This window comes from Jatrophihabitans sp., assembly GCF_035474675.1.
Lineage (GTDB): Bacteria > Actinomycetota > Actinomycetes > Mycobacteriales > Jatrophihabitantaceae > Jatrophihabitans_A.
In genome coordinates, this window is sequence record NZ_DATINC010000079.1 from 1 (window position 1) to 47,589 (window position 47,589).

The window sequence follows — 47,589 nt, forward strand, 5'->3', positions numbered from 1 at the left end:
GAGCACTGCCGGCCCGGCGCTGAACCAGGCCCTAGGCCGGCCGGTACGCGCTGAGCAGCACTCCCGGGCGCACCTGGCCGTTGGCCGGAATGCGCAGTTCGGCTTCCAGATCCAGGCCGGCCACCGACAGCAGCGCAACCAGGTGCTCGGGCTGCCAGAGGTGGGTGGTCCAGCGCACCGGCACCCCGCCGTAGGCCTCGGTGCGCACCACCTCGCCGTCGCCGATGTGCATGCCGAGCAGCAGCCGGCCGCCGGGCACCAGCGCACGGGCCAGGTCGGCCAGCACCGCGGGCAGCACGTCCCGGGGCAGGTTGAACAGCGACCACCAGCCGAGCGCGCCGCCCAGCGAGGCGTCCGCCAGGCCGAGGTCGGTGGCGGATGCGACCGAGAAGGGCAGGTCCGGATAGCGGCGGCGGGCATGGGAGATCATCCGCGGCGACAGGTCCACCCCGCGGACGTCGAGCTCCAGCCCGGCAAGGTACGCGGTGACGGTGCCCGGCCCGCACCCGACATCCAGCACCGGCCCGAGGCCGCGGACCTCCTCGGCGAAGGCCGCCAGCGCCGCGCGCAGCCACGGCTCCGCGGTCAGGTCGCCCATCCCCATCGCCACGTAGTTGTCGGCCACCCGGTCGTAGGAGGACCGGACGAGATCGAGATCGGGCGGCGAGACCGGCATGGTCTGCAGAGGCTAGCGCCCGCCCGGATCGCGGTGCGGCGCGGCGGCAGCCGGCTACGGCAGTCGGCTGCGTTCGGTAGGCGGCAGCGGCCGGCATGGGCCACGATCGACACAGGAACCACGATCGACCCAGCAACCACGATCGATACCACAACGGAGGGATCAGCCGTGCAACCGGACGAGATCACCGAGATCCTGAACCGCCCGATCAGCCAGGAGCTGCTGGCCCGCGACCTGACGCGGTTGGCCTACGTCGCCAAGGACGGCACGCCGCGCACCGTCCCGATCGCGTTCACCTGGAACGGCACGCAGATCATCCTGTGCACGCTGCCGAACGCGCCGAAGCTCCATGCCCTGCGCGCGAACCCGATGGTCGCCCTCACCATCGACACCGAGGTGCACCCGCCCAAGATCCTGCTGCTGCGCGGCCGCGCGGAACTGGAGGTCGTCGAGGGCATTCCGGAGGAGTATCTGGTGATGAACGGCGCCTACCGGATGACGCCCGAGCAGCGGGTCGAGTGGGAGGCGGAGGTGCGTTCGCTCTACGACAGCATGGTCCGGATCAGGGTGACCCCGACCTGGGTGAAGCTGATCGACTTCGAGACCACGCTGCCGAGTGCGGTCGAGGAACTGGTCCGGCAGCGCGCCGAGCGTGCGGGGGCGTAGCGCGGGGGCACTACCGTCGGGATCGGGTGCCGAGCCACGACACCGCGATTTCCCCGCACCGGAACAGGAGCATTCGTGACCGATCAGTCCGCAGCACCGCGCCGGCTGGGCAGCTCGGGCCTCGCCGTCTCCGTAGTGGGCCTGGGCACCAACAACTTCGGGATGAAGCTCGACCTGGAGCAGAGCAGGGCGGTGGTGCACGCCGCCCTCGACAACGGCATCACCCTGTTCGACACGTCCGATTCCTACGGCGAGTCCGAGCAGCGCCTCGGCGAGATCCTGCAGGGCAACCGGGACGACGTCCTGATCGCGACCAAGTTCGGCAGCGACGTGCGGCGGCTCGGCCAGGACAACGGCCAGGACTGGGGCGCGCGGGGCTCGCGCCGCTACCTCGTCCGCGCGGTCGAGAACTCGCTGCGCCGGCTGCGCACCGACTGGATCGACCTGTACCAGATGCACCGGCCGGACCCGGCCACCCCGATCGAGGAAACCCTGTCGGCACTGGACGACCTGGTGCACCAGGGCAAGGTGCGCTACCTGGGCCACTCCAACTTCAGCGGCTGGCAGGTCGCGGATGCGGAGTGGACCGCCCGGACTCGCGGCTACCAGCGCTTCGTCAGCGCCCAGAACGAGTACAGCCTGCTCCGGCGTGGCATCGAGACGGACCTCGTTCCGGCGTTGCGGCGCTACGGGATCGGCCTGCTGCCGTACTTCCCGCTGGCCAACGGCCTGCTCACCGGCAAGTACCGCCGTGGCCAGCAGCCTCCGACCGGCAGCCGGCTGCAGGCCTGGGGCCGGGAGTCGATGCTCACGCCCGAGACCTTCGACGTGCTCGAAGACCTCGAAGCCTTCGCCGCGCAGCGAGGCATCACCCTGCTCGAGGTGGCCATCGGCGGCCTTGCCGCGCAGCCGGCCGTCAGCTCGGTGATCGCCGGCGCCACCTCACCCGAGCAGGTGGCGGCCAACGTCAAGGCCGGCCAGTGGCGGCCCACCGCCGAGGACCGGGCCGAGCTCGACCGGATCACCGCCGCGCGGTAGGAGGCAGGCCCGCTTCGTGGTGGCCCGCTATGGCGGCTATCGCCGGGCGGTGATGCGGATGCTGCCGGCGCCGATCAGCGCCAGCACGCCGGGGGCGAGGAACGCCCAGCCGGCCTGGTTCCAGCCGTCGGACGAGTCGCGCACGCACGGGTTCGTCGACGCGACGGGTGGCGAGCCCGCCAGCCGAGCGGGGCAACTCCCCGGGCCCTGGGCCGAGGTGCCGCTCAGGCCTTTCACCGTGCCGACGAGCACCAGCAGCACGGCCAGGCCTATCGCACTGCGGATCGACGTGGTCATGGCGGTCATGGCACTGATGATGGCGACCGGTCCGGGCCCGAGCGGTGGATTGCCCGTGCCGTGACGCACTCTTTATGGTGGCTCCACCCATCGGTGATCCCGCCGCACGTCGGGTCAGCGCGGCGCCCGATGGGTGGCCAGCACCGCCTCCAGGTCGTGCAGCTCGGCGCGCAGCTGCTCGGCGCGCTGCTGGGCCTGCTGCCGGGCGGCCTCGTTGATCTCGGCCACCGCCTCCGACACCCCCGGCTGGCCGAGCAGCTCGGCGATCGCGGTCACCGCTCCGGGGGTGACCGGGGCGTTCTTGACAACCGTCCGGGCGCCCCGGCTGGCGCTCACCGACCAGGCCGCGCCGGACGAGCTGATCGTCACGCTCACCGTCGGAGCGGCCGGCGCCTTGCGCCGCCGGCTAGCACCGGTGGGCTGGGTGGCCGGTGCCTGAATCGCGGCCGGAACCGTGCTGCGGGCCGGCGATTCGGACGGACCGGCAGCGGGTGTGCCGGCGGCGGGCGTGCCGGTGCCGGCCTCCGGAGCCGGCTGGGTGGTCGCTCGGGATACCGCCGGCCGGGTCGGCGTGCTCTGGGTCGGCGTGGTCCGGGCCGGCCGGGTGCGGGTCGGCGATCCAACCTGGGACCGGGCCGGCTTGGCGGCCGCTGAGCGCGCCCGGCCGGTGCTCAGCTCGGCCGGCGCGAAGGCCAGCTCGTCGGTGACCCCGTTGACCTTCACCCGCACGGTCAGGAAGTCGGCGCCGTCGGTCGCCGGGTCGCCGATCCGCACCACCGAGCCGGACGCGCCGGCCTCGAACTGCGGTCCGGACAGCGCCACCCGCGGCCGGCGGCCCTCCGCCAGCTGGCTGCGCAACCGGGCCACGTCCTCCTCGCTGAGGCCGCTGGGCTTCCTGCGCCGTGGTGGCATCGTCGGTCCTCCTCGCAAGCCCGGGCGTCGGGCCCGGCGTCCCTGACACCGGCAGTCTGCCACCGCCGCCGGGCCCGCCGGACCCGGCAGTCAGTGCCCGTCGGCCGTGGGAAGCGCCGGCAGGCTGTACAGGTCGAGACGGCGCACCAGCCGATCGACCAGTTCCGGGTCGACACCGCGCTCGGACCGGGCGGCCAGCAGCTCCTCCCGGGCGGCGCTGAGCATCTGTCGCAGGCCCAGCAGGAAACCGCTGCGGTCGGCGGTCCGGCCGCCCAGCACGCTGTGCTGGGAGTCGCTGCCCAGCTGGGCGTGCAGCCGCACCAGCAGGTCGGTCGGGAAAGCGTTGAGCCGGTCCCACACCTCGACGCCGAAGTTCACCTCGTCCTGCAGCCGGTTCAGCGCCTCGGCGGCGGCATGTGCGGCCCGCTCCACCAGGGCGGCCTCGGCCTCGTCGCTGTCGTGGGAGCCGGCCCGCACGCCGAGCAGCCGCACCACGGTGGGCAGGCTCAGGCCCTGCAGCACCAGGGTCACCAGCACCACCGAGAAGGCGACGAACAGGATCCGGTCCCGGGCCGGGAACGGCTCGCCGGCATCGGTGACCGTAGGAACGGCGAGCGCCAGCGCGACGGTGGCCACCCCGCGCATGCCGGCCCACCACACCACCACGGTCTCCCGCCAGCCGATCGGCACGTCGGTGTCGCGCTGGCGCTGCAGCCGCCGGCTGGTCCGGTGCCCGCTGAGCGCGTCGTTCAGGGCGCCGGCCTGTAGCCGCCGGTAGAACCGCCGGGCCAGCAGCACCGAGGGCAGCAGGTAGAGCAGCCGCACCCCCACCACCACCGCGACGACGGCCGAGGTCTCGCCGACCAGGGACGTCCAGTCGGTCCCGATGGCCAGGAACGCGGTCTGGAACTCCAGGCCCACCAGGCCGAACGCGATGCCGGTGACCAGCGTCTCGGTCATGGACCAGAACACATCGGTGGTCAGCCGGCCCTGCGCGTCGGCGGCGTCCACCGGCCGGGACACCGAGTACAGCGTGTACACCAGCACCGCGAGCACTCCGGAACCGTGCACCTCCTCGGCGGCCACATAGGTCGCGGTCGGGGCCAGCACCGACAGCAGCACCTGTGGCCGGGGGTCGGCCGAGCCGAGCACGGCCAGCAGCCGGGTCACCCCCCAACCGAACGCGAACCCGATCGCCAGCGCCAGCAGCGCGGCCAGCAGCAGCCGGATCACCGCCTCGCCCGGCGAGATCGAGCCGCCTACCACCGACGCGATCGCCACCTGGTAGAGCACCAGCGCGGCCACGTCGTTGAACAGGCCCTCGCCCTCGAGCATCGACACCAGCCGGCGGGGTAGGTGCAATCGGCTGGCGATCGCGGTGGCCGCCACCGGGTCCGGTGGCGAGACCAGGGCGCCCAGCGCGATCGCGGCGGCCCACGGAATGCCGGGCACCATCGCCGTGACCACCGCGGCCACCACGGCGGTGGTCACCAGCACCAGGGCGACCGCCAGCAGCAGGATCGGGGTGGCATTGGCCACCCAATATCGCCAGGACGTCTTGCGCGCCGCGGCGTAGAGCAGCGGCGGCAGCACCAGCGGCAGGATCAGGTCGGGCTCGACGTGCACCTGCGGTACCTGCGGGATCGCGGCCAGCACGATCCCGAACAGGGTGACCAGCACCGGCCACGGCAGGTTGATCCGGGTGGAGACCGGGATCAGCACCGCGGTCGCGAACAGGACGGCGGCTACCAGGGCGAGTTGGTCCACTGGCCTCACCTCCCGTCCTGGAGAGACCAACCTACCGGTAGCGGCGCGGTGCCTCAGCCTCTGATCAGGCCCTGAGCCCCTGCCGAGGGCTGTCGGCCGGGGTGTCAGCCGGGCCGGAGCACCGGCCGCAGCCGGTCCAGCACCGCGACGTCCTCGATGGTCGAGGGCACCGCCGGGTCCGCGCCGTCGGCGAGCTGGCGCATGGTGGCGCGCAGGATCTTGCCGGACCGGGTCTTGGGCAGGCCCGCGACCACGTCCACCCGGGACAGCGACGCGATCGGGCCGACCTCCTCGCGCACCCGGGCGGCGAGCTCGGCGGCGAGCTCGTCGGCCGAGCCGGCCCAGCCGCTCTTGGGCACCACCAGCGCGCGCGGCACCTGGCCCTTCAGCGGGTCGGCCACCCCGATCACCGCGCACTCGGCGACCGCCGGGTGGCCGGCCAGCGCCGCCTCGATCTGGCCGGAGGAGAGCCGGTGGCCGGCCACGTTCAGCACGTCGTCGGTGCGGCCGAGCACGAACAGGTAGCCGTCGGAGTCGAGGTAGCCGCCGTCTCCGGTCAGGTAGTAGCCGGGGTAGGCGGTCAGGTAGGACTCGACGTAGCGCTGGTCGTCGCCCCAGACGCCCCGGCTGGTGCCGGGTGGCAACGGCAGCTTCAGGCAGATCGCCCCCTCCTGGCCGGCGGGCAGCTGCCGGCCGTCCGGCCCGAGGATTCGGATGTCGTAGCCGGGCACCGGCACCGACGGGGAGCCGGCTTTGATCGGCATCGGCTCCAGACCGCGCAGGTTGGCCGCGATCGGCCAGCCGGTCTCGGTCTGCCACCAGTGGTCGACCACCGGGATGCCGAGCCGCTCGGTGGCCCACTCGTAGGTCGCCGGGTCCAGCCGCTCGCCGGCCAGGAACAGCGTCGTCAGGGTGCTCAGGTCGTACCGGCCGACCAGCTTGCCGTCCGGGTCGTCGCGCTTGACCGCGCGCAGGGCGGTGGGCGAGGTGAACAGCACCTTGACCCGGTGGTCGGCCACCAGCCGCCAGAACGCGCCGGCGTCCGGGGTGCCGACCGGCTTGCCCTCGTACAGCACGGTGGTGGCGCCGGCGAGCAGCGGCCCGTAGACGATGTAGGAGTGCCCGACCACCCAGCCGACGTCGCTGGCGGTCAGCATCACCTCGCCAGGGCCGACGTCGAAGACCGCTGCCATCGACCAGCGCAGCGCTACCGCATGGCCGCCGTTGTCGCGGACGATGCCCTTGGGACGGCCGGTGGTCCCGGAGGTGTAGAGGATGTAGAGCGGGTCGGTGGCGGCGAGTTCGACGCACTCGGCCGGTGCGATGAGCTGGGAGCGCATCAGCTGCCGCCAGTCCAGGTCGCGTTCGGTGAGCTCAGCCTGCAGTTGCGGTCGTTGCACGATGACGCAGCTGTCCGGCTGGTGCCCGGCCAGCTGCAGGGCCCGGTCGAGCAACGGCTTGTACTCGACCAGCCGGCTGGGCTCGACTCCGCAGGAGGCCGAGACGATCACCCTGGGCTGCGCGTCGTCGATCCGGGCGGCGAGCTCGGGGGCGGCGAAGCCGCCGAACACCACCGAGTGCACCGCGCCGATCCGGGCGCAGGCCAGCATCGCGATCACCGCCTCGGGCACCATCGGCAGGTAGATCAGCACCCGGTCGCTGCGCTCGACGCCGAGCGCCCGGAGCACCCCGGCGAACTTGGCGGTCAGCTCGGTCAGCTCGGTGTAGCTGTACTCGCGCCTGCTGCCGGTCACCGGGGAGTCGTAGATCAGCGCGGTCTGCTCGCCGCGGCCGGCCACCACGTGCCGGTCCAGGGCGTTGAAGCAGGTGTTGAGGGTGCCGTCTGAGAACCACCTGGCGAAGGCCGGGTCGGTGTCGTCCAGCACCCGGGTGGGCTTGTGGATCCAGGTGATCGCGGTGGCGGCCTGCGCCCAGAACCGGTCCGGGTCGGTCAGGCTCAGCCGGTAGTCCTGCGCGTAGCTCATGTAGCGGATAGTGCCCCAGTCAGGGCGAAGGCGCCACGGCGCCGGATGGTGAAGAAGGCGAGTGCCGCGGCGATGCACATCAGGCCCGCGGTCAGCCAGGCAAGGCGGTAGTCACCGGTGTGCTCGCGGACCGCGCCTGCGTAGGAGGCGGCCAGGCCCGCGCCCACCATGTGGGCGGCGAACACCCAGCCGAACACCAGCCCGGACTTCTCCAGGCCGAAGTGCTCGCGGCACAGCGCCACGGTGGGTGGCACGGTGGCCACCCAGTCCAGGCCGTAGAAGACGATGAACAGGAACAGCGGCGGCTCGACGGCCGAGCCCAGCACCGACGGCACGATCAGCAGCGACAGCCCACGCAGGCCGTAGTAGGCCAGCAGCAGGTTGCGCGGGTCGACCCGGTCGGTGAGCCAGCCGGAGCCGATGGTGCCGACGATGTCGAAGATCCCGATCAGGGCGAGCAGGTTGGCCGCGGTGGTGGCGGGCATCCCGTGGTCGTGGGCGGCCGGGATGAAGTGCGAGCCGATCAGGCCGTTGGTGGACCAGCCGCAGATGAAGAAGGTGCCGACCAGCACCCAGAACGTCCAGCTGCGCGAGGATTCGGTGAGCGCGGCGACGGCGGCCTTGGCCGGGTTGCGCCTGGCGGTGGCCGGTGGCTGCCAGTCCGGTGCGGCGCCGTACGGGGCGAGGCCGACGCTGGCGGGGGAGTCGGCGAGCAGCCACATCACCAGCGGGACCAGCAGCAGCGCGAACGCCGCCACCAGGAACACCGCGGTGTGCCAGCCGTGGTGGTCGATCAGGTAGGCCAGCACCGGCAGGAACACCAGCTGCCCGGTGGACGAGGCGGCGGAGAACACGCCGGTGACCAGGCCGCGGTTGGTGACGAACCACCGGTCGGCGACGATGGCGCCGAACACCAGCGCCATGGAACCGGCGCCCATCCCGATCGCGAAGCCCCAGGCCAGCACCAGCTGCCAGGACTGCGACATCACCGTGGTGGCCAGGCAGCCGAGTGCGACCAGGCTGAGGGCCAGCGCCACCATCCGCCGGATGCCGAACCGCTGCATCAGGGCGGCGGCGAACGGCGCGGTCAGGCCGTACACCACCAGGTTGACGGTGATCGCGAACGAGGTGGTGGACCGGGACCAGCCGAACTGGTTCTCGATCGGCTCGATCAGCGCCCCGGTGCTGGACCGGAACGCGGCGGTGGCGATCAGCGCGCAGAACGTGACGGCCGCGACCGCCCAGGCCCGGTGGAACCGGCGGCCCTGGTCGGCCGGCGTGGGGTGGCCGGAGCCGGTCGGCGTGGTCTGGCTCGGGGGTAGCTGCCCGGCTGCCTGCTCAGCGGTGGTCACGGGATCATTCTGCCCGGGCGGCGGCTGGATCGGTCAGGCTGATTTCGGTCTGATTCGCGCCAAATCCTGCCGAGGTCATAGCCGGCTGGCCCGGATGTTGCGGCGAGGGGTACGAGCCGGGTCGATCCAGGCCGGCGGGATCCAGCGTGGGTGGCCGTCGATCATCCGGCAGCTCCAACCCGCCCGGTCGAACTCGCGATGGTGGTAGCCGCACACGAGGGTGAGGTTGTCCAGATCGGTGGCGCCGCCATCGGCCCAGCTGACGATGTGGTGACGCTGGCACCATTCCGGTGGCTTGTCGCAGCCGGGGAAGGTGCACCCGCCGTCCCTGGCGATCAGTGCCAAGGTCTGGCTTCGAGTGGCGATGCGCTTGGTGCGGCCGTGGGACAGCACGGCACCGGTGGCGTCGGTCAGCAGCAGGTTGAGCGCGGCCTCGTCGGCCAGTGCGAGGGCTTCGCCGACGCTGATCGGGTGTCCGAAGCTGGTATGGGCGACACCCTGGCGGGAGGCCAGTTGTTCGGCGGTCATCGTGATGATCACCTGGGCGGGTGCTCCGGACTCGGGCAGTTCGTTGCGCCGTACCACGATCCCGGCCAGATCCTCCAGGGCGTCATGGAGCCGCTGGGCGTGGTTGCGCGGATCCGGCCCGGAGTCACCGGTCGGCTGCGGTGCCGAGCGTGGCGTCAGGCTGGCCAGAAGCAACGCCCCGCAGGTCGCGGTGAGCCTTCCGTGCGCTGTGTAGCTGCCGTCGGCTTCCGGATGCAGCGTGAAGCCGCGGCGCCGATGCTGCTCGGCCTCGGATGCCAGGCTGCCATCCGGGTCGAGATGGGCCAGTATCCGCCGGCCCACTGCGGCCACCTCGCGCGGCCGCAGGGTGGTGGCGGCCTCGACCAGATGCTTCTCGGCCAGCCGCCGGTCCTCGTAGCTGGCCCTGACCGGCAGTTGGCCCAGGGTGCTGAGGACCGCCCTGGTGTGCTCGGCTGAGACCGTGCCGTCGGCTTGTGCGGCGGCCAGCGCTGGTAGCACTGGTGGCAGCTGCTCACCGGTGATGCCGGCCCGGCTGCCACAGGCACGCGCTGCCGCCACCCGGTCCTTTGCCTCGCCGGGCGACAGCCGCAGCAGTCCTTGCAACAGTGCGGCCGTCGTGCCCACCACCATGCGGCCGGCCAGCCCGCGCCTGTCCAACTCGCCGATCAGGGCGTGATCGGCCACGGCCAATCGGCGCCGCAGCGATTCCAGCTCTCGCAGCTCGGCAAGCAGGTCCGCATCAGACACCTGGCTCAACTGGTCGGCGGCTATGAAGCGAGCATACCCATTGCCAGCAACGGCAAACGCGGCCAGCTCGCCGGTCGCGAGATCACCAGCGAGATCTTCCATGCATCAGACACTAGGGCAGGGGTCTGACAGTTTGTGGGCGCGAAGGGCGCCATCCGGTGCCGAGGCTGCTGGACGCGGAGAGCGAGTCGCGGCAGGCTGCACGGATGCGATCACGGACGAACGGCATGTGGTGGGGCGTCGCCATCGAGGCGCCAGACCCGGGTGCCCTGGCCCGGTTCTACTCACTCCTGCTGGGCTGGCCGATCGGCCACGAGGAGCCCGGCACCGCCATCCTCGCCACCCCGGAAGGCAGCTTCATGGTGTTCCAGCAGGCCGACGGCTACCAGCGACCGACCTGGCCGCCCGTCGGCGGACAGCAGCGACCGATGATGCACTTCGACTTCCAGGTCGCCGACCTGGACTCGGCAACAGCCGAAGCTGTCGAACTGGGCGCGGTGCTGGCAGAGACCCAGCCGCAGCCGAACGTCCGGGTGCTGTTCGACCCGGCCGGCCACCCGTTCTGCCTATGCCGCGACGACGGCTGAGGTGCCCACGCCGCTGACCGGCACAGCCGGCTGACCGCTACGCCGGCTGTGCTTGGGGCGATCCGCCTCCGCCGCCCTGCTGGGTAGCGCGGATGAGCTGCGCCATCTGCTCCAGGGTCTCCGCCGCGCCGACACCGCCACACGTCAGCGAAGCCAGGAGCCCACCGAGCAGGCCAGCTCGATCGGCGAGGATCCGGACCCGACCGACTTCGACGATGAGACCGAGTAGGTCGAGACGCAGACCCTGCGGGATGTCGAGGATTACACACTCTCCGGGCGCTGTCATCGTGCCGCCCCTTCCCATGGGAAGTTCCGAATATCGGACTTTCAAGGCTAACACCGGAAGCACGCTGGGCGAAGAGGCAGGATCGCCCGGGGGATCGCCGAAGATCAGGAATGCCCTGTTCCGGTCTCGATAAACGCCGGCGGGTACACCACCCGGCCGCGCAACCGCGGGTGATACCCCGGCAGCGGATAGGCCATCCCGGCCTCCGGCGGCGCCCAGTCTGGCAACGGAATGGAGATGCCCAGCTCCCGGCAGTCGACGAACCCGAACCGCGGGTAGTACCGCGGGCTGCCCTCCAGCACCACCAGCGGCTCACCGAGCCGCTCGGCCGCCTCGAGGCCGGCCCGCGCCAGCGCCGAGCCGATCCCGCTCCGCTGGAACGCCGGATCGACCGCCAGCGGCGACAATGTGAGAATCTGGTGCCGCTCACCGGAATCGCTCATCAATCCGGCATGGCTCAGCATCATGAACCCGACGACAGCACCAGAAACCCTCGCCACCAAGGCCAATTCGGGCAGGTACTCCGGCGACGCCCGGATCAGCTCCACCAGGTCCGCGACCACCGGATGGTCGACGAACGCCGCCGACACAACCGCCCGGACGGCCGCGGCATCGGCAGCCCGCTCGGGCTCAATGGTCGCCGGAACCGTCGGGCTCATCGGGATTGTCCTGCTGTTGCAGCAGATACTGCTCGAACTCCGCGCCGATCTCGTCCGCAGTGGGCAGCCGGGCACCCTCGGCGACCAGCCCGCGGCTGCGCCCGGCCAGGATCTCGTCGTACTGCGCCTCCAGCGCCCGCACCACCGCCGCCACCTGCTCGGACTCGGCCACCTTGGCGTCGATGTCGATCCGGTTGGCCACCGCCGCCTCGGCCAGCATCTCGGTGGGCAGCGCCAGCCCGGCACCCTGTGCCACGCAGTCGATCAGGGTAAGCGCGGCGGCCGGGTACTCCAGGTGCGCCAGGTAGTGCGGCACGTTCACCGCGAACCCCATCGACGGTACCCCGGCCTCGGCCATCCGGAACTCGATCAGGTGGCTGGCACTGCCCGGCACCTGCACGGTGCCCAGCCAGTTGCTGTACTGCGTCACCAGTTCCGGCGAGCTGCCCCGGGCGATCACGGTGGACGGCCGGCTGTGCGGCACTCCCATCGGGATCGCGTCCAGCGCCACGATCATCCGTACCCCGAGCCGTTGGACGAGCATGGTGACCGCGGCGGCGAACCGCTCCCACTGAAAGTCCGGCTCCGCACCGGCCAGCAGCAGGAACGGCGTGCCGGTGCTGTCGCGCACCGCATGGATCTTCAGCTCCGGCGCGGCGTAGCTCTCCCAGTGGTCGGTGACGAACAGCATCTCCGGACGCCGGCCGCGGTAGTCATAGACCTGGTCGACGTCGAAGGTGGCCACCACCTCCGACTCCAGCGAGCTCAGCAGGTGCGCCCGGGCCAGCTGGGTGGCGCTGCCGGCGTCGACGAAGCCGTCCAGGGCCAGCACCAGCACCGGCCGGTCGAGCTCGGGCACCTGCTCGCTCAGCCGGAAGAGCTCGGCCGGGTCCAGCATCGCCGGCTAACCGCCCGTCAGCGCGACGGTCAGCTCCGGCTCGGTCGCCGCGCGCACCTCGTCCACCGTCACCCCGGGTGCCAGCTCACGCAGCACCAGGCCGTCCGGCGTGATGTCGATGACCGCCAGGTCGGTGATGACGGAGTGCACGCAGGCGGCTCCGGTCAGCGGCAGCGAGCACTGCTTGACCATCTTGGGCGAGCCGTCGCGGGCCAGGTGCTCCATCATCACGATCACCTTCTTCGCCCCGTGCACCAGGTCCATCGCCCCGCCCATGCCCTTGATCATCTTGCCGGGAATGGTCCAGTTGGCGAGGTCGCCGTTCTCGCCGACCTGCATGGCGCCGAGCACCGCCACGTCGATGTGGCCGCCGCGGATCATCCCGAACGACAGCGCCGAGTCGAAGAAGGACGCCCCGGGCAGCACCGTGACGGTCTCCTTGCCGGCGTTGATCAGGTCCGGGTCGACCTCGTCGTCCAGCGGGTACGGGCCGACCCCGAGGATGCCGTTCTCGCTCTGCAGCACCACGGTGATCGACTCGTCGACGAAGTTCGGCACCAGGGTGGGCAGCCCGATGCCCAGGTTGACGTACTGGCCGTCGTGCAGCTCCCGGGCCACCCGGGCGGCGAGCTCGTTACGGGTCAGAGCCATGTCAGCCTGCGCTTTCGACGTTCTCGGAACCGGCACCGGCGCGTTCGGGCACCGCAGCCTCGCGCACCGTCCGCTTCTCGATCAGCTTGCCCGCCTCGCCCACTTCGACGACGCGCTGCACGAACACCCCAGGGGTGTGCACCTGCTCCGGGTCCAGCTCACCGGGCTCGACCAGTTCCTCCACCTCGGCAATGGTGATCCGCCCGGCCATCGCGCACAGCGGGTTGAAGTTGCGCGCCGAGGCGTCGTAGCTGAGGTTGCCGTGCCGGTCGCCGCGGGCGGCCCGCACCAGCGCGAAGTCGGTGACGATGCCCTCCTCCAGCACGTACCGGCGGCCGGCGAACTCCCGGGTCTCCTTCGGCGGCGAGGCCAGCGCCACCGAGCCGTCGGAGGAGTAGCGCCAGGGCAGCCCGCCGTCGGCGATCAGGGTGCCGACCCCGGCGGGGGTGTAGAACGCCGCGATGCCGGACCCGCCGGCCCGCAGCCGCTCGGCCAGGGTGCCCTGCGGGGTCAGCTCGACCTCCAGCTCGCCGGCCAGGTACTGCCGGGCGAACTCGCGGTTCTCCCCGACGTAGGAGCCGATGGTGCGCCGGATCCGCTTGGCGCTCAGCAGCACGCCGAGCCCCGCGGAGTCCAGCCCGCAGTTGTTCGACACGGTCTCCAGGTCCGTGCTGCCCAGCTCCAGCAGCGCCTGGATCAGGACGTGCGGAATGCCGCACACGCCGAACCCGCCGACCGCCAGCGAGGCGCCGTCGCCGATGTCGGCGACTGCCTCGGCGGCTGATGCCACCACTTTGTCCACGCTCTGCGCCTCTCCAGCTCCCTGGCACCGGTTGCCGCACCGGGCTTCTCGATCAAGGCGAACTCTAGCCAGCGCAGCCGGCCGTGGCATCAGTGGCTGACGCTGACCTTCTCCGCCGTTGCCCGGGCGGCGGCGCTGGCCGGATCCGGATTGCGTACCAGCACCACCGAACCGCCGACCGCCAGCGGCGCCAGCAGCGCGGCGATCCAGTCCCGCGGCCCGGCCCACGGCGCGCTCCACAGCAGCCGGCCGCCCGGTGCCAGTCCCAGCTCGGCCGCGGCCTGCCGGGCCGCCTCGGCGACCTCGGCCCGGCTCTGCCCGGCCAGCGCCGGATCGTCCGGCCCGGCCTGGGCCCGTACGGTATGCCAGCTGTCCGGCATCGGCCGGACCGAGCTGGCGTAGTCGGCCATTCCCGGTGGCGGCGTCGAGGGCCTGGCCATGCTGAGCAGCGACACCGCGAACGCCCCGTCCAGTCGCTCCGGGCTGGGCAGCGCGGCCAGCAGCGAGTCGGCGTCGCCGAAGGCGACGGACGCGCCGGCCGGGTCGGCCACCACCTCCAGGCCGGCGTACCAGCACCCCAGCAGGACGGGGGCGGCCAGCCAGTGCACCGGCAGCCGGACGAAGGCCCGGTCGCCGGGCCCGGCGCCGAGCTCGTCGTGCAGCAGGAAGTGCGTCTTGGCGACCCAGTTGCCCAGCGACTTGGCCGACAGCTCCGCACGCTCGCCGGTGGCGTCGTCGTAGAAGGTGACCAGCGGGCCGGCCGGGTCGGCGGCCAGCCGGGCGGCGAACAGCTGCTCGGGTCCGGAGGACAGCGCAGGAGTCATCGCCGGAAAGGCTAACCGGGGCCGGAGCTAGTTGATGCAGCCGGCGTCGGCGGCGGTGGTGACGGCCGGCGAGGTCGCCACCCCCGGCTGGCTGGACGAAGCCGACGAGCCGGGCGCCGGGGTCGGCATCAGGCTCTTGACCTGCACCTTGTTCTCACCCAGCACCAGGGTCACCGCGTTCACCTCGGAGCTGGCCGCCATCACCGCACCCGGCACCTGGGCCTGCACCGCCTTGGCCGCCGACTCCTGGCCGGCGGGGTAGCGGATCTCGGTCTTGGCCACCACGTCCGAGGTGGCCGGCGGGATCTCGGTCTTGAACCCGGCGGCCTGCAACGCCTCGGCGTTGGCCTTCTCCAGCCCGTTGGAGTTGGTGTCGTTGACCACCTGCACGGTCACCGTGGACGGGTCGGCGGCCTTGGCGCGCGACAGCGCGGTGCCCGGGTCGTTGCCGATCAGCTTGCCGATGAAGCTCGGCATCGCGGCCGCGTCCACCACCACGACGTTCTGGGTCTGGCCGCCGATCTGGACGTCCTGGAAGCCCTGGGTCGGGATGGTGGTGAAGGAGAAGTTGCCGGCCTGCAGGTTCTGCATCTGGGTGGCCAGCTTCAGCGGTGCCAGGTCGTTGTCCATCTGCAGCGAGGAGGACACCGCCTTGAGCAGGTTCTGCAGCTTGATCGGGTTGAGCAGGGTGCCGGCCGAGGAGATCTTGCGGAACACCGCGGACAGGAAGTACTGCTGCCGCTTGATCCGGTCCAGGTCGCCCTCCGGGAAGCCGTAGCGCTGCCGGACGAAGGCCAGCGCCTGGGTGCCCTGGATGGTCTGATGGCCGGCCTTGAGGTCGATGCCGGAGTTGGTCTCCTTCACCGCGTGGTTGAGGCAGACGTCGACGCCGCCGATGGCGTTGGAGATCCGGTAGAAGCCGAGCAGGTCGATCTGGACGAAGTGGTCGATGCTCAGGCCGGTCAGGTTCTCGATGGTGCGCACCAGCAACTGCGCGCCGGCGTCCTTGTTGCCGTGCCCGTCGGAGATGCCGTCCGGGTAGGCCGAGTTCAGCTTGTTCTTGCCGTGCCCGGGGATGCTGACGTAGGAGTCGCGCGGGAACGAGATCAGGGTGGCCTTGCTGCCGTCGGCCGGCAGGTGCAGCAGCATCATGGTGTCGGTGTTGTAGCTGCCGCCGTCCCGGGTGGTGCCGAGCTTGGCCAATTCGGCGTCGCTGGCGGAGTCCCGGTCGTCGTTGCCGACGATCAGCAGGTTCTGGTCCTTGCCGTCGATGCCGCCGTTGGCCGCCCTGCCCTTGGCCGAGATGGCGTTCACCCGGGTGATGTCGGCGCTGAACTTGCGGTACGACGCCCAGGCCCAGCCGCTGCCGACCAGCACCAGCAGCGAGCACAGGGTCGCCACGATCTTCACGCCGAGCACCGCACCGTGTGCCAGGTCGGAGCGGGGCCGGCTGGCGGGCGGGCGTCCCGGGGCCGGGCGGCGGCCCGCCGGCGGCCGGTTGCCGGCTGCCGCGGCGCGGGTGGCGGCCCGGCGGCCGCGCGGGTCCAGTTCGGGCGGCAACGGGGTGCCGGGCTGCGGCGCGCTGCCCTGACCGCCGTAACCCTGACCGCGCTGACCGGAACCCGGGCCGGCGGGGCCCTGGCCATTCCGGCCCTGGCCATTCCGGCCCTGGCCGTCCTGCCAGCCGGCAGCCGACGCCGGCCGGCCACGTCCCCGGCGCGGGTCCAGTTCGGGCGGCAGGTCGCCGTCAGCCGGATACGGCCGGCCGCCGGGCGGCCGATCGTGGGAAGAGGGCATCCGTTGAGTCTATCGGCGACAAGCTGTGCGCTGGTTCAGAAGCCTCGCCCGGCAGGTCGCACCAGAACGGGCCGGACCGGACATCCCGGCTGCCGCCCAGGTGCCGGACGACTGCGGGCCAGCCAGCCGACAGCGTGTGCGAGCATGGCCGCATGATTTCCCCGGACGCCCGCTGGCTGGTCACCGGCGCCCGGGGGCAGCTGGGCACCGACCTGTGCGCGGTGCTGGCCGGCGCCGGCGTGGGGTCCGACCGGCTGCTGGCGCTCGGCGCCGACCAGCTCGACATCACCAGCTCGGCCGCGGTGCAGGCGGTGTTCGCCGACTTCGGCCCGCAGCTGGTGGTCAACGCCGCCGCCTACACCGCCGTCGACCAAGCCGAGGCGGAGGAAGAGCGCGCCTACGCGGTGAACGCGACCGGCCCGGCGCTGCTGGCCGCGGCGGCCGCCCGGACCGGGGCCCGGCTGCTGCAGGTGTCCACCGACTACGTCTTCGCCGGTGACGCCGACCAGCCGTACCCCGAGCAGGCCCAGCCCGCGCCGCGCTCGGCGTACGGCCGCACCAAGCTGGCCGGTGAGCTGGCGGTGCGCGAGCTCGCTCCCGAGCACGGCTACGTGGTGCGCACCGCCTGGGTGTACGGCGCCACCGGCACGAACTTCGTCAAGACCATGGCGCGGCTCGAGCGCGACCGGGAGTTCCTCGAGGTGGTCGACGACCAGCGCGGCTCGCCCACCTGGTCGGCGGACCTGGCCCGCGGCCTGGTGCAGCTGGCCGGCAGCGACGCCGCCCCGGGGACCTACCACTGCACCGGGGCGGGGGAGACCAGCTGGTGGGGCCTGGCCCGGGCGGTGTTCGAGGAGCTGGGTGCCGACCCGGAGCGGGTTCGGCCCACCAGCACCGGCAAGTTCCCGCGGCCGGCCCCGCGGCCGGCGTACTCGGTGCTGTCGGACGCGGCCTGGCGGGCGGCCGGGCTCCGCCCGCTGCCGCACTGGCGAGCGGCGCTGCGGCAGGCGTTCGCCGAGGACCGCGCCGCATATTTGCCGGACTGAGTTCGGGCAGCTCCGGCGCGGGTAACAGCTCGGGAAACTCTGTCCCCAGGGGCATGCGCGACAGCGGTCGCTGGGGTTAGAGTCGTGTTAGATCCTCAGATCGCCGCGGCATTGGCCAATAGGTAAGTCGTAGGCACACAACTTCGGTGGCATGCAAAGCCGCCCCAATCCGGACTTACCGGCTCATAGCCTATGGGGCCGGCCCGAGGTGACGTCAGACATGTTCAGCATTCGACCGCAACGCCGGACCGCCGGCGACCACCCTTCCCAGCCCGGCCGGTCGCGGCGTGCGCTCGCCGCGGTGCTCGGCGGCACGCTGGCCTGCACCGCGCTGGCAGGGGTCTTCCCCGCACCGGCGGGAGCCTCCTGGCCGAACGGCCAGGTCGAGATCAGCGGGCACGGCTTCGGCCACGGCCGCGGCATGGGCCAGTACGGCGCCTTCGGCTACGCCACCCTGTACGGCTGGAGCTACACCCAGATCCTGTCGCACTTCTACGGCGGCACCACCCTAGCCACCCGGAGCCTGGGCACCCTCAGTGTCGATCTGACCGATTTCGACGGGGTGAACCAGGTCGCGGTCACCTCCGGCAGCCCGTTCAACGCAGGCGGGGTGGCGATCCCGGCCGGCGGCGCGGCGTTGCTGCGCTACGTCTCGGCGGGCTCCTACCAACTGGCCACCAGCGCCGGCTGCGGCACGCCGTGGTCGGCGGTCAAGCCGGTCACCTCGGGCGCGATCTCGGCGACGGTGCCGGCCACCTCGCTGTCGTCGATGCTCACCATCTGCTCCGGTTCGACCAAGCGCACCTACCGCGGGTCGCTGTTGCTGACCTCCGGCGGCGGCCTGACCCGGCTGGTCAACCTGGTCGGCATGGAGGACTACCTGCGTGGCGTGGTGCCGCGCGAGTCCCCGGCGTCCTGGGGGGATGCCAGTGGCGGCAAGGGCATGGCCGCGCTGCAGTCGCAGGCGGTGGCCGCCCGGTCCTACGCAGCGGCGCAGAACCGCTACAGCTGGGCCAAGACCTGTGACAACCAGAACTGCCAGGTCTACGGCGGGGCCGGCCTGAACGGCGTGGTCACCGAGGACTCCCGCACCAACACCGCGGTGAGCAGCACCGCCGGCAAGGTGCTCACCAACTCCTCCGGCGGCATCGTGTCGGCGGAGTTCAGCTCCTCGACCGGCGGCTGGACCGCCGGCGGCACGTTCCCGGCGGTCGAGGACCTCGGCGACGCCGCCTCGCCCAACCACGACTGGACCACCACCATCCCGGCGACCACCATCGGCAACGCCTTCGGGGTGGGCGTGCTGCAGGCGATCAGCACCACCGGCAACGGCCTGGGCGCCGACGGCGGCCGGGTGCTGACGGCCACCGTCAAGGGCAGCACCGGCACCGTCACCGTGACCGGCAACCAGTTCCGCAGCACCCTGGGGCTGATGTCGGACTGGTTCAAGGTGGCCAAGCCGCTGGCCACCCCGACGATGTATGTGACCGACTCGCTGACCAACCCGGTCACCACCACCGCGCGCGCCTTCGGAGCGCCCGGTGACCAGCCGTTCGCCTGTGACTTCGACGGCAACGGCACCGACAGCGCCGGGGTGTACCGATCGGCCACCGCGACCTTCTACTACCGCGACTCCTTCGCCGCCGACGCGCCGCTGCACGCGGTGCGCCTCGGCGTGCCGGGCGACCGGCCGGTGTGCGGGGACTGGGACGGCAACGGCACCGACACGGTCGGGGTCTACCGCCCGTCGAACTCGATGTTCTACCTGCTCAACACCAACATCCGGACGGCCAGCAGCCCGTTGACCCAGGTGCTGCTGGGCGGCGCCGGGGCGCTTCCGGTGGCCGGTGACTGGAACGGCGACAAGCGAGCCACTCCCGGCGTGTACGACCCGAAGACCGCCACCTTCTACCTGGTCAACACCCTGGCGCCCGGCTCGCCGCGGCTGAGCTACCGCTTCGGCCTGCCCGGCGACGTCCCGATCGCCGGCGACTGGGACGGCGACGGCACCGACAGCTACGGCATCTACCGCAGCCCCTGGTTCGCGGTGGCCAGCACCCTGGGCGGCCCGGCGACCTATGCCAAGTACGGCCTGGCCGGTGACCGGCCGATGGCCGGCGACTGGAACGGCGACCACAAGGACACCGTGGGGGTCGGGCGCGACTACTAGCGCCCGCCCGGTGCCGGTCAGCCGGCAGGCCCGTGGCCGGTCATCAGACGGGTCCTGAGTCGTTCCCCGGCGAGCGTCTCCCAGCCGCCGGTGGCCAGTTGGGTACCCTGGCCACGCGCTTCGCCGCCGCGGGGTGTGCCGGCCCACCGGCCGGACGAGTTCGACGCCAGACACGAGGGAAAGGTCGGCCATGCCCCGCGCGCTGATAACCGGGATCACCGGCCAGGACGGGTTGTACCTGGCGGAACTGCTGCTGGCCAAGGGATACCAGGTGTACGGGCTGATCCGCGGCCAGAACAACCCCAAGCGCGCCCTGGTCGAGCAGGAGGTGCCGGGTGTCAAGCTGCTGACCGGTGACCTGACGGACCTGTCCAGCCTGATCCGCGCCTACGCCCAGGCCCAGCCGGACGAGGTCTACAACCTCGGCGCGATCTCCTTCGTCGCCTACTCCTGGGAGAACGCCCGGCTGACCTCGGACGTCACCGGGATGGGCGTGCTGAACATGCTGGAGGCGACCCGGCTCTATGCCGGCGACGACATCGAGAAGGTGCGCTTCTACCAGGCCTCCAGCTCGGAGATGTTCGGCAAGGTGCAGGAGGTGCCGCAGCGGGAGTCCACGCTGCTCTGGCCGCGCTCGCCGTACGGGGTGGCCAAGGTGTTCGGCCACTACATGACGATCAACTACCGCGAGTCCTACGGCATGCACGCCTCGTCCGGCATCCTGTTCAACCACGAGTCGCCGCGCCGCGGGCCGGAGTTCGTGACCCGCAAGATCAGCCTGGCGGTGGCCCGGATCGCGCTCGGCCTGGACAAGGAGGTCTCGCTGGGCAACATCGACGCCAAGCGGGACTGGGGCTTCGCCGGCGACTACGTCGAGGCGATGTGGCGGATGCTGCAGCAGGACCAGGCCGACGACTACGTGGTGGCCACCGGCGAGACCCATTCCATCCGGGAGTTCCTGTCCATCGCGTTCCGCCGGGCCGGCATCCCCGACTGGGAGCGCTACGTCCACCAGGACCCGCGCTTCTACCGGCCGGCCGAGGTGGACCTGCTGATCGGCGACCCGGCCAAGGCCCGGCAGCGGCTCGGCTGGCAGCCCTCGGTCAGCTTCGAGCAGCTGGTGGAGATGATGGTGGACTCCGACCTCGCCGAGCAGCGGGCACTGGCAGGCGCGTGAGGCCGGTGTCCGAGCGGACAGCCTTCGTCACCGGGATCACCGGCCAGGACGGCGGGTACCTCACCGAGCGGCTGCTGTCCGACGGCGTGGCCGTACACGGGCTGGTGCACGGCTCCGACGAGCAGGTCGCCGAGCTGCGCCGGCGCTGTCCCGAGGCAGTGTTGCACTCCGGTGACCTGACCGACGCCGGCCGGATCGCCGCGCTGCTCGCCGAGATCGGGCCGGACGAGGTCTACAACCTCGGCGGCATCAGCTCGGTCGCGTTCTCCTGGGAGCAGCCGGTGCTGACCGGGAGCGTGTCCGGGCTCGGTGCGGTGGCGGTGCTGGATGCCTGCTGGCGGCTGCAGGACCGGACCGGCCGCCCGGTGCGGGTGCTGCAGGCCTCCAGCGCCGAGATCTTCGGCAACCCGGAGCGGGCGCCGCAGGACGAGCGCACTCCGCTGCGGCCCGCCACCCCGTACGGAGCCGCCAAGGCCTACGCCCACCAGATGGCCTCGGTGCTGCGCAGCCGGGGGCTGGCCGCCAGCACGGTGATCCTCTACAACCACGAGTCGCCGCGCCGGCCGGAGACCTTCGTCACGCGCAAGATCACCGCCGCCGCGGCCCGGATCGCCGCCGGCCGGCAGGACCGGCTGTCGCTGGGCAACCTCGACGCCCGGCGGGACTGGGGCTGGGCGCCGGACTACGTCGAGGCGATGGTGCGGGCGGTGCGGCACCCCGAGCCGGACGACTACGTGATCGCCACCGGCGAGTCGCACACGGTGGCCGAGTTCGTGGCGGCGGCGTTCGCCGCCGCCGGGGTGCCCGACTGGCAGTCCCGGGTGGTGGTCGACTCCTCGTTCGTCCGGCCGGTGGACGCCGTCGAGCAGCGCGGCGACGCCAGCAAGGCCCGGGCGGTGCTGGGCTGGGCGCCGACCCGGGACTTCGCCGGCATCGTCGGCGCCATGGTGGAAGCCGATCTCGCGCTGTTGTGATCAGCGCGGTGTGACTCAGCGCTCGCCCAACTTTGCACCACGGCCGGGTGGGCGTCCGGCGGGCGGTCAGTAAGGTGGGGGACAGGACGCCTGGGCCTTGAACCACCAGGGCCCCGTAACCGAAAGGAACGGGACATGCCTAACGTGACCAAGTCCATCGACGTGTCGGTGCCGGTGCGGACCGCGTACAACCAGTGGACGCAGTTCGAGAGCTTCCCCCACTTCATGGGCGGTGTGGAGTCGATCACCCAGACCGACGACACCCACTCGCACTGGGTGACCAAGATCGCCGGGGTCACCCGGGAGTTCGACACCGAGATCACCGAGCAGCACCCGGACGAGCGGGTGGCCTGGAAGAGCACCGACGGCACCACCCACGCCGGCGTGGTCACCTTCCACCGGCTCAGCGACAACGAGAGCCGGGTCACCGTCCAGATCGACTGGGAAGCCGAGGGGCTGGTGGAGAAGGCCGGCGCGCTGGTCGGCGCCGACGACCGCCAGGTGGGTGCCGACCTCGACCGGTTCAAGGAGTTCATCGAGAGCCGCGGACGCGAGGAAGGCGGCTGGCGGGGCGACGTCCAGGCCCCGACCACCTGACCGGGCACCCGTCGCTCGGCCGAGTTGCCCGACGGGCAGCGAATCCACCCGCAGCCAGGCGCGCTGGGACCGGCCGGCGCTCCACGGTCGGTAACATGTGCTGCTGGCAGCCCGCCCGCACCTGGGCCGGCTGCCAGCAGCCAAGTGGGCTGCCCACAGGCCGACGACGAGAATGAGGACCATGACCGCAGCCGGAACGAAGCTGCCGGCGCGGGCGAGCGCCGGGCCGGACGGGTCGGAGTCCCCGCTGGCCCGGGTGAACGCGCCGCGCAGCTTCTTCTCCGGCTCCGGCCAGACGGTGCGCGAGGTCTGGCAGTACCGCGAGCTGCTGGGCAACCTGATCCGCAAGGAACTCAAGGTCAAGTACAAGGACTCCGCGCTCGGCTTCGTCTGGAGCCTGCTGCTGCCGCTGGTGCAGCTCGCGGTGTACTGGCTGGTGATCGGCAAGTTCCTCGGCGCCGGCAGCATTCCCACCTACGGGGTCTACATCTTCTGCGGCCTGGCGGTCTGGACGCTGTTCTCCGAGATCCTGAGCACCGCCACCACCTCGATCGTGTTCAACGCCGGGCTGGTGAAGAAGGTCTACTTCCCGCGCGAGCTGTTCCCGCTGGCCGCGACCGGCGCGGCGGTGGTGAACTTCGTCTTCCAGCTGATCATCCTGCTGGTGGCCGTGGTGATCGCCGGGGTGAACTCCGACAAGTGGCCGCAGTTGAGCAACCTGCCGCTGCCGATCCTCGGCCTGGTGGTGCTGGTGGTGTTCGCCACCGCGCTCGGCCTGCTGCTGGCGGCGGCCAACGTCTACCTGCGCGACGTGCAGCACCTGATCACCGTGGTGCTGATGCTGTGGTTCTGGGTGACGCCGATCATCTACAACGTCCGGCGGGTCAGCAGCGAGCTGCCGTCCACGCTGTACACGGTCTACCTGATGAACCCGATGGCACCGGTGGTGTTCAGCTTCCAGAAGTTCTTCTGGCCGCAGGGCGAGGGCACCGAGTACGAGTTCTCCGGCAACGTCTACGGCCGGCTGGGTGTCATGCTCGCGGTGGGCCTGGTCTTCCTGTGGCTGTCGCAGCGGATCTTCGCGAAGGCTCAGGGCAACTTCGCGCAGGAGCTCTGAGCCGTGGCCGGCACGCCTGTCATCCGGGCCATCGACGTCTCGAAGAAGTTCGTGATCCGCAAGGACAAATCGCTCAAGGAGCGGCTGGTCAACGCCCGCCGGTCACGGGCCAACGCCGAGGAGTTCTGGGCGCTGCGCCACGTCGACCTGGAGGTGGAGTCCGGTCACACCCTGGGCCTGATCGGTGGGAACGGGTCGGGCAAGTCCACCCTGCTCAAGGTGATCGGCGGCATCCTGACCCCGACCGAGGGCTACGTGGAGCGGCGCGGCCGGCTGGCGGCGCTGCTGGAGCTCGGCGCCGGCTTCCACGGTGACCTGACCGGGCGGGAGAACGTCTACCTCAACGCCTCGATCCTGGGCCTGAGCCGGGCGCAGACCGACCAGTACTTCGACTCGATCGTGGACTTCTCCGGCATCGAGCAGTTCATCGACACCCAGGTGAAGTTCTACTCCTCCGGCATGTACGTCCGGCTGGCCTTCGCGGTCGCCATCCACGTCGATCCGGAGATCCTGCTGGTCGACGAGGTGCTCGCGGTGGGTGACGAGCCGTTCCAGCGCAAGTGCCTGGACCGGATCAAGCAGTTCCAGCAGGACGGCCGCACCATCATCCTGGTGACCCACAGCCTGGAGCAGGTCCGGCAGATGTGCGACCGGGTGGTGCTGCTCAACGCGGGCTCGGTGGTGATCGACGGCTCGCCCGCCGAGGCGGTCCGGCACTTCCGGGAGACCAACTCCGAGGCCGACCACGTCGAGCAGGCCGCCCGACGGCACCTGCTGACCATCTCCAACCCGCGCACCGTGGACGCCGCCGGCAGCCCGCAGCACACCTACCCGGTCGGGGCGAGCGTCGCGGTGGAGTACGACATCACCGCCGAGGACGGCGCCACGGTGACCGACTGGGCCGCCGGGGTGGCGCTCACCGACGCGTCCGGCCTGCTGATCTACGGCACCAACACGGTGTTGCAGAACATCGCGGTGGCCCCGGTCCGGGGTACCCGCACCGTCCGGTTCCGGTTCGACCAGCTGCCGGTCGCCGACGGCCAGTACTTCGTGACGCTGGCGGTGCATCCCAAGACCGGGCCGGACTACCACCGCATCGACCGCGCGATGTCGTTCCAGGTCACCAACAGCGCCAACGACCCCGGCGTGCTCGCGCTCAGCCCGAAGATCGAGATCGAAGAACTGCCGAGATGAGGAACTTCCTGCGATGAGCCTGTTCCAAGCCCGCACCCCGGCTGACGCGGCGAGCCTGCTGCCGGTCACCGACCAGCCGGTGGTGGTCATTCCGGTCTTCAACTCCTACGACGAGGTAGTGCGCTGCTACGAGGCGTTCTTCCGCAACACGCCGGCCGACGTCCCGCTGCTGGTGGTCGACGACCGCGGCTGGGACCGCCGGCCGTTCTCGGTGTTGAAGGAGGTGTACGACAGGAGTGCCCCGGCCCACGACGTGGTGGTGCTGGAGCAGGTTTCGAACAAGGGCTTCCTGCTCACCATGAACGACGCGTTCACCGCGGCCGGCCGCAGCGACGTGGTGATCCTCAACAGTGACGTGATCGTCGGGCCGCAGTGGCTGGAGCGGATGCGGGATGCCGCCTACTCCTCCTCCACGGTGGCCACCGTGACGGCGCTGACCAACCACGGCACCATCGTCTCGGTGCCCAAGCGCAACGTCGCCACCGACAACGTGCCGGGAGGGTTGTCGGTGGACGAGGCGGCCCGCCGGGTGGCGGCCGGCTCGCCCAAGCTGCGGCCGCGAATCCCGACCGCGATCGGGCACTGCACCTACGTCAAGCGCAGCGTGCTGGACGTGGTGGGCCTGTTCGACCCGGCCTTCTCACCCGGCTACGGCGAGGAGGTCGACTTCAGCCAGCGCGCGGTCGCGGCCGGCTTCGAGCACGTGGTGGCCGACGACGTCTTCGTCTTCCACAAGGGCGGTTCCAGCTTCGGCCGGTCGGCGGAGGTGGAGCGGCGCAAGCACGAGCACGAGCAGATCATCCAGCGCCGCTACCCCTACTACGGGCCGTGGGTGCGGCGGGCCTCGATGGACGACTACTCGCCGCTGGCCGCCTCGCTGCTGGCCGCCCGCCGCTCGCTGCAGGGCCTGGTGGTCGCCGTCGACGGGATGTGCCTGGGCCCGCTGCCGGCCGGCACCCAGGTGGTGGTGGTCGAGACGGTGCGCGCGCTGGCCGACCGGCCGGAGGTGTACCAGCTGCTGGTCTACACCCCGGTGGAGGTGCCGGAGTACGTCCGCGCCGCCTTCGACGGCAATCCCAAGATCACCATCCGGAAGACCCAGAACCTCAAGCCGCAGCTGGGCGAGAAGGCGCACGTGGCGTACCGGCCGTACCAGGTGCGCGACGAGGACGAGCTGGAGTGGCTGCGCAGCATCGGCGAGCGAGTGGTGGTCAACCAGCTGGACCTGATCGCCTACCACGACGCCGCCTACTTCGACCGGGACCACTCCTGGCGGGCCTACCGCGACCTGGCCAAGCTCTCGGCGTACGCGGTGGACGGGCTGACCTACCTGTCCGAGCATTCCCGCGCGGCGGCCCGGGCCGAGGGCCTGCTGCCCGACGACAAGCCGAACCGGGCGATCTACTGCGGTACCGAGCACACCGCGCTGGTGCCGGTCTCGGCGATCCGGCCGCCGGGCACGGAGTCGGCCGAGGCCGGTTTCCTGCTCTGCCTCGGGGTGTCCTACCTGCACAAGAACCGGCTGTTCGCCCTGGCGATGCTGGCCGAACTGCACCGGCAGGGCTGGCGTGGCTCGCTGGTGCTAGCCGGTGCACAGCCGCCGGACGGCTCGTCGCTGCCGGCGGAGGCCCGGTTCCTGCTCGACCATCCGGAGTTGGCCTCGTACGTGGTGAACCTCGGGATGATCAGCGAGGCCGAGAAGGTGTGGCTGTACTCCAACGCCGGCCTGGTGCTGTACCCGACGCTGTCCGAGGGCTTCGGGCTGGTGCCGTTCGAAGCGGCCCACTACGGAGTGCCGTGCCTTTCCACCCGGCAGGGGTCGCTGGTAGAGGTGCTGCCCGACGACATCCCGGTGATCGAGTCCTTCGACCCGGTGTCGGCTGCGGCTGCTGCCCGGACGTTGCTGGAGGACCCGGCGGCCGGGCAGAAGGTGATCGATTCGATCCTGGCCAAGGGCAGCGAGTTCAGCTGGGCCCGGGTGGCTGGTGAGGTGCTGGAGGTCTTCGAAGAGGTGACCAGCCGGCCGGCCTGCCGGGTGGTGGCGATCCGCGGTGAGCAGGGCTATGCCCATCTATCTGACGTCGGCATCGGGGGCGGGTCGGGGTCGCCGGTGAAGCGAGGCATAGACGCCGCCGTCGACTGGTTCCTGGCCCGGCCGGACCTGCGGGTCAAGCTGGTACCGCCGGGGTCTGCCCGGCAGGCGCTGGTCCGCCGGGCCATCGACGAGGTCCACCGCCGCTTCTAGATCTGGGTGGCCGGTTTCGGCTCTCGGACGGTTTCAACTCGTCAGTGCGATCCTGCCTGACTCACCTGCAGCTGATGGTGCCGCAGTATTGGCCGATGAAAGCGTGTGACGTCAGGGTCTCGGTCGCACCGTTCTGAGTCAGGGTCACCGACGCCCACACGTTGTTGTCGGCATTCGGCACCGAGAGGGTGCAGTAGTTGTAGGTCGAGGTGCAGCCGTTGACCACCGTCGTAAGAAGGTCGGACGAGATCGACCAGGCGTAGGTCGACGGTGCCGTCTCGTTCTGGATCCGGAACGAGATCTGGTACGAACTTGCGCCCATGCTGTTGGTGCAGTTCTGTTTGTACGTGATCACCTGACCGGGAGTGACCCGACAGGCAAGGGTTTCGCCGCCGAGCGCCGAGGCGCTGCCGGCGGTGGCTACCGCCAGGCCGCTGGCAGTGATTAACGCGGTGAGCAGGGACGTGAGGATGCGCATGAGGGGCCTCGCAAGGGAAGTCATTGATCCCGGATTAGGCAATTGCCCTGATACGCCAGAATAGCCAAGCTCTCCGGGCCGGACAAGTGCCGCATATCTGCGCCATCACGGTTGTTCCGGCAGTGGTCCTGAGTCCGGCCGTGGGGGTCGGATAGCACTCGGCTTGCCTGGGTCAGTGGCCTGTCGTGGGCTTTCGAGATGAATCCTTTGGGCCATCTGAGTTCCGCCGCGGGATCGCGACCCGGCTCGCTATCGGGTTCCGTAGACGTCTCCGCGAAGTCGTACCGCGAGAACCAAGATCTTCTTGCGATTTTCGTCGATTCGGTAGACCACGCGGTAGGTGCCTAGGTGGGCGGATCGACATCCTTCGTACGGGGCGGTGAGTTCGCCGCCCAGCCGGTAAGGGTTGGTAGGCAGCCGTTCGGTGATGAAGGTATAGGCCGCCCAGGCGACGGTTTCGGGAAGATCTCTCTGTGTAGCTCGGCGAGCTGGTCCGGAAAGTTCGACTGCCCAACTCTCGCTCACGCGGAGGTGGGACGGCGCGCCTGCATCGACTCGCGGAGGCTCTCGGCATCCACCGTGTTCCTAGCCGCGATGTCGGCCTCCGCCTCCCGGATGTCGGCGACCATCGCTGGATCGGACAGGATCGCAATGGTCTCTCGCAGGGCTTCGAGTTCGGCGTGTGAAACCAGGACGGCGGCAGGCTCGCCGTTGCGGGTGATGTCGATGTGCTCCTGCGTCTGCTCGACCAGCGCCACCAACTCAGACAGTCGTGCCTTGGCGTCGGTCACTGTCATCGTCTGAGACATAGTTCGAATTCTAGTCCGCTGACAGATTGACGCGCTACTAGCTCAGTCAGCTCGGGGGAGCCGGCTTCTGATTCGTCGAAGCCTGCGCAGATTGATCGGTAGGTGGTCGAGCGCTTGGGCTTTGAGTTGGTTCGCTCCTACGACGCCGCAGACAACGCATCTGTCAACAATGCGACCAGCGCCTCGTGCTGTACGTCGGCCGACGACCAGACGTTCTCATCCGAGCCGTCCAGCGCTCTGGCGGCCAGCCCCGCCTTGCTGTCGATCAGGGCAGCGATCTTGCTGTCGATGGTTTGCGCGGCGATGATGCGCCATGCGGTGACGGGTACGGTCTGGCCGATGCGGTGGCTGCGGTCGATGGCCTGCGTCTGTTCCGCGTCGGTCCAGGACAGCTCGGCCAGCACGAGGTTGGACGCGACCTGCAGATTGAGGCCCACGCCGGCCGCCGTCAGGGAACAGACCGCTATGGCGACCTCGGGGTCGTTAACGAAGGCGTCGATGTTCTTTTGCCGCGACGCCGGCGTCTGGTCGCCCCGGATCGAGGAGAAGCGGATCCCCTGCCTGGCGAAGACCTCCTCAGCCGCGTCCATGACGTCGATGTGCTTGGCGAAGAAGACCACCTTGCCGGCGCTGCGCGCGAGCTGTGCCGCATAGTCGGCGGCGAGGCCGGCCTTCGCCTGGCCGATGCGTCGCATCATGCTGAACACGTTCTCGCCGGTCCCCGTCGTGCTCGCGTCCTTCTGCTCCCAGGTGGCCACCTTGCGCACGAGGTCGTGGTCGATGCCGCTGCCGTCCACTGCGCCACCGGACCGGCGGTTCGCCAGCGCGGTCTCGTACCGCGACACCAGCCGGCGAGCGAGGTCGCGCTCTGCCGCGCGAATCGAACGGCCGACCTTCTCGTCGAGCTCGACGGGCAGGTCGGCGGTGCGGCGGGCGGGGATGTCGGCAGCAACATCGACCTTGCGGCGGCGGACGATGCCGAGATCGATCACGCACGTGCGGGCGGCGGCGTAGAACCCCGGGTCCGCGGGGGTCAGGCCGGTCTTCTCGAGGGAGCCCATCAGCTCGGCGAGCGGCTCGGTCTCGTCGATCCAGCCGAGGAACTGCCAGATGGCCAGGAAATCCTCGATGTCGTTGATCAGCGGGGTGCCGGTGAGGGCCATCAGCAACGGGCGCGAGGTGCAGGACCTGATGCGCTTGGAGAGCTCCAAGACGTGCTGCGAGCGTTGGGAGGACTTGTTCTTGATGAAGTGTGCCTCGTCGACGACCATGCCGCGGAACCCGAACTCGCCGAACCACCCCACGTGGCGGTCGAGCACCTCGTAGTTGACCACGACGATGTCGGCAAAGCCGTCGACCGTGTCACCGTTGCCGTGCACCGCGGTGGCCGCGCGGTTCGGCGTCCACAGGCCGGCCTCGCGTACCCAGTTGGTCTTCACGACACTCGGTACGACCACCAGCAGCGGGTAGGCGTTCGCCACCTGCGCGGCGAGCAGCGCCTGAGCCGTCTTGCCCAGGCCCGGCTCGTCCGCGAGCAGGAAGGTCCGGTGGCCAGCCGCGGCGGCGGCGACCAGCTGCGCCTGGTGGGGCATCAGTTCCCGGTTCCCCGGTACGCGCAACCGGGCCGGCGCGGGTAGGTCCATGCACGCCGAAGCTCCGCCCTCGGCACGTTCGAACGACCTGAGGAGCGGGTTGAGTAGCTCCCAGCCGGCCAAGCGGCGCGAACCGACCTGGCTCGGCCGGGCGGGGGAGAAGTCGGGGGCGAGAAACGGGTTGGCCAGCTGTCGAGATACGACCGACTGGGGCACGACCCGACGGTCGGTGCCGGCGGAGGCGGCCGCGGGCTCCGGCGGCGCGATCTCCTCCGGTGCCGGGTCGATACCCGCCGCCCGCAACATGTCCCGCTTGAGCGACCTGGCCGCGTCGGAGACGACGGCATCTTCGGCGAGCAGCGCGAGGAGCCTGGGGTCACGTACGGCGGTCTTCGCCAGGATCGTTGCGATCCCGTCCAGGCGCTTCAACCGCTCGGCCCGGCTGGCCTGGCTGCCGGTCTGCCGCCCCTGGACCCGGGCATGCTCCTCGCGCACCACCAGCGCGACGGCCTGGAACTTCGTGCGCACTGCGGGCGTCACGTGCCGACTCTCGACAGCTGCTTGCACCTCACGCACCGCACGAGCGAGCACCGACAGAACGTCTTCGGAGGCGTGGACACGCCGCCGCTTCGGCGAAGCGGTACGGCGAGTGCCGGTATGCCGCCGGCCTGGTCGAGCCACAGACTCCTCCTCCAAACCCGGCTCGGCGGCCGGACCCAAAAATGCGCACACCTACCCGCGGATGGGCGATGGATGCTCGCCAGGAGAACCCCGGGCGGCTGCTCCGAGACGCCGCTGGCACCACCGAAATCCGCGAGATCGACACCGCGGGGGCCGACGACCCTCAGCCACCAGTCCAGGGGATGGGCGACCGCCCCTGCTGGACTATCGAAAGCACACCATCGCCTCGGCTTGTGGCGACGGTGCAGATCCATGCTAGCGCCGGTCGGGCCCCGGCCGGGTCACGCGAGGTGAGGCCTTCGGTGCACAACGTGCTGCGGCCGGTCTCACCGGCCAACTGTTGGGCGCTGAAGACCGCCGGGTAGGGGTGCGAACCGGGCCGCGGTGCCGCAGCAGACCGGACGCCCTGGCCGCAAGCGCTGGTTTCGCCGGTCAGCTGTAGCCAGCCATGTGAGGGCTATAGCGAGCGATAGCCTGGCAACCATGGCGAGGATGACACCGGCCGAGGCGACAGCGGTGAACGTGCTCGCCTCCTACCTGGCAGGTATGGGTCAGTCGCTGCCCGCCGAGGTGGTGCGGGCACTGGAGACGCTGGCCAACCGCGCCCACAACCGGCTGCAGACCGGATGGGACGAGACCGCCGTCCGGCGTCAGTGGCCAGACGCTTACTCCGACTGAACCCGCCGACCCGAGCGGCCTGGGTCAGCTGGGGGAGCCGGCCTCCGGCTCGTCGTCGTCCGGCTCCGCGGTCGGCGCGGCGTGCCGGGGCTGGCCGGCCGGCGGTTCTCCCGGGTCGTCGGACGGCTCGGCGCCGGGCTGCTCGGTCTCGGGCTGGTGCCGCGGGCTGGGCTCGGAGGTGGGTTGGCCGTCGGCGATGGCCAGCAGCTTGATGCCGCTGATCGCGACCTGGGACAATGGCAGGTGCGCGGCCTCTGGTGGGATGTGCACCGCCTCGGACGACAGCGCCACCTTGACGATCCGGAAGCCGGCCTGGCGCATCGCGTCCTGCAGGCCGTCGGCGGTGATCTGGTTCAGGGTCAGGAACGCCTCGATCATGTCGCTGGCCAGTGCCTGGTCGCCGCCGCTGGAACGGATCCGGCGCAGGATCGCGTCCTGGCTGTGCCGGAACTGCGCGAAGCCGTCCGGGAACCAGTCGACCAGGTGGGTGCCGTGCGCGGAGTGGTAGAACGGCCACAGCTGGATGAACAGCACCCCGTGCGGGCGCAGCACCCGGCGGATCTCGTGCAGGATCGCCACCGGGTCGGCGATGTGCTCGAAGGCCGACCAGCTGATCACGTAGTCGAACTCGTCGTCCTCGGCCGGCAGCCGGGTCGGCTCGCTGGTGCAGAAGTACAGGTTGTCCGGCAGCTTCTCGATGCCGGCGAAGGTCGCGGCCCGCTCGGCCAGCTCCTCGATGTCGTGCACCAGGATGTCGAAGCCCACCAACCGGTCCGGCTTTGCCTGCAGCGCCACCCCGAGGTCGATGATGCCGTCCCCGCAGCCGATGTCGGCGACCGTCTTGCCCTCCAGGGAGATCCCGTCGCCGGCGAAGAAGTCGATGACCTGGCCGGCGGCCTGCTCGAAGTGGGCCTGCCACCAGACTTCGGCGTTGGCCGACTTGGAGTAGTGGTCGGTGGCCACGGCCGGTGGCGCCGCCTCGACCGCCGGTTCCGCGCCGCCGGCCCCGTCGAGCGCTGCGGCGTCGGACGAGGTGTCGGACGCCGGTCCGGTCGAGATGCTGGGCTCTGACACGGTCTCTCCTAGCTGCGACGGCGGGTTCAGGCGGGTGCCTGGTAGCTGCGGGGCGGCCCGCGCAGCGCAGTTTATCGGTCGGCCCGCCACCACCGGCCCGCACCGCCGGACACCGCCCCTGACCGGCCGGACCGGCCTCCGATGCGATACTGGCCTCCGTGGTGAGCCAGGCAGCCGTTGCTTCCGAACCGGGCCAGACCGCGGCGCCGGTGAACCCGCGCAGGCTGCTGGACTGGCTGGCCGTCGTGCTGGTCGTGGTGCAGGCCGGGCTGCTGTACCGGTTCATGAGCGTCGGCTACTGGTTCCTGGACGACTTCGAGAACCTGGAGCTCGCGCAGACGTCCCCACTGTCGTCGGACTACCTGAACCTGACGGTGTTCGGCCATCCGCAGCCAGGTAACCGGCTGGTCAACTGGCTGCTGATCAGGGCGTTCGGCCTGAACTACCAGGTGGCCGCCGGCCTGGTGGCGGTGGGAATCGGGCTGACCGCCTTCACCGTCTACCGGATCCTGCGCAACCTCTTCCCGCCGAGCCCGCTGCACCTGGTGTTCGCCTCGATGGTGGGCGCCACCGCGCTGTGGCTGCCGACCGGGCAGTGGTGGGCAGGTGGGTCCGGGGTGACTGCCTGCTCGCTGGCCAGTGCCCTCAGCTGCGCGTCGCTGGTCCGCTGCTACCTCAGTGAACGGGACGGCCGGCGGATGCTGTGGGGGCTGCTGGCCGGCCTGTGGATGCTGGCCGGGCTGATGTTCTACGAGCGCACCCTGTTCGGCGGCCTGTTCGGAGCCCTGTTCCTGCCGGCGGCGGTGAGCCCCAGCCTGCGGCCGCGAGAAGTGCTGCGGGTGGTGCGGCAGGCCTGGATCGGTTACCTGTCGCTGGCCGCGGCGGCCGCCGGGTTCCTCTGGTACTACCTGACCGGCTCGTTCGTCCGCAAGCAGCCGGGCTACACCGGCGGCGAGGTGGTGCACTACCTGTGGGTGGCATGGAGTCACTCGCTGGTGCCGGGGCTGTTCGGCGGCCCGCTCAACAGCAACCCGCTGGGGCCGGAGTCCACGGCCGGCACCCCGCTGTGGTGGCTGGTGGTCACTGAGGTGGCGCTGGGCCTGATCGCGCTGCTCGGCCTGCGCCGGCTGGGCTGGCGGTCGCTGCGCGGCTGGCTGATCCTGCTGCCGATCTTCCTGGTCGCCCAGTACTCGATCGCGACCGCCCGGCTGGCCTCGCACGGGCCGCGGATCGGCAACGAGTTCCGCTACCTCTCCGACATGCTGCCGCTGGCGGTGCTGGCGCTCGCGGTGGTGCTGCTGCGGCCGGGCCCCGACCCGACCCGACCCGATTCCGCACCCGCGGACGGCCGGCCGCTGCATGCTCCGCGCGGCCGCCTGGGCGGCAGTTGGCGCGGCATGAACCGCCGCCACCTGCTGCTAGGCGGGGTGGCGCTGCTGGTCACTTGGACGGTGTTCCTCACCTCGGCGGTGCCGATCTCGCGGCGCTGGAGCACCGCGCCCGGCCGCGACTACATGGCCAACCTGCGACGGGGCATCGAGGCGGCCGACGCCCGGGGGCCCTGGAGCCTCTACACCACCATGGCGCCGAACACGGTGTCGCTGACCACGTACGGGCGCTACAGCAGCACGCCGTACCTGGCCCGGCTGGTCAGCGGGCACGAGATCTCGACCGACGACCTGCGCCGGCCGATGTACCTGGTGGACCCCGCCGGCCAGCTGGTGCCGGCCCGGCTCGACATCCGCGCCCGGGCCGAGCTGTCCTGCACTACCGACCGGCAGCAGGTCGTCGCGCCGGTGCGGCCGGCGCTGGACAAGGGGTTCTGGACCGTGGTGTTGCGTTACCGGGTGGCCAAGCTCTCGTTGCTGCGGTTCGCGGTCTTCGACGGGGGCCGCTACGTGGAGGCGACCGGATCGTTCCGGGGCTTCCCGGTGACCGGCTCCGGTGAGCTGACCTTCATGACCCGGGCCACCGCGATCCAGACGCTGCGACTGGACGCCCGGCAGGCCGGCGTCTGCCTGACCGAGGTCCGGATCGGCCGGCCGCTACCGGCTAGCTGACCCGCAGCCCCGGGTATTTGCGGTCCAGTTCCTCCCGGCGAGCGCGGGCCTGGGCCCGTAGCTCCCTCACCTCGCGAGTTTCGCCTTCCGGACTGTGAAAGAGGTCCGGGTCAGCGGGGAACATCGCCTCGATCTGCTCCGCCGTCAGCTGCGTCAAGGCACTGTCAGTACCACTTTTGGAGTTCAGGTCAGGTGTCATATGAGCTTCCAGTCATCCGACAGTTCTGAGAATACCGCTCACCAGGATGATGACAGCGGAGCCGAGCAGCAGCACGGAGGCCGACCGCAGTCGTCGTGTCTTGGTCAGCAGCCGCGCTTCATTTCTCGTCTGCAGGAGTATCCGCAAGTTCAGCACCATGAGCCGGGTGTGCACCGCAGCCGCGTCAAGGTACCGGTCACGGAGGTCCCGCGATGCGACAGCCGCCTCGATGCGCGGGACTATCACCCACGCCGCGGCGGCACCGGCCGCGATCGCCAGGGCCTGGCCGAGGAGCGCGGTGACGCTGGTGGTGGTGCCGACCAGCGCGACGATGACGCCGGCAGCGCCCAGGATCATGCCGGCCTTGCTATCGATGCCGTTGGCCCGGTCGCGGTAGGAGTCGTCCTCGCGCTCCAGGACCGACTCGATGACGCCGAGCGAGGGGACCTGCTCCTCGCTCGGCGTTCGGATCGGCTGCACCGCGGACTCCCATTCGGACGCTGGGTGGTCGCGCGGACAACGTTGTCACCAGGCCGGTAACGAAAGCGACCACCATCGGTCCCGGCAGGTTACCGATCGGACGAGGGTGGGAGCCCGATCGATAACCTGCCTGTGGACGGACGGGATCAGCCGCCCGGCCTGTGGACGACCACGTCAGCCGACCCGTCTGTGGACGACCACGTCAGCTGACCGCCCAGTAATGGGTGGAGCCGTGCGTCGACTCGACCCACTCCTGGCCGCACAGGATGGACACCGCGCGGCCGGTGTTCGGGTCCTCGACCCGCACCACCTTGGTGCACCGGCGCACGAACAGCTGGTCGGCCGGCCACTCGGTGAACTGGCCGTTCAACTCCAGCTTGCGAGTGCCGCTGCGGACCCGGTAGGCCGACATCGGCGTGGCGTTGCCCAGCGGGTGCAGGCCGGGACGTGGCTGCCAGTGGCCGGCCGGGCAGTACCGGACCGCGCCGTAGGCGGGGAGGGGAGAACTCTGCATGAGGGACCTCGATGGGGCGGCTGGGGAGGGTGGTCGAACATACGTTCGATAATAGGTGGCAGGACGGCGGCTAGACCAGAGCCATCTGCCTTCGGTTACCCGGCGGACCACTAGGCGTTCACCGCCGCGGCGGCCTGCACCCGCGGGCGCAGGGTGGTGCGCCACCGGTTGCCACCGGCGCAGGTGATGCAACCGGGGTCCGGCCCGACCACGTCGCGCGGGTCGACCTGGGTGCCCGGCCGGGACGGGTCGCCCACCACGTCGATGTCCAGCCACTGGGCCGGCGGCCGCACCCCGGACAGCCACGCCGCGAGCTCGGTCAGGGCGGCGTTGACGGTCAGCCCGTTCAGATAGACCACCGACGGGTTCGCGGTGCCGGTGCCGTAGCCGTGCAGCCGGTCCAGTTCCCGCTGGGCGGCGGGCTTGGCCCACCGGGCGATCTCGGCGGCGTCCAGCTCGCCCAGGCAGGTCAGGCACGGCCCGGGCGGCGCGGTGAGCACCACCCGGCCGCCGAGCGCGAACGGCTCGGCGGAGTCGTCCACGCCGGTGGCGATGTCGAGGTAGGGCGTCCGGGTGAGCACCGCGATCTGGTTGAGCCGGTTGCGCGGGCCGTCGTTGTCGACGCAGCCGATGATCAGGTCGACGTCGTCGAGCTCCGGGTGCTCGCTGGTCGCCGTGATCCCGCCCGCGGTGACCACGGTGCCCATCGGGTCGATGGCGCGCATCCGCTTGCGGGTCACCTCGGTCTTGGGCCGGCCCACGTCGGCGTAGCCGGCGGTCACCATCCGGTTGAGGTTCGAGATCTCGACCAGGTCGTCGTCCATCAGCAGCACGTTGCGAAAGCCCAGGTAGGCCAGCCCCTGGGCCAGCTGCGACCCGGTGCCGCCGACCCCCACCACCGCGACCCGCAGGGTGGCGATCGCGGCCTGGGCCCGGGTGCCCAGCAGCGGCACCTGCCGGGACAGCCGCTCCTCGGTGACCGGTCTGGCGTTGAGCACCCGCAACTGGTCGCCGTAGACGGTGATGGTGTCGAACTGGCCGCGCTCGACCCGGCCGCGCTCGTTCAGCCGCCACCACTCGGCGTGCACGGCGCCGTCGGCCCAGACCGCCGCCGCGTACGGGAGGCCGCCGAGCAGGTCCAGGCTGTAGACCACCGTGGGGGCGAGGGCGTCCTCGTCGACGGCGGAGAAGCCGGCCGGGCCGTGGTGGTGGTTGTGGAACTCGACGATGCCGTACCCGGTGACCAGGGCGTAGTTGTGCACGTGGTCGAGGGCCTGGTCGCGGATGTACCAGCCGTCGATGCCGCGGCTGGTATCGGCGTCGTCGATCAGCACGCTCTTGACCACCTCCAGCACCGGGCCGGCGGCGGTGTTGGAGATGGTGCGGGTGTAGGCGAAGGCGAACCGTTCGCCGCTGCCGGCCGACAGGTGCCGCTCGATCCGGTTCCAGTGCTCCGGATCGGTGAACTTCAAGGTGCTCACGGTTTCCCTCAGCTCGCTTCGTCGAGTCGGGTGAGCGCCCCGGCCAGGTAGTCGGCCAGGGTGCTGCCTGCTGCCGGGTCGGCCCGGGGGCGCCAGTCGGCGGGATGGACGTGGTAGGACAGCTGCAGCCACGGCCGGCCGGCGTGGGTCTGGATGCCCTGGCAGTTGCCGGGAACGGCGCCGCTGGTCAGGGTCAGGTCCGGCCGGACGCAGACGTTGTCCGGCTGGCCGGCCGGGTAGTTGACCGGGATGGCGATCAACACCTCGGTGTGCTGCCGCGACCAGCCGGGCGGCAACCGGTGGCTGGCCAGGGTGAGGGTCAGGCCTTCGGCGTCGATCGTCGCGGCCGGAAACGCCTGGCGCAGCAAGGGTTTCTCCTGCGCCAGGCGTTCGGCCAGCTCCGCCGGCACGGGAACCGGCTCAGCCACGCTTGAACCGCGGACGACGCTTGAAGTGGGCACCGGAGGCGAGGTTGACGGTGTCCGCCGCGGTGACCGTGACCCGGGAGCCGTCGTTCAGGATCTGGATCAGGCCCTGCTGCGGGTAGATGCCGGCCTCGAACATGATCTGGCCCCCGGAGATGGTGGGCTGGTCGTACTCGTAGCTGGTGCCGTCCACGTCGTAGCCGAAAGCCGCCTGTGGGCGGGACAGCGGGCGCTCGGTCCCGGTGTCGACCCGCACGCCGGCGTCGAAGATCGATTGCGTCATCGTCAGTCCTCCTGGTGGGTGCCCCGATTCCGGGCCCTCACTCCAAGGTCGAACGCATCAACCGTTCTGCAACCGGCGTGTCTTCGTTAATTTGTCACCGGTCTGTGGTACGCGCGTAGGTCAGGGACACGGTGTCCGGCGCGGTCGCCTGCAACCGCCGGGCGATGCCCTCCTCGTAGGTGGTGACCAGGATCTGGCCGATCGCGCCGGCCTGGGCGGCCCGTACCAGGGTCTGGGCGACCGCCGCCCGGCGTGCCGGGTCCAGGTGCTCCAGCGGCTCGTCGAACCAGATGGTGGAGGCCCGGGTCGCCGAGGTGGCCAGCAGCAGCCGGGTCACCAGCACCGCGACGGACCGCTCGGCGCCGCTGAGGTCCTCCAGTTCCAGGTCGATGCCGCCGTGCGTGAAGGTCAGCTCCCCGGACGGGCCGAACTGCAGCCCCTCGGAGCCGAACAGCAGCTTCCAGCGGTGCGCGATCTCGGTCGCGAGAGGGTTGATCCGCTGGGTCAGGTAGCGGTCGGCCAGCTCCGTCATGCTGTTCTGGGCCACTTCCAGCACCAGGTCCTCGCGGGTGGCCGCGACCAGCGCGGCCTGGTCGGCGGCGGCGGTGTCGAGGTCGGCCAACCGCTGCCGGGCGGCGCGCAGTTGCGCGGTGAGCGCGCCGTGCGCCTCGGCCAGTTCCACCCCACGCCGGCGGGCGGCGGCCAGCGCCTCGGCAGCGGCCGGCCCTGGGTCGGCCTGGTCCGGCTCGACGGGCGGCCGCAGCCGGTTCAGGGCGGCGGTGAGCCGGGAGATCGTGGTGAGCCGGGCGCGCAGCCGGCGGGTCTCGTCCCGGTGGGAGGAGATGTCGGTGCCGGTGTCCTCGCCGACCCGGCCGTGCGCGGCGAGGGCGGTCTCCCGCTCGTGCTCGGATAGCGGGCGCAGGCAGGTGGGGCACTGGCCGGCAGCCGTCGCCAGCAGCTGGGCGGCCGAGGCGGACCGGGCGGCCCGCACCTCGGCCGCCGAGGTGGCGGCCATCGCCTCGTCGAGCGCGGCGGCGGTCTGCTGCTGGGTCTCGTCGAGGGCGGCGAGCAGATCCCGGTCGCCCAGCTGCACCAGGTCGGCCATCTGGGTGGCCAGCGTGGTGGCCTTGGCGTCGAACTCGGCAGCCTCGGCCCGGTACTGCTCCCAGCGGGTGGCCAGCCGGGCGGCCGGTTCTGCGCCCGCCACCTCGGCCGCCAGCTGCTCACGCCGCGCCGTCAGCGCGGCCAGCCGGTCCTCCAGGCCGGCGATCTCCTGGCTGACCGAGGCGAAGGCCTCGTCGCCGGCCTCGGCATCGGCGCGCAGCGACCGGATGGAGGTCGCCAGCTGCTGGCGGCGCTCGCCGAGCTCGGACGCCGCGGTGAGCAGCGTCTGCACCCCGAACACCTCTGCCAGGTGGTCCCGGATCGGGAACCCGGTGGCCTTGCCGCCGGGTTCCCGGCCGAACACGATCGCGTCCAGCACCCCGGCCTCGGCCGACCAGGCCTTGGCCAGCAACGCGGCGAAGTCCTGCTCGTCCAGGGTCTCGCCGGCCACGTTCGCCGAGAAGCTGCTCGCGCCGGAGCGGCGCAGCGACCGCTCCACCCGCACGTCCGGATAGCCCGGCAGGTCCAGGTCGAGCTCGACCGTCGCCGTCTCGTGGCCGCCGCGGATCGCGCGGACCGCCGCCCGGCGGTCGGGCAACCCCAGCAGGCACCAGCGGACCGCCTCCACCAGCGAGGTCTTGCCCACCCCGTTGGGGGCGACGAAAAACGTCACCGGACGGGTCAGCCGCAGGTCGAGGTCCTCATAGGCCCGCCAGTGCCGCAGCCGGATCCGGCCGATCATGACGCGAGCGCTTCGGACAGGGCCGACAGCCGGGACAGCAGGGCGTCCCCGGACAGCCGGCCGGCCTGGACGTCGACCACCAGGCCGGCGATGTCGGCCGGCTCCAGCGCCTTCAACGAGGCGACCGCGGCCCGGCGGTGTGCCAGCCGGGGCCGGGCCCGGCGCGCCTGCGCCAGCGTGCTGGTGGCTACCGCGGTGGCGTCTGCAGTCACGTCGCCGAGGTCGATCAGCTCACCCAGCCCGACGACCCGCTCCCAGTGCGGCAGCCGGGCCTCGAAGTACCGGCCGAGGGTGACCTCCAGCGGCCCGGCCGGAACTCCCACGCCGGGCTCCAGCCAGCCCCGGACCGGGTCGACGGAGGCGTTGACGTCCGCCGCGGTCAGCAGCACCGCGTCCAGGGCGTCGAGGGAGGTCAGGCAGACCGCCGAGACGTCGGGGTAGTAGCGCAGGAAGAACGCCACCCCGGACGGCTCCCCGGCGGGCAGTCCGTCCGGCGCGCCGAACACCGCGACGGTGTTGCCCAGCGCGCTGCACTGGGCCACCGCCGACATCTGCGGCGACTGCCAGTGCCGCCAGGCCGGCGCGTAGTCCAGCACCACCTGGCCTTCGAAGCGCAGCTCCAGCTGGCGCAGCGCCGCCTCGACCGGGTTCGCGCCGTCCGCCGGGTTCGCGCCGTCCGCCGGGGAACCGGCCGCGGGCCCCGCCAGCCCCAGCCGGATCGCCACCGGGTCCTGCTCCAGCGGCGGCAGCGCCGGAGCCCGGTCGGCCAGCGCCGACACGATCGCGAACTGCTCGGTGATCCGGCGCCGCTGGTCGGCGGTGAGCTGGCCGAGGTCCGGCTCCGGGCCGCGGCCCCGCAGGAACGCCAGGTAGCCGTCGACCAGATCGCTGGCCACATCGTCGAAGTCAGCTGCGTCGACCACGGGAGATCTCCTTTCCGGCTGGCTTTCCTGCCGGTTTTCCGGCTGCGGTGGCACGCTGGCGCCGTACGCAGCGGCGCAGCGCCTCCAGCGCCCGCGCGCGTTGCCGGCTCACCGCCTGGTGCGAGGTGCCCACCGTCAGCGCCCAGTCCGACAGCGTCTGGCCGCCCATCACCGTCGCCCGGACCACCGCGCGCTGGTCGGTGGTCAATGCCTCCAGGCAGCTGGCCACCAGCTGGTGCAGCGCCTCCTCCTCGGCGGCGGCCAGGATCTCGCGCCGGTCCGGCAGGCTGGTGGCGATGTCGAGGGCGTCCAGGCTGGACAGCCGCTGGCGCTCCCGCAGGATGCGCCGGCCCTCGTCGATGCCGCGCCGGTAGGCGATGGTCCGGGACAGCCCGACCGGCGAGGTCATCGCGGCCGGATCGCCCCGCAGCAGCTCCAGGAAGGCGGTGTAGACGACGTCGGACACCCGGTGCTCGTCCGGTGGCTTGGCAAGCACCCGCTGGATACCGCGGCGGGCGTACTGGTGCATGCCCTCGCGCAGCGACTCGTACAGGCTGCCGACATCGCCGCCGTAGCCTGTCTCCCACCGCTCCACGAGCTCGGCGAGCTCGCGACCGTCGTCGTCCATCACTGACAGGTCGTCCGCGGCCGGCGATGTGCAACCCCCGCCGGCCCGCGAAAATGCGCGGGCGGGTGCCAGTCGGCTCTCATCCGGGGACGGCTACGGGACCGGAACGGCCGGCAGGGTGTAGAAGCCGTCGGCGAAGCCCAGCACCAGTTTGGCGTCGGTGTGCGAGGCCGGGGTCACCGCCGCGAAGCCGGTGTCGTTGGGAAGGCCCCGGTAGGCGGTCGAGACGTCGGTACGCACCACGTGCACCGCACCGCCGCCGACGACCTTGCCGGCGCCGTCGAGCACCGCCACACACTGCAGCGGATGGCCGGTCCAGTAGATCCAGCCGTCGAACTGCCGGGTGGCGCCCACCAGCTGGTCGTGGTCGAGCGAGCCGGACTTCGGCAACAGCGTGGCCGGCAACGCCTTGATCCTCGACGCGTCGATGGTGGCGTCCGGCTTCAACCCGCAGCCGATGGTGTAGTCGCTGGTGAACGGGTAGCTGCCCAGCCCCTTGAGCCGGGACACCACCGCCGGCGGGTTCTGCAACCGGGCCTGGAAGGGGTCGGTGGCGCCGAAGCGCACCCCGGCGGCCATCTCGTTCTGCACCGGGGTCTCGCCCGCGGTGGTCGCGTACAGCTGCGGGCTGCCGGCCCAGAACACCAGGACGGCGGCGGCGACCGCGGCGATCCCCACAGTCAGCTCACGGGCGGTCCGGGCGGTGCGGATGCCCACCACCGCCACCGCGATCCAGAACAGGCCGGACAGCGAGACGTACCGGGCCTGCGCGCCGTCGCCGAGGAACACCTCGCTGCGGCCGAGCGAGATCAGCCCGGCAGCGACGGTGGCATAGACCGCCACCCCCCACCACGGGGTGAGGTCGGCGAGGTCGTCCGAGGCGGCAAGATCGTCCGGGTCGGCAAGGTTGGCCGGGTCGAACCGCCGGGTCCAGTACGTCACGAAGCCGACCGCGAGGACGGCCAGCCCCGCGGCGCCCGCCACCAGGCCGAACGTGCCGCCCTGGGGGTCCCACAGCGTGGACAGGTTGGTCAGGAAGGTCTGGGACAGCAGGCCTGGGTCGTGGCCGACCCCCTTGCCGGTGGTGCCGCCGTTGGAGGTGAGCTTGTAGACCACCAGGCCGCCGAAGAACAGCCCCAGCGGCAGTCCCCAGCGCCACCAGCGGTCGCGCTGCAGCAGCGCGACCGCCACCACGGCCAGCGGCGCGGCGAAGCCGGTGCCGTAGCTCAGCAGCGCCATGGCGGCCGCGGCGGTGGCCAGCACCGTGCGCCGGTCGCGGGCGAACAGCACGCCCAGCAGGCCGAAGACGTTCGCGGTGATCCATGCGGTGCCGCTCATGCCCTTGAGGTAGTTCCACGCCCCGGTGGGGCAGAACAGCACGGCGCTGGCGGCCAGCAGGAACAGCACCCGGGCCAGTGCCGGCCAGCGGCGCGGCAGCAGCAGCCAGAGGACCGCGAGCGAGGCCAGTCCCATCGCGATCGCGAAGTAGCCCAGCTCGTGGTTGGTGCCGGAGAACAGCTTGGCGTCGAGGTAGTAGACCACCTGCGGGGTGAAGAACGGGTGCTCGTTCTGGTAGCTGAACAGGCCGCGCAGGTGCAGGCTGCCGTCCGGGTTGGTGATGCGCACCAGCGCCGTCCAGTAGTCCTGGTACTGCATCTGGGTGGCCTGGTGGACCCGCCGGGCCATCAGCAGGGCCGGCAGCAGCGCCAGCAGCGCGGCGTACCAGGCCGGATGCACCCGCCGGGCTCGCTGGTCCACCCTGTCCCACCAGCCGGGGCGGTCACCGGCTCCCGGCCGGCCTGCGGGCGCCCGGGTGGCCGGGTCGGCCGTTGGGGAACTCACCGGCGGGCCGGCATGCGCGGAGCCGGTGGGACTGTCGGAGGAGCTGCCGGTGACCGTGGTGTCCATGTCCCGGCGGTTCAGCGCGACCGGGGACGGGCCAGTGCCGGGTCGGTCGGCGTGGCGGGCTCGAGCACCGTCGTCTCGGTAGCCGAGGCGGGCACCGCCGACGCGCCGAGCGGAGCGGGCAGCACTGCGGTGTCGGTGGCCGGCTCGATGGCCAGCGGGGCGCCGGTGCGGGCCTTGATCGGCACCGAGGTGTCGAGGTTGCGATCGGTCCGGTGGATGATCAGCTCGGCCAGCAGGCCCATGCCGACCAGCTGCACGGCCAGCATCTCCAGCAGGATGCCCAGCTGCAGCAGCGGCCGGGTGCCGATGCCGTGCGAGGTGAACACCCATACCCCAAGCAGGTAGAACAGGATCAGCGAGCCGATCACCCCGAACATCAGGCCGATGCCACCCAGCAGGTGCGAGGGACGCCGGCCGTAGCGGGTGATCGAGACCACGGTGAGCAGATCAAGAGCTCCCCGCGCATATCTTTCCAAGCCGTACTTGGACACCCCGTGCAGCCGGGGCCGGTGGTTGACCGGCACCTCGGTGACCTTGAAGCCGTGGGCGTGCGCCAGCGCCGGGACGTAGCGGTGCAGCTCGCCGTAGAGCGGCACCACGTCATAGACCTCCCGGCGGCCGACCCGGAAGCCGGAGTTGTGGTCGTTGAGCTTGAGCCCGGTGACCACGCCGGTGGCCCGGTTGAACACCTTGGACGGCAGCCGCTTGCCGAGCGGGTCCTTGCGGTCGCGCTTGTAGCCGGTCACCAGGTCGTAGCCGCCCTCCAGGGTGGCCAGCAGCCGGGGCAGCTCGTTGGGGTCGTCCTGCATGTCGGCGTCCAGCGTGATGAGGATCTCGCCGCGTGCCTCGGCGAACCCGGCCGACAGCGCCGCCGCCTTGCCGAAGTTGGACCGGAACCGCAGCGCCCGCACCCGCGGGTCGGCCGCTGCGACCGCCTGGATCGCCTCCCAGGTGCCGTCGGTGCTGCCGTCGTCGACGAAGACGATCTCGTAGCGGAACTCCGGCCGTTGCTGCATCGCGGTGACGATCTCGGCGACCAGCGGGCCGATCGTCTTCACCTCGTCCTTGGCGGGAATGACCAGGGAGATGTCGACGGCTGGTCGCTGGACGTTGGTCACGAAGTACTCCGTTCGGCGCTTGGGGAACCCCGCAGATGATACCGCCGCGCTGCTGGGCGCCCGGCCAGCGCGGCACGCCGGGCGATGCGGTGCGCGCCCGGCTGCGGTATGGGAGCCCGCTACCCGGTGGTCAGCAGGGAGGTCTGGTCGGGGTAGGGCAGGGTCGGGGTGAGGCCGGCCAGCCGGCGCTCGACGAGCCCGGACCGCTGGATCGCCTCGCGGTAGCGGCGCCGGCGGGTGTTGTCGAACACGATCATGCCGCCGGGCGCCAGCCGGTGCCGGGCGCGTTCCAGGCAGGCCTCGCGGGCCCGGCCGTCGATCACGATCAGCGAGAACTCGCCCGCCACGTCATCGATGCTGGCCACGTAGCCGGCGAAGTCCAGACCCGCCGCGCCCTCCTTGTGCGAGCCCACCACCGGCGTGGCCGAGGGCACCGGCTCGACGATCCGGAACTCGACGTTGGCCAGCGGCGCCAGCGAGCCGCGCAGGTGCTCGCCGAACTCGCGGTGGTGCTCGACCGAGTGCACCTCCTCGGCCCGCTTGGCCAGCCACAGGGTGCTGGCGCCCGAGCCGTACTCGAACACCCGCACCGGGCGGGGGTGGGCAGCCAGCCATGCTTCTACGACGTCGATGGCGCGGTAGGTCCACCACGGCACGTCCAGCTCGGCGATGGCAAGCGAGTCGTAGGCCCGGGTCAGGCTGTAGAGCCAGTGCCTGGTGCGCCGGTCGCGCGAGGGCGCCTGCTCGCTGAGCAGGCCCACCTTGGTGAGCACCGTGCCCGCCTCCCGGGCGCCGGCCGCGTACAGGCCCTTGGCACGCAGCAGCGCGTCGGTCTTGGAGGTCACTGGATGCTCCCGTTCGTCAGGGCGCCGTCGGCCGGCGCGGTGGTCGGTGCGCTGTCGGCGCTCCCGGTGCTCTCGGTGCTTTCGGGGTTGCGGGCGGGGCTGGTCCGGCGCGCCGCCCACAGCCCGAGCAGGCCGCCGCCGGCGTCGACGGCGATGAACAGCAGCCGGGCGATGGCGGCCACCGCGACCGCCGGCCCGCTGTCCAGGCCGCTGATGGCCAGGAACACCAGCTCGCGCAGGCCCGCGCCGGCCGGCACCGGGATCGCCAGGAAGCCGATGATCCAGGCGGCCACCGCGGCGAAGGCCACCCGGGCCGGCTGCTGGGAGTAGGCGAGCGCCTCGGTGACGCACACCGAGGCCGCACCCACCAGCAGCCAGGTGGCGATCGACCAGCCGGTCAGGCCCAGCATGGTGCGCCACGGCCGGGGCTCGAGCTGGACGCGGCCGCGGGTCAGCTTGGCGCCGAGCACCAGCAGCCGGCCGAGCACCGCCGGGTGCAGTGCGCCCAGGCCCAGCGGGATGAGCGCCAGCATCAGCCAACCCCAGCTCAGCCCGGCGCCGTCGAGGGCGACGAACGGGGCCAGCACGCCGCACACCACGGCGGCGGCCACGCACATCGCGGCGTAGCAGATCAGGGTGGTGACGTAGCCGGTGGTGCGCGAGATGCCGGCCCGGGCGGCCAGCTCGCCGCGTCCGAGCACCGGCCACACCCCGCCCGGGACGTACTTGCCCAGTTCGCCGCCGAAGTACCAGGCCACCGCGTCCCGGCGCCGGGCCGGCGCGTCGAAGACCTGCAGGCAGCGCCACCACAGCAGCCCCAGGCCGGTCATCCCGCCGGCGGCCGCCAGCAGTCCGAGCAGCAGCCAGCCCGGCCGGGCGTCGCCCAGCGCGTCCTGGATGTCCTGCCACTCCCGGGCCAGGGTCAGCACGCACAGCGCCACCGCCAGCACCGCGATTGCCATGCCGGCGGCCTTGACCAGCGTGGCCAGCCGGCTCCGTCCGGACCCGTCCGCCGCCGGCTGGTCCGGCGTTGCCTGGCCGGGGGACGGCTGGTCCAGCGAGGGCTGGCTCGGCGAGGGCTGGCCCGGCGGCACGGACGCGGGCGCGTCGCTGTCGGATACCGGCACGGACACCGAGCTTAGTGCCTGCCGGACCCGCCGCCGGCCAGCCGCCGGACGGGCCGGTGCCTCGCCGGCTGTAGTGCACCCGCCCGGGGAGTGCGCCTCGCCCGGCGGTTCCGGCGCGGCCGGGAGGGCGGCCGCCGTTCGCTAGGATCGGGCCCGTCCGGTTCCCAACCCCGGTCTGGAGTCCTGCCGTGCCGCGTGTGCTCGTCGACGCCACGGCCATCCCCGCCCAGCTGCGCGGCGTGGGGCGATACCTGGACAACCTGCTGCCCGCCCTGGTGGCGGCCGGCGCCGACGTGGTCGCGCTTGCCCAGGCCCGTGACCGGCAACACTTCGCCGAGCTGGGCATCGACTGCCTGCCGGGCGTGTCGGTGCCGGCCGGTCGGTTGGGCCGGCTGGCCTGGGAGCAGTACGGGCTGCCCGGGGTGGCGGCCCGGGCCGGCGCGGACCTGCTGCACTCGCCGCACTACACCTCGCCGCTGCGCTGGACCGGCCCGCTGGCAGTCACCGTGCACGACGCCACCTTCTTCTCCAACCCGGAGTGGCACACCCGGGCCAAGGGGCCGTTCTTCCGGGCCGCGACCCGGCTGGCCGCCCGCCGGGCCGACGTCTGCATCGTGCCGGCCCAGGCCACCGCCGACGAGCTGCACTCCCGGCTGGGCCTGGACCCGGACCGGGTGCAGGTGGCCCACCTGGGCGTCGACACCGGGCTGTTCCGGCCGCCGGACGACGCCGCCCGGGCCCGGGCCCGCGCCGCGGCCGGCCTGGAACCGGACGAGGAGTTCGTCGCCTTCCTGGGCACCCTGGAACCGCGCAAGAACGTCCCGGCGCTGATCCGGGGCTGGGTGGCGGCGTGCGCCACGCTGCAGGCCGGCCGCCGGCCGCCGGCCCTGGTGCTGGCCGGCGGGGCGGGCTGGGACCGCGAGCTGGAGGCCGCGGTGGCGGCGGTGCCGGCCGGGCTGCGGCTGCTGCGGCCGGGCTACCTGCCGCTGGCGGACCTGCCGGGGCTGCTGGGCGCTGCCGCGGTGGTGGCCTATCCCAGCCTGGGGGAGGGCTTCGGGCTGCCGGTGCTGGAGGCGATGGCCTGCGGCGCGGCGGTGCTGACCACCCGGCGGCTGGCGCTGCCCGAGGTCGGCGGCGAGGCGGTCGCCTACGCCGAGCCGACCGACGACTCGATCGCCGACGCGCTGGGCTGGCTGCTGTCTGACCCGCAACTGCGCGAGCAACTGGGGCAGGCGGGCCTGGCCCGGGCGGCACGGTTCAGCTGGGCAGCCTGCGCCGAGGCGCACCTGCGCGGATACGAGCACGCGCTGCGGCGCTCCAGGCAGGAAGGCAGGCGTTGACCGTTCCACACGACTCCCACATCGATGGCTCCGAGGGCTCCAAGGGCAAGGACAGCGCCGGCAAGGACAGCGTCGCGGTCATCGCGGTCACCTTCTCGCCCGGCAGCT

44 protein-coding genes are annotated in these 47,589 nt (G+C 71.6%); 14 read left to right on the forward strand and 30 right to left on the reverse strand.

Annotation, left to right across the window (positions count from 1 at the left end; genetic code table 11):
* Positions 1-31: 31 nt before the first annotated feature.
* On the reverse strand, positions 32-676 hold the full coding sequence (locus VLJ82_RS09590) for a class I SAM-dependent methyltransferase (protein ID WP_408663117.1): 645 nt from the start codon (positions 674-676) through the stop codon (positions 32-34).
* 168 nt (positions 677-844) lie between these two features.
* Here VLJ82_RS09590 and VLJ82_RS09595 point away from each other — a divergent pair, with 168 nt between their 5' ends.
* Positions 845-1,342 carry a pyridoxamine 5'-phosphate oxidase family protein gene (locus VLJ82_RS09595; RefSeq protein ID WP_408663118.1) on the forward strand — a complete coding sequence of 166 codons (498 nt, stop codon included), beginning with the start codon at positions 845-847 and terminating at the stop codon, positions 1,340-1,342.
* Between the two features lie 75 nt (positions 1,343-1,417).
* Positions 1,418-2,380, forward strand: a complete 963-nt coding sequence (locus VLJ82_RS09600) for an aldo/keto reductase (protein ID WP_408663119.1) — start codon at positions 1,418-1,420, stop codon at positions 2,378-2,380.
* A 36-nt stretch (positions 2,381-2,416) separates the two neighbouring features.
* On the opposite strand, the gene VLJ82_RS09605 is transcribed toward VLJ82_RS09600, so the two are convergent.
* From VLJ82_RS09605 to VLJ82_RS09630, 6 genes are all read right to left on the reverse strand, one after another.
* Entirely contained in the window at positions 2,417-2,686 is a 270-nt protein-coding gene (locus VLJ82_RS09605; protein WP_408663120.1) for a hypothetical protein, read from the reverse strand.
* Between the two features lie 105 nt (positions 2,687-2,791).
* Positions 2,792-3,589 (reverse strand): hypothetical protein, encoded by a 798-nt coding sequence (locus tag VLJ82_RS09610; protein ID WP_408663121.1) that lies wholly within the window; start codon positions 3,587-3,589, stop codon positions 2,792-2,794.
* 90 nt (positions 3,590-3,679) lie between these two features.
* Positions 3,680-5,356: a Na+/H+ antiporter gene (locus tag VLJ82_RS09615; protein WP_408663122.1), complete on the reverse strand. Its 1,677-nt coding sequence runs from the start codon at positions 5,354-5,356 to the stop codon at positions 3,680-3,682.
* A gap of 104 nt (positions 5,357-5,460) precedes the next feature.
* Positions 5,461-7,341, reverse strand: a complete 1,881-nt coding sequence (locus VLJ82_RS09620; protein ID WP_408663123.1) for an AMP-binding protein — start codon at positions 7,339-7,341, stop codon at positions 5,461-5,463.
* A complete protein-coding gene (locus VLJ82_RS09625) occupies positions 7,338-8,693 on the reverse strand; it encodes an MFS transporter (protein ID WP_408663124.1) in 1,356 nt (451 codons plus the stop codon). The genes VLJ82_RS09620 and VLJ82_RS09625 overlap by 4 nt, the downstream gene beginning before the upstream one ends.
* A 75-nt stretch (positions 8,694-8,768) precedes the next feature.
* Positions 8,769-10,070 carry an HNH endonuclease signature motif containing protein gene (locus tag VLJ82_RS09630; protein WP_408663125.1) on the reverse strand — a complete coding sequence of 434 codons (1,302 nt, stop codon included), beginning with the start codon at positions 10,068-10,070 and terminating at the stop codon, positions 8,769-8,771.
* A 104-nt stretch (positions 10,071-10,174) separates the two neighbouring features.
* Between VLJ82_RS09630 and VLJ82_RS09635 the strand changes: the two genes are divergently transcribed.
* Positions 10,175-10,555 (forward strand): VOC family protein, encoded by a 381-nt coding sequence (locus VLJ82_RS09635; protein WP_408663126.1) that lies wholly within the window; start codon positions 10,175-10,177, stop codon positions 10,553-10,555.
* Between the two features lie 390 nt (positions 10,556-10,945).
* Here VLJ82_RS09635 and VLJ82_RS09640 read toward each other — a convergent pair whose 3' ends face one another.
* From VLJ82_RS09640 to VLJ82_RS09665, 6 genes are all read right to left on the reverse strand, one after another.
* A complete protein-coding gene (locus tag VLJ82_RS09640) occupies positions 10,946-11,500 on the reverse strand; it encodes a GNAT family N-acetyltransferase (protein WP_408663127.1) in 555 nt (184 codons plus the stop codon).
* The gene (locus VLJ82_RS09645; RefSeq protein ID WP_408663128.1) at positions 11,472-12,398 is read right to left on the reverse strand and encodes a PAC2 family protein; all 927 of its coding nucleotides are present in this window, start codon (positions 12,396-12,398) and stop codon (positions 11,472-11,474) included. The genes VLJ82_RS09640 and VLJ82_RS09645 overlap by 29 nt, the downstream gene beginning before the upstream one ends.
* 6 nt (positions 12,399-12,404) lie before the next feature.
* Positions 12,405-13,049: a CoA transferase subunit B gene (locus tag VLJ82_RS09650; RefSeq protein WP_408663129.1), complete on the reverse strand. Its 645-nt coding sequence runs from the start codon at positions 13,047-13,049 to the stop codon at positions 12,405-12,407.
* Position 13,050: 1 nt separating this feature from the next.
* Positions 13,051-13,851, reverse strand: coding sequence for a CoA transferase subunit A (locus tag VLJ82_RS09655; RefSeq protein ID WP_408663130.1), 801 nt, complete (start codon positions 13,849-13,851; stop codon positions 13,051-13,053).
* 89 nt (positions 13,852-13,940) lie between these two features.
* Positions 13,941-14,675 (reverse strand): TIGR03089 family protein, encoded by a 735-nt coding sequence (locus VLJ82_RS09660; protein WP_408663131.1) that lies wholly within the window; start codon positions 14,673-14,675, stop codon positions 13,941-13,943.
* Between the two features lie 27 nt (positions 14,676-14,702).
* Entirely contained in the window at positions 14,703-16,472 is a 1,770-nt protein-coding gene (locus tag VLJ82_RS09665) for an LCP family protein (RefSeq protein WP_408663132.1), read from the reverse strand.
* Positions 16,473-16,624: 152 nt separating this feature from the next.
* On the opposite strand from VLJ82_RS09665, the gene rfbD reads away from it, so the two are divergent.
* The 8 genes from rfbD to VLJ82_RS09705 all read left to right on the forward strand — a co-directional run bounded on the left by rfbD (position 16,625) and on the right by VLJ82_RS09705 (position 26,992).
* Positions 16,625-17,518, forward strand: a complete 894-nt coding sequence (rfbD, locus tag VLJ82_RS09670; protein WP_408663133.1) for a dTDP-4-dehydrorhamnose reductase — start codon at positions 16,625-16,627, stop codon at positions 17,516-17,518.
* A gap of 220 nt (positions 17,519-17,738) precedes the next feature.
* Complete coding sequence (locus VLJ82_RS09675; protein WP_408663134.1) at positions 17,739-19,688, forward strand: SpoIID/LytB domain-containing protein; 1,950 nt, start codon at positions 17,739-17,741, stop codon at positions 19,686-19,688.
* Between the two features lie 190 nt (positions 19,689-19,878).
* Positions 19,879-20,865 (forward strand): GDP-mannose 4,6-dehydratase, encoded by a 987-nt coding sequence (locus tag VLJ82_RS09680; protein ID WP_408663135.1) that lies wholly within the window; start codon positions 19,879-19,881, stop codon positions 20,863-20,865.
* A gap of 5 nt (positions 20,866-20,870) precedes the next feature.
* Complete coding sequence (locus tag VLJ82_RS09685) at positions 20,871-21,839, forward strand: GDP-mannose 4,6-dehydratase (RefSeq protein ID WP_408663136.1); 969 nt, start codon at positions 20,871-20,873, stop codon at positions 21,837-21,839.
* 135 nt (positions 21,840-21,974) lie between these two features.
* Entirely contained in the window at positions 21,975-22,436 is a 462-nt protein-coding gene (locus VLJ82_RS09690) for an SRPBCC family protein (RefSeq protein WP_408663137.1), read from the forward strand.
* A 181-nt stretch (positions 22,437-22,617) separates the two neighbouring features.
* Positions 22,618-23,553 (forward strand): ABC transporter permease, encoded by a 936-nt coding sequence (locus tag VLJ82_RS09695; RefSeq protein ID WP_408663138.1) that lies wholly within the window; start codon positions 22,618-22,620, stop codon positions 23,551-23,553.
* Between the two features lie 3 nt (positions 23,554-23,556).
* Positions 23,557-24,747 carry an ABC transporter ATP-binding protein gene (locus tag VLJ82_RS09700; RefSeq protein ID WP_408663139.1) on the forward strand — a complete coding sequence of 397 codons (1,191 nt, stop codon included), beginning with the start codon at positions 23,557-23,559 and terminating at the stop codon, positions 24,745-24,747.
* Between the two features lie 13 nt (positions 24,748-24,760).
* The gene (locus VLJ82_RS09705) at positions 24,761-26,992 is read left to right on the forward strand and encodes a glycosyltransferase (protein ID WP_408663140.1); all 2,232 of its coding nucleotides are present in this window, start codon (positions 24,761-24,763) and stop codon (positions 26,990-26,992) included.
* A 61-nt stretch (positions 26,993-27,053) separates the two neighbouring features.
* On the opposite strand, the gene VLJ82_RS09710 is transcribed toward VLJ82_RS09705, so the two are convergent.
* From VLJ82_RS09710 to VLJ82_RS09725, 4 genes are all read right to left on the reverse strand, one after another.
* Positions 27,054-27,470, reverse strand: a complete 417-nt coding sequence (locus VLJ82_RS09710; RefSeq protein ID WP_408663141.1) for a hypothetical protein — start codon at positions 27,468-27,470, stop codon at positions 27,054-27,056.
* Positions 27,471-27,719: 249 nt separating this feature from the next.
* The gene (locus VLJ82_RS09715; protein ID WP_408663142.1) at positions 27,720-27,995 is read right to left on the reverse strand and encodes a type II toxin-antitoxin system RelE family toxin; all 276 of its coding nucleotides are present in this window, start codon (positions 27,993-27,995) and stop codon (positions 27,720-27,722) included.
* Positions 27,992-28,267: a type II toxin-antitoxin system Phd/YefM family antitoxin gene (locus VLJ82_RS09720; RefSeq protein ID WP_408663159.1), complete on the reverse strand. Its 276-nt coding sequence runs from the start codon at positions 28,265-28,267 to the stop codon at positions 27,992-27,994. Before VLJ82_RS09720 ends, VLJ82_RS09715 begins: the two co-directional genes overlap by 4 nt.
* A 149-nt stretch (positions 28,268-28,416) precedes the next feature.
* A complete protein-coding gene (locus VLJ82_RS09725) occupies positions 28,417-30,552 on the reverse strand; it encodes a DEAD/DEAH box helicase (protein ID WP_408663143.1) in 2,136 nt (711 codons plus the stop codon).
* Between the two features lie 483 nt (positions 30,553-31,035).
* On the opposite strand from VLJ82_RS09725, the gene VLJ82_RS09730 reads away from it, so the two are divergent.
* The gene (locus VLJ82_RS09730) at positions 31,036-31,230 is read left to right on the forward strand and encodes a hypothetical protein (RefSeq protein ID WP_408663144.1); all 195 of its coding nucleotides are present in this window, start codon (positions 31,036-31,038) and stop codon (positions 31,228-31,230) included.
* Positions 31,231-31,254: 24 nt separating this feature from the next.
* Here VLJ82_RS09730 and VLJ82_RS09735 read toward each other — a convergent pair whose 3' ends face one another.
* On the reverse strand, positions 31,255-32,304 hold the full coding sequence (locus tag VLJ82_RS09735) for a methyltransferase domain-containing protein (protein ID WP_408663145.1): 1,050 nt from the start codon (positions 32,302-32,304) through the stop codon (positions 31,255-31,257).
* Positions 32,305-32,462: 158 nt separating this feature from the next.
* On the opposite strand from VLJ82_RS09735, the gene VLJ82_RS09740 reads away from it, so the two are divergent.
* Positions 32,463-34,364: a hypothetical protein gene (locus VLJ82_RS09740; RefSeq protein ID WP_408663146.1), complete on the forward strand. Its 1,902-nt coding sequence runs from the start codon at positions 32,463-32,465 to the stop codon at positions 34,362-34,364.
* 211 nt (positions 34,365-34,575) lie between these two features.
* Here VLJ82_RS09740 and VLJ82_RS09745 read toward each other — a convergent pair whose 3' ends face one another.
* The 12 genes from VLJ82_RS09745 to VLJ82_RS09800 form a co-directional block, all read right to left on the reverse strand.
* On the reverse strand, positions 34,576-35,043 hold the full coding sequence (locus VLJ82_RS09745; protein WP_408663147.1) for a hypothetical protein: 468 nt from the start codon (positions 35,041-35,043) through the stop codon (positions 34,576-34,578).
* A gap of 202 nt (positions 35,044-35,245) precedes the next feature.
* Entirely contained in the window at positions 35,246-35,557 is a 312-nt protein-coding gene (locus VLJ82_RS09750; protein ID WP_408663148.1) for a hypothetical protein, read from the reverse strand.
* Positions 35,558-35,667: 110 nt separating this feature from the next.
* Complete coding sequence (locus VLJ82_RS09755) at positions 35,668-37,038, reverse strand: ThiF family adenylyltransferase (protein WP_408663149.1); 1,371 nt, start codon at positions 37,036-37,038, stop codon at positions 35,668-35,670.
* 8 nt (positions 37,039-37,046) lie between these two features.
* On the reverse strand, positions 37,047-37,466 hold the full coding sequence (locus VLJ82_RS09760; protein ID WP_408663150.1) for an E2/UBC family protein: 420 nt from the start codon (positions 37,464-37,466) through the stop codon (positions 37,047-37,049).
* A complete protein-coding gene (locus tag VLJ82_RS09765) occupies positions 37,459-37,746 on the reverse strand; it encodes a multiubiquitin domain-containing protein (RefSeq protein ID WP_408663151.1) in 288 nt (95 codons plus the stop codon). Before VLJ82_RS09765 ends, VLJ82_RS09760 begins: the two co-directional genes overlap by 8 nt.
* Positions 37,747-37,840: 94 nt before the next feature.
* Positions 37,841-39,592: an AAA family ATPase gene (locus VLJ82_RS09770; protein WP_408663152.1), complete on the reverse strand. Its 1,752-nt coding sequence runs from the start codon at positions 39,590-39,592 to the stop codon at positions 37,841-37,843.
* Entirely contained in the window at positions 39,589-40,515 is a 927-nt protein-coding gene (locus tag VLJ82_RS09775) for a hypothetical protein (protein WP_408663153.1), read from the reverse strand. The genes VLJ82_RS09770 and VLJ82_RS09775 overlap by 4 nt, the downstream gene beginning before the upstream one ends.
* Positions 40,499-41,143: an RNA polymerase sigma factor gene (locus VLJ82_RS09780; RefSeq protein ID WP_408663154.1), complete on the reverse strand. Its 645-nt coding sequence runs from the start codon at positions 41,141-41,143 to the stop codon at positions 40,499-40,501. Before VLJ82_RS09780 ends, VLJ82_RS09775 begins: the two co-directional genes overlap by 17 nt.
* A gap of 93 nt (positions 41,144-41,236) precedes the next feature.
* Positions 41,237-43,051: a hypothetical protein gene (locus tag VLJ82_RS09785; protein ID WP_408663155.1), complete on the reverse strand. Its 1,815-nt coding sequence runs from the start codon at positions 43,049-43,051 to the stop codon at positions 41,237-41,239.
* 11 nt (positions 43,052-43,062) lie between these two features.
* Positions 43,063-44,169: a glycosyltransferase family 2 protein gene (locus tag VLJ82_RS09790; RefSeq protein ID WP_408663156.1), complete on the reverse strand. Its 1,107-nt coding sequence runs from the start codon at positions 44,167-44,169 to the stop codon at positions 43,063-43,065.
* Positions 44,170-44,288: 119 nt separating this feature from the next.
* Positions 44,289-45,014, reverse strand: a complete 726-nt coding sequence (locus VLJ82_RS09795) for a class I SAM-dependent methyltransferase (RefSeq protein ID WP_408663157.1) — start codon at positions 45,012-45,014, stop codon at positions 44,289-44,291.
* On the reverse strand, positions 45,011-46,141 hold the full coding sequence (locus VLJ82_RS09800; RefSeq protein WP_408663158.1) for a lysylphosphatidylglycerol synthase domain-containing protein: 1,131 nt from the start codon (positions 46,139-46,141) through the stop codon (positions 45,011-45,013). Before VLJ82_RS09800 ends, VLJ82_RS09795 begins: the two co-directional genes overlap by 4 nt.
* A 197-nt stretch (positions 46,142-46,338) precedes the next feature.
* On the opposite strand from VLJ82_RS09800, the gene VLJ82_RS09805 reads away from it, so the two are divergent.
* Positions 46,339-47,481, forward strand: a complete 1,143-nt coding sequence (locus VLJ82_RS09805) for a glycosyltransferase family 4 protein (RefSeq protein WP_408663160.1) — start codon at positions 46,339-46,341, stop codon at positions 47,479-47,481.
* Positions 47,482-47,589 lie beyond the last annotated feature (108 nt).

Coding starts and splice junctions, on each gene's coding strand:
- VLJ82_RS09590 (WP_408663117.1), bottom strand. CDS start 676: ATGCCGGTCTCGCCGCCCGATCTCGATCTCGTCCGGTCCTCCTACGAC.
- VLJ82_RS09605 (WP_408663120.1), bottom strand. CDS start 2,686: ATGACCGCCATGACCACGTCGATCCGCAGTGCGATAGGCCTGGCCGTG.
- VLJ82_RS09610 (WP_408663121.1), bottom strand. CDS start 3,589: ATGCCACCACGGCGCAGGAAGCCCAGCGGCCTCAGCGAGGAGGACGTG.
- VLJ82_RS09620 (WP_408663123.1), bottom strand. CDS start 7,341: ATGAGCTACGCGCAGGACTACCGGCTGAGCCTGACCGACCCGGACCGG.
- VLJ82_RS09630 (WP_408663125.1), bottom strand. CDS start 10,070: ATGGAAGATCTCGCTGGTGATCTCGCGACCGGCGAGCTGGCCGCGTTT.
- VLJ82_RS09635 (WP_408663126.1), top strand. CDS start 10,175: ATGCGATCACGGACGAACGGCATGTGGTGGGGCGTCGCCATCGAGGCG.
- VLJ82_RS09640 (WP_408663127.1), bottom strand. CDS start 11,500: ATGAGCCCGACGGTTCCGGCGACCATTGAGCCCGAGCGGGCTGCCGAT.
- VLJ82_RS09645 (WP_408663128.1), bottom strand. CDS start 12,398: ATGCTGGACCCGGCCGAGCTCTTCCGGCTGAGCGAGCAGGTGCCCGAG.
- VLJ82_RS09650 (WP_408663129.1), bottom strand. CDS start 13,049: ATGGCTCTGACCCGTAACGAGCTCGCCGCCCGGGTGGCCCGGGAGCTG.
- VLJ82_RS09660 (WP_408663131.1), bottom strand. CDS start 14,675: ATGACTCCTGCGCTGTCCTCCGGACCCGAGCAGCTGTTCGCCGCCCGG.
- VLJ82_RS09665 (WP_408663132.1), bottom strand. CDS start 16,472: ATGCCCTCTTCCCACGATCGGCCGCCCGGCGGCCGGCCGTATCCGGCT.
- rfbD (WP_408663133.1), top strand. CDS start 16,625: ATGATTTCCCCGGACGCCCGCTGGCTGGTCACCGGCGCCCGGGGGCAG.
- VLJ82_RS09675 (WP_408663134.1), top strand. CDS start 17,739: ATGTTCAGCATTCGACCGCAACGCCGGACCGCCGGCGACCACCCTTCC.
- VLJ82_RS09680 (WP_408663135.1), top strand. CDS start 19,879: ATGCCCCGCGCGCTGATAACCGGGATCACCGGCCAGGACGGGTTGTAC.
- VLJ82_RS09690 (WP_408663137.1), top strand. CDS start 21,975: ATGCCTAACGTGACCAAGTCCATCGACGTGTCGGTGCCGGTGCGGACC.
- VLJ82_RS09695 (WP_408663138.1), top strand. CDS start 22,618: ATGACCGCAGCCGGAACGAAGCTGCCGGCGCGGGCGAGCGCCGGGCCG.
- VLJ82_RS09705 (WP_408663140.1), top strand. CDS start 24,761: ATGAGCCTGTTCCAAGCCCGCACCCCGGCTGACGCGGCGAGCCTGCTG.
- VLJ82_RS09710 (WP_408663141.1), bottom strand. CDS start 27,470: ATGCGCATCCTCACGTCCCTGCTCACCGCGTTAATCACTGCCAGCGGC.
- VLJ82_RS09720 (WP_408663159.1), bottom strand. CDS start 28,267: ATGACAGTGACCGACGCCAAGGCACGACTGTCTGAGTTGGTGGCGCTG.
- VLJ82_RS09730 (WP_408663144.1), top strand. CDS start 31,036: ATGGCGAGGATGACACCGGCCGAGGCGACAGCGGTGAACGTGCTCGCC.
- VLJ82_RS09750 (WP_408663148.1), bottom strand. CDS start 35,557: ATGCAGAGTTCTCCCCTCCCCGCCTACGGCGCGGTCCGGTACTGCCCG.
- VLJ82_RS09765 (WP_408663151.1), bottom strand. CDS start 37,746: ATGACGCAATCGATCTTCGACGCCGGCGTGCGGGTCGACACCGGGACC.
- VLJ82_RS09770 (WP_408663152.1), bottom strand. CDS start 39,592: ATGATCGGCCGGATCCGGCTGCGGCACTGGCGGGCCTATGAGGACCTC.
- VLJ82_RS09780 (WP_408663154.1), bottom strand. CDS start 41,143: ATGGACGACGACGGTCGCGAGCTCGCCGAGCTCGTGGAGCGGTGGGAG.
- VLJ82_RS09785 (WP_408663155.1), bottom strand. CDS start 43,051: ATGGACACCACGGTCACCGGCAGCTCCTCCGACAGTCCCACCGGCTCC.